This is a genomic window from Chryseobacterium sp. GVT01B (assembly GCF_019970045.1).
Classification (GTDB): Bacteria; Bacteroidota; Bacteroidia; order Flavobacteriales; family Weeksellaceae; genus Chryseobacterium.
In genome coordinates this window covers 230,687-288,357 of record NZ_JAHXYI010000005.1, presented here as the reverse complement: position 1 = coordinate 288,357, position 57,671 = coordinate 230,687, and the positions used below count along the sequence as shown (strand labels likewise).

Genomic DNA, 57,671 nt, shown 5'->3' with positions numbered 1-57,671 from the left:
TTGAATAACAGGTTGCAAATGTACAAAATAGTTTTTGAATATGCCAAATAATTAATGTACTAAAAACTATAATTTTTTCATTCAGATTTTGCTAAAAAATTAACGGTTTCTTTAAAATACCATCAGACAGAGTTTATATGGGAATTCTACTTTTGCCCGAAATAAAAAATCTTAACACCGATTTTTAAATTCCTGATTCACAACTTAAAACTATATGTTATTTTAAAACTAAAGCTATTATGAAACATTATTTCTTCTTTTTTTGTTTCGCGGTTCAGATGGCTTTCGGGCAGGTTTTGTTTCCCTATTTACAAAATCCTACCCCGAATTCTATGATCGTCAATTGGAAAACAGCTTCCAATAATGAAACAACCGTGATCTACGGAGATTCTCCAACGAATTTGAACGTGACGGTAACAGGAACTACCAATATCTTTTCAGATACAGGGTACAACAACAACTATTATTATCATACGGCAAAGGTTACCAATCTGCAGCCGAATACAAAATACTATTATAAGATAAAAACAGGTACCAGCGAGTCTGCTGTCTACAATTTCAGAACGCTTCCTTTGCCGGGACAGGCTGTAACGGCCAATGGAAAGATCCGTTTCCTTATTATGGGGGACAACCAGATTAAAGCTGAGCCCAGATATGATACGCTTACTTTGAATGCCTACAAAAAATTAAAAGAAAAATTCGGAGCTACTTCAGATCCGTCTGATAATGTTGCTCTTACTTTTATGGTGGGAGATCAGGTGGATGTAGGAACATTGGATCATTATGAAAATGTTCACTTTAAAAAGAACATCAAGTTATCACCGTATCTGCCTATTCAGACAACAGTAGGAAATCATGAAACCTATGGAACGATGGGAATGAATTCTTACTATGCTCATTTTTATATTGATGAAATTAGTTATAAAGGAATAAGCTCAGGAAATGAAAATTATTATGCTCAGCAGGCTGGGAATGTATTATTCGTAAGTTTAAGCTCAGAACATACGGGATCTGCACAGCAGACATGGCTTCAGCAGATCTTAACAGCGGCTAACAATGATACTACAGTAGACTGGATCATTTCTTTAAGCCACAGACCTTATCAGGCTGAACAATATGTGGGAGATATCTCTACATGGGTAAGAGAAAATGCCGTACCACTTCTGGTAACTTCTGATAAATATTTAATGCACGTGGGAGCCCACCATCATTTATACCACAGAGGACAGCTTAAAAATACACCAAACTATCAGATTATTTCCGGTGGAACGGCTTGGGATCAGTATTGGGGAATGTCTAATGAAAAGGATTTTGATGATGTTCAGAAAACTTTGACAGACTGGACGTATCAGATCGTAGAAGTAGATGTTCCGACAGGAAAGGTGGATATTGAATGTTATTCTATCGGTGGAGTTTACAACAAGAAAAATAATGTACTGGTAGATTCTTTCCACAGATATAAAAATCAGCCTAAACCGGCAAAACCATCCATTACAAACAATTTCTCAGGGGCTATTACTTTACCTTTGACATTGAATGGAAGTGCATTTGCCTCTTCAAATAATGAACTGCTGAACACAACACAGTTTCTGATCAGTAAGACATCCAGTTTTTCTGTGATTGAAAAAGAATTCTACCGCGATTTTGAAAACTGGTTCGGAAAAGACGGAAACGGAACTCCGGATAAAACCAAAAACCTGAATGATGGCGTAGATATTACAAAAGCAACATTGGCTGCGAACTCTATTCCAAACGGAATCTATTACGTGAAAACGCGTTACAGAGACAGAAACCTGGAATGGAGTGAATGGAGTGATGTAAAGCAGTTTGAAATTACAGGAAGTGTTGTTTCAAATCCTACATTTACTTTAAATAAAACAGAATATGCCCAAAATGAAGCAATTACTGCTACTTTCACCGGAGGTCCGGGGAATCAGCAGGATTGGGTAGGAATTTATAAAAAAGGACAAACGCCGGCGAGTACTACTTCACAAGTATACAGTTATACGAATGGACAGGTAGCAGGAACGGTTACTTTTAATAATGGTATGGCTAATAAAGGTCAGTACTTTGCAGGTTTTTTTGCTAATGGTGGTTATACAGAAATCACTCCAAGAAAAGAGTTCTATGTAGGACCGAAAGTTCAGCTGCAGACAACTTCTGATACCTACCCGGTAGGAGGAACAGTGGTTCTTAATTTTACAAATGGACCTAACTTACAGAAAGACTGGATCGGAATTTATAAAATGGGGCAGACTCCGGGAACTACAGCTTCTATCAAATGGAGCTATGTAACTACTGCATCAGGAACACTTAATTTCACAGGACTTCCGAAAGGATATTATTACGCTCAGTATCTGCTGGAAGACGGATACAACGGAATCGGAGAGAAGGTATTCTTTAAAGTAGGAGATATCGTGACTGATCTTTGGATCAATAAACCGGTATATACTTTAGGTGAAAATATTACCGCGTCATGGACAGATTCTCCAGGGATTATCAAAGACTGGTTGGGAATTTACCCACAAAGTGTTCAGACACCTGATGATAACTTCGTTTCTTATACCTATTTTGACGGAGTGACTCAGGGAACAAAAACAATTCAGGGAACAGCAGTACCAGCTACACCAGGAAATTATTATATGGTTATGTTTACCAATGATTCTTATACAGAAGTTTCAAACAGAGTACAGTTCCAGGTAACTTCACCAACGTTAGGAACTGAAGAAACCAGAAGTACAGAGAAAAATGTAGTGCTGTATCCAAATCCGACCAAACCGGGACAGCCTACTTTTATCAAAAGTGATTACCCAATTGAGAAAATCGAATTGGTTTCAGCTTCGGGAGAACTGCTTTATGTATCGAAAAATATCAATAACCAACGTTTCTCTTTGGTGAATGAAAATCTTCCGGCAGGCGTTTATTTTGTAAAAGTACACGGAAGAAAACTATTTACTTTAAAACTGATTATTCAGTAATAAGTAAACAAAATACAATTATAATTTTAGAGACCGCTGGAAATAGCGGTCTCTTTTTTAATCTTATAACAGAAATAAATATGGGTTTAGCAAACATATCTTCTTTATTATCATCTGTAAAATCCGGATTATATGGTTAATAAAAAAAGCAGCTCCAAAAAATTGAAACTGCTTTTGATATATTGATGCGGTGATTAGTCAACATAGAGATCATCCTCACTGAATGTTGCCGGATTTTCGGTGGAAGCATACTCATCTGGTATATCAGCCAGCGTTTTGGTTTCCTGAAGAAGCTTTCCATCCGTACTATACAGTTTTAAGAGTACCCATTTTCCACTGCGTTCAAGTTCTTTGACTCCGTTTAGGGTAGTGAGTTTTATTTTTCCACTTTGTAAAATACCTGATTTTACAGAAGATTTATTGGCAGGTTTCCCCTTTACATACTGTACAATTTGTGCGGTGAAGAAGTAATCATGGTTTCCGTCTTCACTCAAAGGTTGGTTATAAGTGTATAAAAGAGCACCTTTATTATCATAGACAGTAGCGTCGTAAGCGGTTTGTTTAGAATTTAATTTCTTCTCAGATTTCAGCTTTATCTCTTCCGTATATATTTTAGTATTCACTAAAATGCCTTCCTTATATTGAACTTCAGTAAGTCCTTCGTAGGCTGTACCGTTATAAGGCATTTCATCTTTATAGGTTAAGGTAGATTTCAGTTTTCCATCCGGAGAATAATATTTAATCTCTTGGGTAACATCGTCTTTTAGAATTTTCTCAGAAGATAACTTTCCTTCTTCGTCAAAATATTTACTGGTGATGATGGAGCCGTTTTTATATACATCAATAGAAGATATCAGTGCATAATCATAATTAAGCTGATAATCTTCACCCTCTGTCGGCTGGTAAATATCATTCTCTTTATCATACTGATAAACCAAATGACCTATTTTTTTACCGGATTCATCATAAGTGGTTTTATAACCGTCTTTTTTGTTTCTCTTCTGTTCTTGTAGCAGTTGTCCGTTTTTAGCATAGATAATACTTTCTTTTATACTGCCGTCGTTTTTAGTTTTTTCGATTTTTGAAATCCTCATTGGATTCGGATAGTAGTCTACCTGCAGCCCTTCTCCTGAGCCTGAAGGAGAAGTACCAATAAGTTTCCCTTTTTCACCGTAATATTTAGTCTCATAATTACCGTCTTTATCTGAAGTGGTTTCGTACCTGATTCCCTTAATATCTTCATCATAAATAATGGTCTTTACGGGCAGAGAATTCTCATAAGTAGTTATCGTGTTATAAAAAGATTCATTTTCAGGATCCTTGTATGCCACCATTTTTCCAGTGAAGTTACCGTCAGCTTTGTAGACCATATCTTCTGTAATTCGGCCTTTATCATCATAAGATTGAGAAGCTCCAACCTGCTTTCCGTTGGAATAATTTACAGTGCTCATGATCTTTCCTTCAGGGGTGTACCAGGTTACTTTTCCGTCAAAAACTTCACTGTTTGGAGTTATGTCAGAAGCCAGACCTTCCATCTGTAATTTTCCGTCTTTATAGAAATCTTTGATAAGGGTGAGTTTACCTTTAGGAGTTGTTTCACGGTAATATTCCATGTTGTCCTGAGTGGTCTTTTCCCAGTTTTCATCGAAATAAGTTTTTTCCTGTGCATACACATTGATGCTGAGTACCAGGGCAAGTAATGCTGAGGTAAATAATTTTTTCATGTTTTTATTTAAAATTTGATTTTGATATGATTAATGTGATGGTATATGTTGAAATGTTTCTCTGAAGAGATCAGAAGAAGTAAAGGGCAATAATGATCTGCCGTAAAATAATTTTTATATTAAAATTGTGTTTAAATCAATGATATCCGAAATAAAATTGAGTGAATTTCTGGATTTGAAGTCTCAAATATAAATCAATTTGATGAGAAATACCATAAAAATGAACAAGTCTGTTCGTTTTTATGGTTAAAAGTTTGATTTTTATAGTTTTAAATGTTAAAAAAAAGATTCAAAAGAAAGATTCAATTCAGGACCATTTCCGGTCGTGGGATATACCGGAAAATTTATTAAATTTAGCCAACAGAAAAATCTAATATTTCATGATAGATAAAAGAGTAAAAAATGCAAAGGAGGCCATAGAAGGAATTCAGGATGGAATGACACTGATGCTTGGCGGATTCGGCCTTTGCGGTATCCCTGAAAACTCGATCAATGCTTTGGTAGAAAGTGATGTGAAAGACCTTACCTGTATTTCAAACAATGCAGGAGTAGATGATTTCGGATTAGGATTACTGCTTCACAAAAGACAGATCAAAAAAATGATCTCATCTTATGTAGGAGAAAATGCTGAATTTGAAAGACAGATGCTTTCAGGTGAGCTGGATGTAGAACTTACTCCACAAGGGACGTTAGCTGAAAAATGCAGAGCTGCCCAGGCGGGAATTCCAGCGTTTTATACCCCTGCAGGATACGGAACTGAAGTAGCAGAAGGGAAAGAAGTAAAAGAATTCAAAGGAAAACCTCATATCCTGGAGCATGCTTACGAAGCAGATTATTCTATCGTAAAAGCATGGAAAGGAGATCATGCCGGAAACCTTATCTTCAAAGGATCTGCAAGAAACTTCAACCATCCTATGGCGGGTGCTGCGAAGATCACCATTGCTGAAGTAGAAGAATTGGTAGAACCGGGACAATTGGATCCAAACGAAATTCATATTCCGGGAATCATGATTCAAAGAATTTTCCAGGGAGAAAAATTTGAAAAAAGAATTGAGCAGAGAACAGTAAGAACTAAAGAATAAGCTCAGATAATAAATAAAAAGCGCTGAAAATATTTTCAGCGCTTTTTTTATGTTTGAGGAACTTGTGTTTTCCTTTCCCCGATTTGTTGTCTCCACATGGCATAGTAAAGTCCTTTTTCGGCAATCAGATTGCTGTGGGAACCTGTTTCTACTACCTGCCCGCGTTCAAGAACATAGATCTTATCAGCATGCATAATCGTACTTAAACGGTGTGCAATAAGTACTGTAATCTGCTCTCTTTCTTTTGATATGTCTTTGATAGTCGTAGTAATTTCCTCTTCAGTAATACTGTCCAATGCAGAAGTAGCCTCGTCAAATATTAGCAAATGAGGTTTTCTTAAAAGAGCCCTTGCAATCGCTATTCTTTGTTTTTCACCGCCACTCAGTTTCAGACCGCCTTCACCAATAACCGTTTCAATTCCTTTTTCAGCCCTTTCCAGCAATGCTGTACAGCTCGATTTCTGTAAAGCAACAGCCAGTTCCTCTTCAGTAGCTGAAGGATTTACGAAAAGAAGGTTTTCTTTAATAGTTCCTGCAAATAATTGAGTATCCTGGGTGACAAAACCAATCTGATTTCTCAGTTCATCAAAATCAAATTCCTTCCCATTAATTCCATTATAAAAAATATTCCCTTCCTGAGGTCTGTACAATCCAACCAACAGTTTTACCAATGTACTTTTTCCGGAACCACTAGGCCCTACAAAAGCAATCGTTTCTCCATTTTTAAGATCAAAAGAGATATTATTTAAAGCTTTATACTGCGCAGACTGATGTTTGAAAGAAACATGTTTGAATTCCAGTTCTTCAATAGCACCAATTTGTTTCGGATGAAGAGGCTTTTCTTCCACTTCTTTTTTCATTAAGCGGTCAAAATTCTGAAGAGATGCTTCAGCTTCACGATAAGAAATAATAATATTCCCGATTTCCTGCATCGGCCCAAAAATAAAGAAGCCATAAAACATTAAGGATAGATACTGTCCTGGAGTTACAATATTTTTAAAAATCAAATACAATAAAGTCAGCGTAATCATCTGCTGGAGAAAATTCACCATCGTTCCCTGGATAAAACTTAAAGAACGGATGCTTTTCACCTTTCTCAGCTCAAGACCAAGAATTTTATAGGTATTGTTATTCAAACGGATTACTTCCTGGTTGGTTAATCCCAAGCTTTTGACAATTTCAATATTTCTTAAACTTTCTGTAGTACTTCCCGCTAAAGCTGTGGTCTCGGTAACAATATTTTTCTGAATTACTTTTATTCTTTTACTCAATAAATTGGTAACAATGGCAATAAAGAATATTCCACAGATATAAACCGGCATAATAGACCAATGTAATCGGATGGCATACACCGAAACGAAAATAATGCTCACCAGAATCCCGAAGAAAATATTAATGAAATTTGTGATAAATTTCACCGTATCTTCTCTTACTTTCGTTAAAATAGACAAAGTTTCACCACTTCTCTGATCTTCAAACTCCTGAAAAGGCAACGCCATAGAATGCTTTAAACCATCTGTAAATATTTTTGCACCAAACTTCTGGGTGATGACACTTACCACATAATCCTGGAAAGCCTTGGCAATTCTACTCACCATTGCCGTTCCGATAAGCAGTCCCAGAAAATAAAAAGCACCATGATATACAGAACTTCCATATAAATATTCATTAAGATTTCTGGGTAGTAATTTTTCTTTATCAAAAAAATTAGGATGAGTAACCAGCTGGTCAAGGATATTTCCTGTAATAGCAGGAGCAAATAAAGAGAAAACCTGATTGATAGTAGCCAAAAACAACGAAATGAGAATCAGCCACTGATAAGGTTTAAGATATTTAAAAAGTATTTTCATTCTGTTAAAATAATGAAGCAAAATTACAGATATTATTTTAACTAACAGTGTTAATTATTGAATACAACAAAGTCCTTTTGTATTCAAGTGAAAATAATTAAATTGCAGTCTAAGTTTTTATTATGCTTACAAAAGAACAAATTGCCAAAAGAATTTCAAAAGAACTCAAAGATCGTTATTATGTAAACCTGGGAATTGGGATTCCTACTTTGGTTGCCAACTATGTTCCGGAAGGTATTTCCGTAGAATTCCAGAGTGAGAATGGAGTTTTGGGGATGGGACCTTTCCCTTTTGAAGGAGAAGAAGATGCTGATATCATCAATGCCGGAAAACAGACTATTACTATTTTAGAAGGAGGTTCATTCTTCGATTCAGCATTCAGTTTCGGGATGATCCGTGGTCAGAAAGTAGACCTTACCATCCTTGGAGCAATGGAAGTTTCGGAAAACGGAGATATTGCCAACTGGAAAATTCCCGGAAAAATGGTGAAGGGAATGGGAGGAGCAATGGATCTTGTAGCTTCTGCTGAAAATATTATCGTTGCAATGATGCACGTAAATAAAGCGGGAGAAAGTAAAATCCTTAAGAAATGTACACTTCCTTTAACAGGAGTTAACTGCGTGAAAAAAGTGGTTACTGAACTAGCTGTTCTAGATGTAACTCCGGCTGGTTTCAAACTGGTGGAAAGAGCACCGGGAGTTTCAGTAGAAGATATTATTAAAGCTACAGAAGCAGATCTGATTATTGAAGGAGAAATTCCTGAAATGCAGTTCTAATCTGATTATAATATAAAATTTCGGCCTCACAAAGTGAGGCCGAAATTTTTATAAGACATAGAGATAAAAGCGATATAGGAACTTGTAGCGTCAAAAAAATAACTCCTGTGAACGTTAAGAAAATTCTATTGTCCGAAGCGCGACACGGACTTAGAACTGATTCAGCAATAATGCTTTCGCGCAAGTTTAGAATTTTTAGAGAACAGGAATTATTTTTAGCGAAGAGGTCCAAGTCTTGAATTTTTGTTTCAAGACAAAAGAAATTAAAACCCAACAAAAAAAGCTGCCTCATCATGAAACAGCTTCTATATTTAGTCTAATATTATCTTATTATTTCCCATCCTGCGCCCCAAACACCTTCTGCAAAATGCTTGTCGTTCTCATTGCCGGAGTATTTCTGATTCCGCTTTCTTTATCGGCAACCATTTTGAATACACCGTTGATGGTTTCTGTAGTAACATATTCGTTAAGATCTGTTGTTACAGATTGTCCTGTAAAAGTATTGTATTTTGAAATCAGGTTTTTCCAAAGCGTATCAGCACCTACTTTTCCTAATGATGCCTTTACTTTAGGCTGGAAAGCACTGAACAGCTGGCTCTGGGTTTTCCCCTGAAGATAACTTGTTGCTGCATTATTACTGCCCAATAAAATATTCTTGGCATCTGTAATCGTCATAGAAGTGATGGCATTGGTGAAAATAGGAGCGGCTTCTGTTACGGCATCTTCAGCAGCTCTGTTTAATAATTTTACGCCTTCATCAGCAAGACTTCCCATACCGATGGAACGTAAAGTGGTGTCGATCTTCCTTAATTTTTCTGGCATTAAAATTTTTACCGCTTCATTTTTGAAAAAACCATCTGTAATTGCCAGCTTTTTGACTCCATCTGTTACTCCCATACTTAAGGCTTCTTTTAATCCTGAAGAAATCTGGGTAGAGGTAAGGTTTCCAAGATTAGCAGATGATTTATTAGTCTGAGTGGAAGTTGTTGTTGTGGTGGTAGTTTTAGTACCATTATTTTTTACGGGAACATTTAGATCTACGCCTGTTTTATCTTTAACGGCAGATTTTATGATATCGAAAATTTGTGCCTGTGTTGACATTGAGAATAATAATCCGACTGCCAGAAAAAAGTTTTTTTTCATCCTATTTTTTTACAAATTTAAATCTTTTAATTTTTTTAAGTCGTTTAATTTGATCAAAAAACAAACCATAATGTCCAGAATATAATAGAATAATATCTAAGAAAATAATTTAGCAAACTGTAAATTGTTCATTCACAAATTTAAGATGTCTAAATTTTGTTTTAAAAAGACTTCAGGAGTTTTGAAAAATAATTATCTTAGCTCAAACCTTAATTCCATCCAATGATACGGACTTTTTTAGTATTTTTTGTATTGATTTCAAACGTAATTTTTGCCCAGAATAAATTGAATCTAATCCCTTACCCTCAAAAAGTTGAATTTTCACAGGGTGAATTTATAATGCCAGAAACCCTGTCATTAGCTGGCAATTTACCAAAAGAAGAAACAGGGTTCTTTAAGAAAAGGTTAGGTTCTGGGTTTAAATTCCAAGAGATTCAAAAAGATGGTGGAAGCCACTTGACCTATTCTATAATTCCTGTAGCTCCAACAGATGCAGAACAGAAAAAAGAGTATTATTCAATAGAAATTTCTCCAAAACAGATTCATATAAAATCTTATACTAAACAAGGTTATTTTCTGGCAATGCAAACATTGATTCAGGTTTTTGAGCAATATAAAGAGAGTAAGAAAATTCCGGCTTTAAAAATCGAAGATCAGCCAAAGTTTGCATGGAGAGGAATGCATCTGGATGTCTGCCGCCATTTTTTCACGGTGGAAGAGGTGAAGCAGTATATAGACTATCTGGCGATGTACAAGCTGAATACTTTCCACTGGCATTTAACAGACGATCAGGGATGGAGAATTGAAATTAAAAAATATCCAAAACTGACTCAGATAGGTTCAAAACGTAAAGAATCCATGATTGGAGCTTATGTTGATAATACTTTTGACGGGAAACCTTACGGACCTTATTTTTATACTCAGGAACAAATAAAAGAGGTTGTAAAATATGCTCAAGACAGACACATCACAGTGGTTCCAGAGATAGAAATGCCGGGGCATGCTTTGGCTGCATTATCTGCATATCCTGAACTGGCCTGTACAAAAGGCCCTTTTGAAGCTGCTACGAAATGGGGTGTTTTTGATGATGTTTTCTGCCCGAAAGATGAAACATTTACATTCCTGGAGAACGTTTTGGATGAAGTGATCAAGTTATTCCCATCCCAATACATTCATATTGGCGGTGACGAGTGTCCGAAGACGAGATGGAAAGAATGTGCACACTGCCAGGAATTGATTAAGAAAAATAACTTAAAAGATGAACATGGCTTACAAAGCTATTTTATTCATAGAATTGAAAAATACGTCAACAGCAAAGGCCGAAAAATTATTGGCTGGGACGAAATTTTGGAAGGAGGACTGGCCCCGAATGCTGCTGTAATGAGCTGGACTGGTGTCAACGGAGGTATTGAAGCTGCAAAATCAAAACACTTTGCTGTAATGACACCGGGTGCATATTGCTATTTCGACCATTATCAGGGCGATCCGCAGTCTGAGCCTAATGCTTTTGGAGGGTTTACTCCTTTAGACAAAGTATATTCTTACAATCCTATTCCTTCCGAACTGAATGCAGAGCAAGCTAAATATATCATGGGAGTTCAGGCTAATTTGTGGACGGAATATATTTTAGATTTCAAGCATGTACAATATATGATTTTCCCAAGATTAATGGCACTTTCTGAAGTGGGGTGGGGAACATCAGACCCTAAAAATTATAAAGAGTTTGAAAACAGGGTGATCAATCAGTTTAAAGTTCTGGATAAAATGAAGGTAAACTATGCAAGAAGCATTTACAATATCACCGGAAAAGTAATTCCCTCAAATAACGGAATTGCTTATGAACTGTCTACCTCACAGAATTCAAATGGAATCAGATATACTTTGGATGGAACAGATCCTACCGTCAATTCTAAAACGTATCAGAATGCGGTTCAGATTCCTAATTCTTTAACGATTAAATCTGCTTATTTTGAAGAGGGTCAGCTGAAAAGCGCTGTTTCTACACAACAGTTTACGATTTCAAAAACCACAGGGAAAAGCATAAGCCTTGAACAGCAGCCAAGTGAAAATTATTCTTTTGGAGGTGCTTTTACTTTGGTAGATGGTATTATCGGAAATGTAAAACAGCTTGGTAAAACATGGCTTGGTTTTCAGGGGAAAGATGTTGTGGCAACGATAGATTTTGGTCAGAAAACAGCTTTTTCAGAAGTTTATTTCAATACCCTTGAAAATAAAGGAAGCTGGATTCACCTTGCGAAATCCGCAAAGATTTTTGTTTCTGATGATAATAAAAATTTTAACCTTATTAAAGAAATCGGAACTGCAGAGATCCAGAATGCCAAAGGAAAAATCAGATTGAATGTAGGAACACAGAATGCAAAATACCTGAAAGTAAGTATAGAAAATGCAGGCATCATTCCGGCAGGAAATCCTGGAGCAGATTCAAAAGCTTGGCTGTTTGTAGATGAAATTGGAGTAAATTAGCCTTAATATTATCAAAACTCATGTACAAATCAATTTTCTTCATTTTATCATTTTTTTTTATGTTCTCATGTAAGCCTGAGAATGTAAAAGCAAAAGAATTTAAAATAGGAAAAATTAGTTTTAATTATCCTTCTGATTGGAAATTAATAGAACCAAAGATGATTGATTCTTATAGTGCATATTTAACTAATAATGAAGATACTATATTTATAAATTATGGAAGATATAATCATAAAATTTACAAAAATAAATTAAGTGAAAATTTAAGGGAACAAATTGAAATAAATGGGAGAGAAGCAGTCATTGAAATTCCAGATTCCAAACAAGGATTTTATAATATTTATGTTCCAAAATTAGATTCATTAGATGGAGTTATTATATCCTCATCTCTATTAAAAGATAGGGAAAAAGTTGCTGCAATATTATCTGGTTTTAAAATAGACAATATTGGCAATTCAAATATTTTAGATAAGAAGAATTTCTCAAACAAAAACAAAGAAACCGGATTAACTAATTATGAATACAATTGCCTAAGCTGTCACTCTGAAAATAATCGAGTTATTGGTAGGTCATTAGATAAAGCTTTTATAAATTCCAAAAGCAGTGAATGGTTGACAAACTATCTATACTCAGATAAAAAAAATTATTATACTGATATTAAATGCTTTCAATTTGATAAAAAAGATTCGATATTAGTAAATCAAATGGTAAATTACCTAAAACATTAATAATACTGCAGTTAACATTGTATTGGTAAAATGCGGAGTTTATAACGGAATTGAAATCCACACCTTTCCAGCCGTCGCTATTTTTCCATTCCACATATTTTTGTAATTTAGTTAATAAATATCAGTTATAGTTGATTTAAAATTGAACTGAAGCTCATTTTTCTCCCGTACTTCGTCAATTAGAAATAAAAAAATGCAGAACGATACCATACTTTCTTCCGAATTTTCATCACCGGATCTGGTAGAAAAGCTGTATCAATATGGTACAACGAAAAATTACCATGAAGGAGATATCATATTAGATGAAAATGCTTCCATCCGTTCTATTCCTATTGTGATGAAAGGAATGCTGAAAGTGATCAGAACTGAAGAAGACGGACGTGAAATTTTACTGTACTACATCAAAGCGGGAGAAAGCTGTATCATGTCTTTTCTTGGCGGAATGCATAATGAAAAAAGCATCGTAAAAGCCGAAATTGAAGAAGATGCAGAAATCCTTTTTTTACCGGTAGACAAAGTCTCTTTATTCATCAAAGAGCACCCGGAATGGTTAGACTATATTTTCAGATTGTATCATAAAAGGTTTGAAGAACTATTGGATATCATCAATGCAATTGCTTTCAAAAAAGTAGATCAAAGACTGTTGAATCTGCTGCAGAAAAAATCAGAACTTACCCACTCTGAAACCATAAACACTACTCATGAACAGCTTGCAAATGAGCTGGGAACTGCAAGGGTAGTCGTTTCCAGACTCCTGAAGCAGCTTGAAGAAGACGGAAAATTAAAGTTGGGCAGAAACAAAATTATCCTCCTGAAAACCCTCAATTCATAAACGATACCTCATTTTAATGAAGGGCACTCACATTCCCCTCCCTTGGAGGGGTGGCGAAAATTCAGAGAATTTTTGACGGGGTGGTCAACCTGTCATTGCAAACCAAAGGAGAACCAACCTCGGGTATTTCCTTGTGTCCTTTGTGAACATATTAGTGTTCATTCGTGTTAAATCTTTCTTATGTAACAAAAGTAGCTGTAGCCTTCCTTTCACTTTCCCATTTTTGCATCAGAATATTTGAATAGTAAAATGGAAATTATAGGATATACAGCAGCAGTTTTAATCGGGGTTTCTCTCGGTTTGATCGGAGGTGGGGGAAGTATTCTCACCGTTCCGGTCCTTGTTTATCTCTTTGGTCTCGATGCCTTTCTGGCAACGGAATATTCCCTTTTTATAGTGGGAATAAGCAGTCTTGTTGGATCTGTTTCGTATTTTAAAAAAGGATTGGTCAATTTTAAGATGGCAATGATATTCGGAATTCCTTCTGTGCTTTCCATCTTTTTAACCAGAATATACCTTCTCCCATTCATTCCGGAAGAGGTATTCAGGATACAGAACTTTACCATTACCAGAAACATTTTTTTATTATTGATTTTTGCAGGCCTGATGATTCTGGCTTCTTATAAAATGATAAAAAGCAATACTTCAGAAAAACTGTCAGAAAGAACTACAGATAAGAATAATACTTTGCTGGCAGCAGGACAGGGCTCTGTTGTAGGTGTTCTAACCGGATTGGTGGGAGCGGGAGGTGGTTTTATGATTATTCCGGCATTAGTTAACCTTTTAAAAATTCCAATGAAGATTGCAATAGGAACTTCTTTAGTCATTATATCCTTCAATTCTTTGATAGGCTTTTTCACTTCTGTAAATCACATGAAAATAGAATGGGAACTGTTGATTTCTATCGCTGCAATTGCCGTTGCAGGAATTATAATAGGCTCACAGTTATCAAAAAAGGTAGATGGCAAAAAATTGAAACCTGCATTCGGATGGTTTATCCTGATTATGGGTATTTACATTATTGCTAAAGAAATATTCCTTTAAATCTCTTATGTAACAAAAGTAGCTGTAGAGGAAAAAAGAAAGCGGGAGATTTGTATCAGATAACAACATCAAAAAATAGAGACAATGAAAATAGAACAGATTTATACAGGATGCCTGGCACAGGGAGCTTATTATATTACCTCAGCAGGAGAGGCGGCAATTATTGATCCCTTAAGAGAAACACAACCTTATATCAACAGATTGCGAGAAGATGGAGTACAATTGAAATATATTTTTGAGACGCACTTTCATGCTGATTTTGTCAGCGGACATCTTGATTTAAGCAGTAAAACCGGAGCTCCAATTGTATATGGCCCGACCGCAAAACCTGAGTTTGAAGCCATCATTGCAGAAGATCATCAGATATTTGAAATAGGAGATATTAAAATCAAAGTTCTTCACACACCGGGACACACACTTGAGAGCTCATGTTATCTGTTGATGGATGAAAATGGAGATGAAAAATTGCTATTCAGTGGAGATACTTTATTTCTGGGAGATGTAGGCCGTCCGGATCTTGCACAGAAAGGTGCGAATATGACCCAGGAGGAACTGGCAGGACTTTTATATGAAAGTTTGTACCATAAAATTTTGCCTTTAGATGATGATATTACAGTATATCCTGCTCATGGAGCTGGCTCAGCCTGCGGTAAAAATATGCAGAAAGAAACGGTAGATACACTGGGAAACCAGAAAAAGACCAATTATGCTTTGAATCAAAAGGACAGACAGAGTTTTATAAAAGAAGTAACAGATGGACTTCTGCCTCCTCCTGCTTATTTTGGAATGAATGTTATGATGAATAGAAAAGGATACAGCAGTTTTGATGAAGTTCTTTCACAAGGATTGCATGCACTGGCTCCGGAGCAGTTTGAGGAAATTGCTGAAGCTTCAGGAGCTATGATTTTAGACGTGAGAGACAATCATGAATTTGCCAAAGGTTTTATCCAACAGTCGGTCAATATAGGACTGGACGGTGATTTTGCTCCTTGGGTAGGTGCTTTAATTGCTGATGTGAATCAACCTATTCTTCTGGTAACGGAAAAAGGAGCCGAAGAAGAAGTGGTAACGAGATTAAGCAGAGTAGGATTTGATCATATTTTAGGATTTTTGGAAGGTGGTTTTAAAGCCTGGGAAGAGAGCGGAAAAGAAACAGACTTTGTCAACCGTATTTCTGCAGAACAGTTTGAAACCGAAATAAAAGACAAAGAAGTAAAAATCATTGATATAAGAAGGGAAAGTGAATATAATGTAGAACACATTCATGAAGCGTACAGCATGCCTTTAGCGTATATTAATGATTGGATTAATCGCTTACAGCCGGAAGAACACTTTTACATGCATTGCGGAAGCGGATACAGAAGTACAATGGCTGCAAGTATCCTTCAGGCAAGAGGATATAGGAATTTTACAGAAATTGAAGGAGGTTTTAAAGCTATTTCATTGACAAGCATTCCTAAAAGCGATTTTGTGTGTCAAACTAAAATTTTAAATAAATTAGATTAAAAAAAAGAGATGTTGGAGATTATAAAAGAACCGTGGCCATGGTATATTGCAGGTCCATTGATTGGACTTACCGTTCCCGCCTTATTATTGATGGGAAATAAATCCTTTGGAATAAGCTCTTCGCTGAGGCATATCTGTGCAGCCTGCATACCCGCCAATGTGAATTTTTTCAAATACGACTGGAAAAAAGAAGCCTGGAATTTATTCTTTGTAGCTGGAATTTTTTTCGGAGGAATGATTGCAGCTAATTTTTTGGTTAACCCCAATGAAATAACAGTAAATCCCAGCCTGAAAACGGAATTGGCAGGCTACGGAATTACAGATTACAGCAATCTGGTCCCGGGACAGCTCATGAACTTTGAAAGCTTGTTAACCTTGAGAGGATTTATCACAATGGTTGTTGGCGGTTTTTTAGTAGGTTTCGGAACAAGATATGCAGGAGGATGCACCAGCGGGCATGCCATCATGGGACTTTCCAATTTGCAGTGGCCTTCTTTGGTAGCAACAATCTGTTTTATGATCGGAGGTTTCTTAATGGCCAATCTTATTCTGCCAGTGATCCTTTCCCTGTAGGTATAATTTAAAAAAGAATTTAAAATGATAAAAGAAAAAGAACAGGATATACGTCATCAGGATGCTGTTTGTGTAAACGAAAGTACACTTACTCACCGATGGTATCACAACCTGAAGTACCTTGCTGCGGGAATTATTTTCGGAATTATTTTCGTGAAAGCAGAAGTGATCAGCTGGTTCAGAATACAGGAAATGTTCCGTCTGCAGTCTTTCCATATGTACGGAATCATTGGGAGTGCCGTGTTGGTAGGAATGATTTCTGTGTGGCTGATCAAAAAATTTAATATCAGGACAATATATAGTGAACCTATTACCCTGACGCCTAAAAAGTTCAATAAAGGCCAGATTTATGGAGGGTTGATATTCGGTTTTGGCTGGGCCATTACCGGAGCCTGCCCGGGACCTCTTTTTGCTCAGATCGGAACAGGAGCTTTGGCAGTATCTGTTACCCTGTTGAGTGCAATTGCCGGAACATGGGTATATGGATATTTCAGAGATCAATTGCCCCATTAGTACCTTAAAAAAGACTGCAGAAAATGATCTACAGTCTTTTTTAAGTATAAAATTATGAGTAAATGAAGTTCTCCGCTCCTAAAGCCATATAAAGATTAATGCGCTCTATTCTGTACTGAAGTTCCAGACTGATGAGGTTCATTTCATTTTTCAGGAGATCCCTCTGTTTACGGATCAGTACAAAGCTGTTGTTGGTACCTACCTTTATTTGTTTTTCGGTGAGGGTAATATTTTTTTTCATTTCATTGACAGCATTGGTAGTATAGGTCATCTGTTTTTCAAGAGAACGCAGATTGGCTAAAGAAGATTCCACTTCGTTCAAAGCATTCAGGACAGCTTTTGAATATTCTTCAACAACCTGTTTCTGCTGAGAATTTTTAATCTCTACATTCTTTTTTAACTTTCCGCTGTTGAATAAAGGTGAAACTAATCCTCCGCCCACTTTTAATAACGGATTGGAAAATAAAGAATTGATAGATTCCACATTACTTCCGGCAGAGCCAAAAGAGGTGCTTATACTTAATGAAGGGAGTCTTGCTGCTTTTGCCTGCTGTACTTCATAAAAAGCCTTTTCAATCTGAAAATGATTAGCCTGTATGTCTGATCTGTTCTCTAAAAGCTCAAGCGGAAAAGATTCGGGAATACCGTTGGTTACAGCATTAAAAAAATTCTGAGTAGCCAGTTTTCCTTCCGGATATTTTCCGGTGAGCAGTTCCAGTGATCTTCTGGATTGTGCATTTGCGTTTTTTACTTTTTCCAGATAACCTTGCAGGGAAATAATTTCTGCTGTTATATTGGAGATATCCAAAGCATTTGCCGTTCCAATTTTCTTTTGAATGATGTACAACTTTTCCAGATCTTTAGACTTCTGAATATAACTTTCAATTTTATCTTCGTGAATATTTCCCGCAATATTCAGAAAATAAGATTTAGCAATCATCCCTGCAATAGATTGATGCAGCAAGGTATTCTGATGTTTTGCAGAAAAATAATTGCTGGTGCTTGCCATCTGTGAAGATTTATTTTTACCCCAAAGGTCAATCTCCCAGTTGGCTTTTAACGCAAGACGCTGAATCTGGGTATTGCTGACTAAATTATTGGAAGTATTGGCTACTGCATTTACACTCGGATAAAGATCACTTCCGGCAATTTCCATGGCCAGCTCAATCTGATTCAGTTTTTCCTTCGCAATAATAAGATCGGCATTATAACGCATTCCTTCATTGATCAGCGCTTCCAGCTGAGGAGTTTTAAGATCATTGATCCAGTCATAGGAAACTGATCTTGAGTTCGCTTTTCTGTCGAAGATCCATTCATCCGGGATTTCTATATGAGAAGCAATTTCACTTTTTTCTTTAAGCTGGTCTATATTTTCCTTTGTGAGCTCTTTATAACCGATGCATGAACTTAAACTTACGGAAAGTACACCCAATAAAATTAATTTCTTGTACATGTTAATGAAGTTTAGGAATCAGATAGTTGATTTTACTGTTGACACGTACCATTACTTTTCGGATGAGATGAAGTGGTTTGATATGGTCAGAATAAATGACAGCCGTTCCTCTTGCACCAACGGTAAGCTGTTTCTGATTGTCTTCCAATACAAACTTGGCAATAAGTTTTCCATCCGTTTCAGGCAATTGTCTGGCTGTGTCAGGAAGTCCCGCTGTAGAACCGTTTCCCCCAAGCATTCCTCCTGCATTATTCATAATTCCCTGGCTGGTAGCATCAATTACATATTCAAGTCTGGCTTTCACAACTTTTCCCGGTTCTGTTTTAAGAGCTAATTCAACCTCATTACCTTTTTTTACCGTTTCCAGTTCGTTCTGGGCAAAAAATCCAATCACAGACTGCTGCTTCTGAATCAGTACGAATGCAGATTTAAAAGGTGCCATGATCGCTCCTTCATTCAGCTGAACATTGGGAATCACTCCATCAGTAGGAGCAAGAACAACGGTTTGCGAAAGGTTCCATTTTGCCTGGTCCAGTTTTGCCTGAATTTCAGATACTGAAGAATTTTCTCCACCATAAGATGCATTGGACTTCGTTTCCAAAGATTGCTGCTGTGACTGTGCGGCACTGATTCTGGATTGGAGATCATTTACATTGGTAACAGCCTGCTCAAGATCAAATCTGTTGGCTGCTCCGGCTTCCACCAGTTCCTTATACTGAGCTACTCTTTTATTAGCCAGATCCAGTTGTGACTGTAAACCTGCAATATTTTTTCTGGAAGCTGAGATATCTGTATTATAAGAACTTACCGTAGCTTTCATATTGCTTAGTTTGGCCTCCAAAGATTTTATTTCCTGTACATAAGGCTCTCTGTCCAGTACAAATAAGGTATCTCCTTTCTTTACTTCCTGGTTGGTCGTTACATATACCTTTTTCACTTTTCCTAAAACCTGAGTGGTAATATCCACACTTCGGTTTCCTACTTTTACATCAGATGTAATAGGGCAGTAGTAATTTAAGCTTAATATCAAAGCAATAGATCCGAAGATAGGTAGTGAATATACTACCACCTGTGTGGTAAAGGTCCAGGGGATTAGTTTTAATTTTTTAATAAGAAGCCAGCATATTCCGGCATATATTGCGACTAGTAATTCAAGCATGTTTTTTAATTTTCGAGGGTTTTAAATTCTTCTTCTGTGATTTCCGTATCTTCTTCAGGTGCATTTTGGCTGCCATAATCATAGTTGGCCCAGATTAAAGCAACCGGCCATAAAAGGCCTCCAAAAACAAGGGAAAGGAGGCACATACTTTTTATGGCGTTCAGTTGAGGATGTTTCTTTTTTTCTGCTACTTTTTCCGGATAAATATGAACTTTCCAGAAGAGATAAATGCCTGCAAGAGGTAAAACAAGTAAAATTAACCATGATGCAGCATTCGCTATATTGTCTTCTAAATTGCCTGTTGATGCCTGAACAAAATTGCATGAAAATAACAGGCAAAGAAGTAAGGATGTTCTTTGCATAAAATAATTGTATAAGGTAATAATGAAATGTAAACAAGGTGGTAACCGGCCGTCAGTAATTATACGCTTGGTTACTATGAATCTTAAGAAAGATTAAAGATGATTCAACAATAAGGTGTCTTTTTAGATGATATTTTTCTCATTTTGCTTTTAATTGTTTGGGTAACAGTATTTTCAGTAAGCAAAAATAGAGTGAATAAAGTGAGAAAAAGTATTCCTAAGTTATTTTTTTCTTTCGTTCCTTTTTTTATGGATGCGGGCTGTCATCCTCGAGAGAGAATTGGGAGTAATGCCCAGAAAATTGGCAATATACTTTCTGTTGGCATTCTGTGAAGTAAAAGGGCGGGTTTCCAGAAACTCTTCATATCGAGAGTGCGGAGAAGTAGAGCAAAACTGTTCTGTACGTACTTTTAATGTGCTGATAATCTGTTTTAAAGATTTGAGATACACATTATAAATACCTCTGTGCTGAAAAGCGGCTTCTTCAAATTCACTCTTGTTGAACAGGAAAATCTGGCTTTCCAGTACGGCTTCTATCGTGTATTTTCCTTCGTTTTCATTAGCATAAGATTCCGGGCTTTCCATAATGACAGCTTCCTTTTCAGAAGGGAGAAAAAGATTGCTTTCAACCCCGTTTTCATCATCAAAGAAAAACCTTAATAATCCATGGGAAAGAATAAATAATTGATTGAAAGACTTACCGGGTTCTGCCAGCTTCTCTTTTCTTCGGAGCAGTTTTGGGGTACTGATATTGACCAAAATAGTAATTTCCTCATCAGAGAGTTCCTGAAAGAAAGAGATATTTCTGAAAGTTTTAAATGAGTCCATTACAGCAGTAAAGATAAATAAAAATAATACACAGATATTCATTGAGCAGCCATGAGGATTTCATGGAAGTTTTTTTTAGATTTGTGAGCATTATACAATTTGAGATACCATGAACAATAACCGAAGAAGTTTTATAAAAAAACTGGGAATTGCAACAGCCGCACTTGCCGTAAATCCATTAGACCTGATGGCTGCTGAATTACCCGAACCCACTGCTAAAGCTGTCAACAAACCGATTGTCCTTTCTACCTGGAATTTCGGATTAAAAGCTAATGAAGAAGCATGGACAATCCTAGGAAAAGGAGGAAAAGCTTTGGATGCGGTTGAAAAAGGAGTTCGCCTTGTAGAATTAGATCCTAAAGAAAGAAGTGTAGGATATGGTGGCCGTCCGGACAGAGATGGAAGAGTAACGTTGGATGCCTGTATCATGGATGAAAATTATAATATTGGTTCGGTAGCATGTCTGGAGCATGTGAAAAACCCTATTTCTGTTGCCAGAGCAGTAATGGAAAAAACACCCCACGTGATGCTGGTAGGCGATGGAGCATTGCAGTTTGCCCTTTCGCAGGGATTTAAAAAAGAAAATCTTCTTACTCCGGAATCTGAAAAAGAATGGAAAGAATGGTTAAAAACCAGCCAGTATAAACCCATTGCCAATATTGAAAACCACGATACCATTGGAATGATCGCATTGGATGCTCAGGGAAACCTTTCCGGTGCATGTACAACCAGCGGAATGGCCTTTAAAATGCATGGCAGAGTAGGAGATTCCCCAATTATCGGAGCAGGTCTGTTCGTAGATAATGAAGTAGGAGCAGCTACAGCAACAGGCCATGGTGAAGAAGTCATAAGAACGGTAGGAACCCATCTTGTGGTGGAACTGATGAGACAAGGCAGAAACCCGCAGGAAGCGTGCAAAGAAGCAGTGGAAAGAATTGTGAAAATTAATCAGAGAAGAAACAAAAACCTGAAAGATATTCAGGTAGGTTTTATTGCGATCAATAAACAGGGAGAATATGGATCTTATTGTATTCAGGACGGATTCAATTTTGCCGTGTATGATCAGAAAGGAAACCGCCTTGAAAAACCTGAATTTGCTTTGAAATAATTAAAAAATTCAATAGAAATGGGCTTTAGCCCATTTAAACAAATCAATGAAGACCTATTGGCTTTAGCCAAAACTTAGAATATGAAAAGAACAATCATCGCTTCCTTATTTCTCATTATTGCTTGCAAGGAAGAAAAGAAGGAGATTAAAACACAGCAGATACAAGAAAAAGTAGTTTTAAATAATGAGTCCAATGAAGCAGAAGAAGCCCAAAAATGGCTGAAGACAAGCATTGTGAACTACTTTAAAGCTGATATCGGAAGTGAAGAAAAGAATATGCAGAAGATCACAACCAAAGACTATTTCGAGTATAAAACAGATGCAACGAATGTAGATATGGACGTAGATGGAAGTCTGACTGAAAAAGAATTTCAGGATAAATGGAAATCGAAATTTGATACCAATAAAGCAGGAATTGGAGTGGGTTTCCTGATTACAGCGCAGGACTGGGATAAAATTGAAGTCGGGAGCTGTGATTTAAAATCTTCCTCAAAAGATGAATATATCTTTAATGTAGTGTTGACTGATAATAGTTTTAAAGCTAAATATCCGTCAGTAATAAAAGTAGTAAAACAAAACGGTTCTTTTCTGATCGCAGATGTATTGCAGGACGAACCAAAGTAGAATTAAACAGATACATACAATGTCAAAAATAGAAATAGCGTGCTTTAATCCTGAATCAGCAATGATTGCTTTTGAAAACGGAGCAGACAGAATAGAATTATGTGACGGCCTAAGTGAAGGAGGAACCACTCCCGACTTTGAAACGATGAAAAAGCTTCGTGAAAAAATTAATATCCCGATTTTTGTAATGATCCGCCCCAGAGGAGGTGATTTTACCTATTCGGATTCAGAATTTGAACAGATGAAAAATGATCTGGTTCATCTGAAATCTTTACAGGCAGACGGTTTTGTATTTGGTATTCTCAACGAAAATGATGAGGTTAATGTTGAACAGAATAAAGCTTTGGTTGAATTAGCTGCTCCGCTTCCATGTACGTTTCACCGTGCCTTTGACCGTACTGCAAACCTGGAAGAATCTTTAGAAAAAGTAATTGAATGTGGCTTTACAACCATTCTTACCTCTGGCCAGAAACCCAATGTATCAGAAGGAAAAGAAAATCTGAAAAAACTGGTTGAGCTTTCCAATGGAAGAATAGAAATCCTTGTTGGAGGCGGACTTCGTTCATCCAATATTGAAGAAATAAGAGCTGTTACCAATGCAGGGTATTTCCATTCCTCAGCCATTACGGATGGTGGTGCTTTTGCGAACCCGGCTGAAGTGGTTGCGTTGAAGAGTAAGTAATCTAGCTATATTTTGAAAGTAATTTAAACGCAAAGTTTAAAAATAAAACTGTAATATAATTTGAGGAAGCAAAGAAATGCGGCAAAGCCGCTGATTAAGCTTATGGATAAAAACAGCAACTTCATACAATCGATTGAAAATCGATTCTGCCTTAGCTCCCTTAAAATATTCGATAACAGAAATAAATACTTTGCGTTTAAAGTAAATAATTAAAATACAAACACACAAATGAATGACCGAAAACGAATTATCCTACAAAATAATAGGAGCTGCTATAGAAGTACATAAAACCTTAGGAGTGGGTTTGTTAGAAAATGCATATGAAACAGCTTTAGCTTATGAACTAAAAATGCAGGGACTTAGTGTTAAGCAACAGTTATCCTTACCTTTAAAGTATAAAGAAGTATTTATAGAAAATGCATACAGAATTGACTTGATTGTAGAAGATAAAGTCATTGTAGAAGTGAAATCTGTAGTAGAATTACATCCTATTTTTCACTCACAGGTATTGACCTATCTGAAACAGACTAATATAAAATTGGGATTACTTATTAATTTTAATAATGAACTTATTAAATATGGAATCCATAGAATTGTAAACAAATTTATTGATGAATAGAACGATCCTTTTTGCTTTCCTTTTTATGCAGAATATCCTATGTGCACAGTTTTCCCAAAGAAACTTGTCTTCTGAGAACTGGCAGTTTAAAAATTCAAAAGATCAGAACTGGCTTCCTGCGAAAGTACCGGGAACCGTTCATTTGGATTTAATGGATAACAAGGTCATTCCTGATCCTTACAAAGATGAAAATGAAAAGAAAGTACAATGGGTGGAAAATGAAGATTGGGACTATCAGACTCAATTTACGGTTTCATCTCAGGAATTGAAAAATGATAATATTGATTTGGTCTTTAATGGGCTGGATACATTCTCAGAAATTTATCTTAATGGTAAACTGCTGAAGAAAACAGATAATATGTTCAGGAAATGGAATATTCCTGTGAAACAATATCTGAAACCGGGTAATAATGCATTACAGATTAAGTTTCAATCTGCTGTCAATACCGGAAAAGAACTGGCTAAAAAAGTTCCGTTTACCATGCCGGAATCGCCAAGAAGTTTTGTAAGAAAAGCACAGTATCAGTTCGGATGGGATTGGGGACCAAGATTGGTTACCGCCGGAATCTGGAAAGATGTCGCATTAGAATTCTGGAATAATGCCAAAATTATTACCGTTAAAGATATTCAGAGTAACTCCGAAAAAGCCTCTGATTTACATTTTGAAGTAGAAATTTATGCTCAAGATGCAGGAGACTACACCTTAGATCTTAATAAAATCCACAAAAAAATAACTTTAAAAAAAGGGATTAATACCATTACGGTTCCTTATGAAACAAAAGGGATGAAACTTTGGCAGCCTAACGGACGTGGCGAAACTAATCTTTATGATTTTAAAATAAAACTTTCAAAAGACCTTAAAAATATTGATGTTAAAGACATCAGGATAGGATTGAGAACTGTAGAATTGGTTCAGGAAAAAGACGAAAAAGGAAAGTCGTTCTATTTCAAAGTGAATGGAAATCCATTGTATATCAAAGGAACCAACTGGATTCCGGGAGACAGTTTTTCACCCAGAATGACCAAAGAAAAATATCAGAAACTGATCAAAGATACCAAAGACGCCAATATGAATATGATTCGTATCTGGGGTGGTGGTATTTATGAAGATGATGAATTTTACAAAGCCTGTGATGAAAACGGAATTTTGGTTTGGCAGGATTTTATGTTTGCAGGAAGTTTTTATCCTGCAGATGAAGCATTCTTAAACAATGTAAAAGAAGAAGTAAAAGATCAGGTCAACAGACTTCAGAATCATCCGTCCATTGCATTGTGGTGCGGGAATAATGAAATTGATGAAGCTATTGTCAACTGGGGATATCAGAAACAGTTCAACTATTCAAAAAATGATTCACTGCAGGTTTGGAAAGACTATAAAAAGTTATTCCATGATGTCATTCCCAATGCATTGGCAGAAAACCTGAAGTCAGATAAAAATATATACTGGCCAAGTTCGCCATCTATCGGTTGGGGGCATAAAGAAAGCCTTACAGAAGGAGATTCTCACTATTGGGGTGTTTGGTGGGGAGAGCAACCATTTGAAATTTACAACGAAAAAGTAGGACGTTTCATGTCTGAATATGGTTTTCAGGGAACGCCAAGTCTTGAAACTACAAAATCCATGTTTTCAGGAACTCCGGATTTAAATTTGCAAAATTCAACAATCAAAGCACATGAAAAGCATGCCCGAGGTTGGGAGATCATTAATGAATACCTGAAACGTGATTATAAAGTTCCAACAGATTTTGTACAGTATAATTATGTTTCACAGCTGCTGCAGGCTAGAGGTATGCAGATTGCCATTGAGGCTCACCGCCGTGCAAAACCTTACAATATGGGAACACTGTATTGGCAGCTCAATGACTGCTGGCCTGTCGTTTCATGGTCTTCCATTGATTATCTCGGAAACTGGAAAGCCTTCCATTATCAGGCAAAAAGAAGCTTTGAACCCGTTTTGGTATCAATAGCGGAAACCAATACAAGCTATGACGTTTATCTGATAAGTGACCTTATGAAAGAAATGAAAGTGGATACGAAGTTTGAGCTCATTGATTTTAAAGGAAAAACACTTTGGAAAGCCAATCAGTCAGACGTTGTAAATGCTGATGTAAGTAAGAAAATAAGAAGCATAAATAAATCAGAATTGGCACAGTTTAATCTGTCTGAAGCTGTTTTAAAGATCAGTTCCGAAAAGGATGCATCATTTCAAAAACTCTTCTTTTTTAATAAACCGAAAGACCTGAAACTTTCAAAACCAAATATCAAAATCAGAAAAATATCACCAGCTGAAATTGAAATATCAACAGATGTTCTGGCAAAAGATGTTTATTTAATAGGAGATACTCATTTCAGCGATAATTTTTTTGATCTGCTGCCGGGAACTTTAAAAAGAATAACGCTCTCAAAACCTTTGGGAAATGTAGAGGTGATGAGTCTTTGGGATGTAATGAAAAACTAAAGATAATTTTCAGAATATTAATACGGAATGATCCATAAAATAAAAAGAGCTGTCCATTATGATAGCTCTTTTTTGATAATATAGTGAAATTTAAACAGTAATTATGTTAGTTTGATTCTTGCTTATTGTATACTTCCCAGTCCAGATACCCTTCCATGGTAAGTCCGTAGTGAAGTTCTCTTTTTGGAGGAGTGAGTTCCCAGTTGTTTTCAAGTCTTTCCACAAGATCAGGATTGGAAATAAAAGCTTCCCCGAATGCTGCAATATCAATTAAGCCTTCATTGATCAGTTTTTCAGATTTTTCTCTGTCCATACCTCCTGCAAGAATAATCACTCCATCATACCAGTTTCTGAAACGTTTCATAAAATCTTCCGGTAAAGCAAAACTCCCTCTAGATTTCTGATCCATAATATGAACGTAAACGATATTTCTCTTTGAAAGCTCTTTCGCTAAATACTCATAAGTAGCTTCTATCTCATCGTAATAAGGCATTTCGTACAATCCGCCATAAGGAGTTAAACGGATGGCTACCTTATCAGCGCCAATCGCTGCAATCGCAGAATCTACAATCTCCAGTAAAAAACGGGAGCGATTTTCTATACTTCCGCCATATTCATCATTACGGGTATTCACAAACGGGTTCAGGAACTGTTCAATAAGATATCCGTTGGCTCCATGAAGTTCAATTCCGTCAAAACCAGCTCTTACAGCATTTACCGCTGCTGTAGTAAAGTCCTGAACAATCTGTTTTACTTCATCAGTTGCCAATGCTCGTGGTTTGGAATTAATAACAAAACCTTCTTTTCCGTTCTCATCATATCCCCATGCATGCGTTTCACCTGCCTGAATATCAGAAGAAGAAACAGGAGCTTGTCCGTCCGGTTGGATCGTTACATGAGAAACACGCCCCACATGCCATAATTGAGTGAAAATTTTGCTTCCTTTCTGATGTACAGCATCAGTCACGAGTTTCCAGCCTTCTACCTGCTCATCAGTATATAATCCCGGAATATGAAGTACTCCTTTTGACGTTGGAGAGATCGCAGTACCTTCTGTAATGATCAATCCTGTGCCGGTACGTTGTGCATAATATTCAGCATTGAAATCTTTAGGAATCCCGTCTTCATTTCTGGCTCTGGTCATGGGAGCCATTGCAATTCTGTTTTTAAGGTCTAAGGAACCTATACTTGCTTCTTTAAAAATATTAATATTCATTGTTTGAAATTTTAGTTATAAAAAAATGAGATAATTGGTCTTGTTTTATTATTTTACAAATGTGTTTCTAAAAAATATTTTCACTGATTTGTTTCCAGTTAATATCTTATCTCTTATCAACAATACAAATTTCCGTCAGAATTTATTATTATAAAAATTATTTAAAATATAGTTATTTATTATAAAACTAATAGTTTGAAATTTAAATTGAGATTGATAAGAAGAATAAGATTTGTTTGTTGGATGGGTGAAAAAGAAATCCATCAAGGCTTTGTAATAAATGAAAAGAGCTTTCTCTGTATCGGATTTGATATTCTACTATACCGGAATTGTACTCAAAAAAATATAAATTTTACCCTTCCAACTCAAAAATCAGCCGTAAATTTGCATCATATTTCTTTACAGTTATGGTAAATTTTGTTCTGATTGCAGTTTGCATTATTGCAGGAATGATATTCAAAGCAACAAAATCTATCCACCCCGATGCTCACAAGGGTATCAATACCTGGATTCTTTATCTTGCTCTTCCGGCAGTTTCGTTTAAATATCTGCCTAAAGTAAAATGGACAACAGAAATGCTGTTTCCGATAGCAGCCACATTTTTAATTTCTGTGTTCTGCTTCTTCTTTATGATGTTTTATAGTAAGAGCAGGGGGTATTCAAGGCGTTCCAGAAGTACTTTAGAACTGGCAAGCGGTTACAGCAATACATCATTCATAGGATTTCCCTTAATCAGTGCATTTTATGGAGAAGGGCTTCTGAGTATTGCCATTATTTGTGATCAAACGATGTTCTTTGCTCTTTCTACTCTTGGAATTATTGCTGCAGTAAAAGGTGGAAGCAGATCAGGAAAAGTAAGCGCAGTATTTATTTTAAAAAGACTCATTACATTTCCTCCGTTAATCGGTTGTATTTCCGCTCTGCTATTGTCGCGGTTTATTGATTTTACCGTTGCAGAACCGTTTTTTGATAAGCTTGCAGCTACGGTAAGTCCATTAGCTTTGTTTTCGGTTGGACTGCAGCTGAAATTTAACGGATGGAAAAAACTGATTCCTCAGATGTCAATGTCAATGCTTTACAAGCTTATTCTGGCACCGGCAATTGTTTTGGGAATGGCTTTATTACTGGGAATAAAAGGAGATGTGGCTAAAATTACCGTATTTGAAGCGGCGATGCCTACATTGGTTACCTCCAGTATCATCGCAGAACAGTTCAGACTTAATACAAAACTGACCAATCTGATCATCGGAGTCAGTATCATTGTAGGATTTTTTACCTCCGCATTTTGGTATGAGATGACCCAATTGCTGTTTTAACCATTGATGGATTCTTTCTTATAGACTTTCTGAATTTGTGCAGTTCTTTTATCCGCACACTTTGTCATTCCTTAGGAATACATTTGCTGAGTAAAACGTCCTTGCGAACGAATTGAAAACTATTCATAGCATCTTTGTGAGCATCGCGTTATAATATAAGTTTTGGCTAAAGCCAATTGAAATTTTAATTTTTATCAAACGGACTAAAGTCCGTTCCTATTAAATTATTATTGTTTTTTTTGCAAATTTCTGTGGAATGACAGAATGATACCTGAAAATGTAGGGTTTAAATGTCTATTAAACGAAGACGAAAGAATCTCCACAAAGTTGCAGTTCTCTGAAGAAAAATCTAATTTTACACTTTAAATATTTCCCTTGCAATACGCTCAAATTGTTTTACCACTGAACCTCAAAGGATCTTTTACTTATAAAGTTCCCGAAGAAATGATGTCCGAAATTCAAGCCGGAATGCGCGTTCTGGTACCATTTGGCGGAAAGAAAATCTATACGGGAATTGTATTTGAGCTTCACGACAACGCGCCGGAAAATTTTACTGCTAAAGAAATTATCAGCATGTTGGATGATAAGCCGATTGTTCCTGAAGAACAGATCCGTTTCTGGAACTGGCTTTCGGAGTATTATCTGTGCAGTCTTGGTGAAATTTACAGGTTTTCATTCCCTTCTTCTTTGAAGCTGGAAAGTGAAACTTATTTAAAATTAAAACCAGGAATAGTAGTTGATTTTGAAAACCTGGATGTCAATGAAATGTACCTGATTCAGGCACTTGAAGTACGACAACTGATTAACCTGACGGATATTGAGGCATTTATTCCTAAAAAGGATATTATCAAGACCATCAATTCATTGATTGATCTTCAGTATATTGAAATTGATGAAAAAATTGCTGAAAAATATAAAGCTAAAGAAGTTGCTTACGTAAAAATTAAGGATGAGGTTTTGGCTAATCAGAATCTTACGGAAATTCTTTTAAAACTAAACAGAGCCCAAAAGCAAAAAGACCTGTTCCTTCTTATTTTAGAAAAGCAGACGGAAAATCCTGATGCCCATATCAAAAAATCTGAATTGTTTGAGGACGGTTATTTTGGAAGTTCTCATTTCAAACCTTTAGCAGATAAAGGTTTTGTGGAGGAATACTACATGCAGAAAGACAGAATTGAAAGCTATGAAGGAGAAATTGAAGAGCTGGAAGAACTTTCTGAACAGCAAAAAGTTGCTAAATCTGAGATTGATCAAGCTTTTGAAGAAGGAAAAAATGTGCTGCTTCATGGGGTAACTTCATCAGGAAAAACGCATATTTATTTAGAAAAAATTGAGGAATGTATCAAAGAAGGAAAAAACGTTCTGTTTTTACTTCCTGAAATTTCCCTTACCAAACAAATTACGCAGAGATTAGAAAAAAAATATGGCAGACAGCTAGGTTTTTACCACCAGAAACTGACAGATTTTGAAAGGGTAGAAGTCTGGAGAAGAATTAGGCAGAATGACATCCGTATTCTGATCGGAACCCGTAATGCATTGTTTTTACCTTATCAGAATCTGGGACTTATTGTTGTAGATGAAGAACACGATTCTGCGTACAGACCAAGAGAAGTCTCTCCTTATTTCAATGCGAAAGATGCCTCTTTGGTGTTGGGTGGATTTTACAATGCGGGAGTAATCCTTGGATCTGCAACACCTTCTGTCGAAAGCTACTACAGAGCCAGAAAAGATAAAATGAGATATATTTTCCTGAATGAAAGATTCGGGAATGTGAATCTGCCGGAATATGAACTGATCAATTTCAAAGAAGCGCTGGATTCTAAAAAAGTTTCCGGAAATTTCTCTTTGAAACTTGTTGAAGAGATTAAAAAGACAGTTGATGAAAAGAATCAGGCAATCGTTCTCCATAACCGTCGTGGCTATTCCAATGTCATAGAATGTGAAAGCTGTGGCTATGTCAATTACTGCTCCAATTGTGATGTGGTGATGACCTATCACAAGGCAGCGAACGAAATGAAATGCCATTACTGCGGACAAAGAGCTTCAAAACCGAAAACCTGCCCGAAATGCAATTCTGAAAAGCTGAACGAAAGAGGAGTGGGTGTAGAGCAGATTCATGAAGAGGTTTCCAAACTGTTTCCGGAAAATGAGGTAGACAGAATGGATGTGGATTCTATGCGTAAGAAATTTGCCTACGAAAAACTGTATGAAAAGATTGAAGACGGAGAAACAGACATTATCGTAGGAACTCAGATGATTTCAAAAGGACTGGATTTTGATCATATTGAACTCGTTACTATTCCAAAAGCAGATTCCTTATTATATGTACAGGATTTCAGAGCTGAAGAAAGAGCGTATCAGCTGATCACGCAGGTTTCAGGAAGAGCCGGAAGGGTTTCAGGGAAAGGGAAAATCCTCATTCAGACCTTTAATCCTGATCATTCTGTATTCCAGCTGATCAAGATGAATAATCCTGCGAAGATCTATAAATATATCCTTACCGAACGCCAGAAATTCCATTATCCGCCTTTTACGAAGCTGATTATGATTGAAATGAAACACAGGAGAGAGGATAAAGTAGACAGGGCGTCTCAGTTCCTGGGCTCCATTTTAAGAAAATATCTTCCGGAAGATTGTGTTTTAGGCCCTGAAAGAGCTCAGATTGCAAGGCTGAATAATCTGTATCAGTTCCAGATTATGCTTAAACTTCCCCGCGGGAAAAACTATGAGAAATTCAAAAACCTGGTTTTAATAAGTTTGAAAGAATTTGATGAAATCACTGCATATCAAAGCATTAAAAAAGACGTTTTTGTTGATTTTTAACAATTTTTAACAAACTTTACACTCTTTTATAACGGGTCAGTGGTCCGTTATATGACAATAATTTCTACTTTTGGACGTTGATTAAGTGTTTGGCTCTTTAATTGAATGATTTAACCTGTCATTTTTTATAGCGTCAAAACTATAGAACAAAAAGAAGATAGATGGTAAATTTCAGAAAATATATTTCAAGTGCGGCGGTGTTGGCTTCTGGTCTTTTCCTGGCTCAATCTACCGTTTCTACCGTTCTTTATTCTCAGAATTATGACAGTCAGAAAAGCAGTTTAAACCTGCCTTCACCCGTTAGTACGATGGTGGAGAAAACTGTTTTGTCAGCAAAAGAACTTGTAGATATTAATGTGAACACAATGATGGCGGATCCTGTGCTGAAAAATGCAAGCTGGGGATTCGTAGTGTACGATCCGAAAACGAAGAAAGTAATCTCTTCGTACAATGAAAATACTCCTTTAGTACCTGCTTCTACTACAAAGCTTCTTACAACGGAAACAGCATTAAACCTGCTGGGCGAAAACTACCGTTGGATGACTCAGCTTGAGTATTCAGGAACTATAGATGAAAATGGAGTTTTAAATGGAAATCTTTATGTCATAGGAAGTGGTGACCCTTCTTTGGGAACAAACAAAGCAGGTGCATCATCTTACAGAGATATTATTTCAGATTTCGTGGGTGGAGTTTCAAGAGAGGGAATCAAAAAGGTAAATGGTGATATTATCATTCAGACAGCGCTTTTCAAAGGCAATATTTCAGTGCTTCCGGAAAATGTTGTATGGTTGGAAAACAATAATTATTATCTGCCTGCAGGAAGTACCCGTGATATTAACCCGGCTAACGAAAAACTGATTGTTAAAAAAGGAAGTTTCTCTACGGATAAGAAATTTTTCTATGTTTCTCCTTACAATCATCAGATGGTATATGCTGATAAATATGAAGGAAACGGTGCTTTAACAACCAAACTTCCTGATGCTCCGGCATATCTTGCCAATTCTTTCAGAACAACTTTGGTAAAAAGCGGAATTCCTGTTACCGGAAAAGTAAGTCCGAAAATAACAGATGCAGCTCCGGAAGGCAGAAAAATGCTTTCAGCTTATAAATCTCCAACTTTAAGTGACATTATTTATTATACGAATCAACACAGTGATAATTCATTGGCAGAAGCTTTATTAAGAACCGTTGGTTATCAGAAAATGGGTGACCAGACTTCAGAATCAGGAAGAATTGTGGTGACAAATCACCTGAAGGATGCAGGTTTTGATATGAATGGTCTTACTTATATGGATGGAAGCGGACTTTCAAGAAGCAATAATGTAACGCCTATTTCCCAGGCGAAATTTCTAACCTCTTTGATGGATCAGAAATATTATAGATCCTATCTGACTTCTTTACCAATCGGAGGACAATCCGGAACGTTAAAAAGAATGTTCATTGGTGGAGGTAACGGACAGGTTTTTGCAAAAACAGGAACTTTGAATAAAGTAAAAACTTTAGCAGGTTATCTGAAGACGAATTCCGGGAAGACATTGGTGTTTTCTTTAATGGTAAATAACTATTCCGGGTCGGTAGATATGGTGAAAAAGAGAATGGAGAAAATTCTGGAACCTGCATTAGATCTTTAAAAATTTTTTATTTTATATATTATAACAGCCTTTTAATCATTGATTAAAAGGTTTTTTTTATATTTGATTAAATTTTTCTAAACATGACAAAATTGTACCTTTTGGTGTTGGGATTTTTATTTTCTCAACAGTTCTATGGCCAGAAGCATGAGCAAAACACCGATATGAAAGGATTGATCGAAAAAGAGAAAAAATCCTTTACGCAAAAAATGAATATCGGAAATACGAATCCCAATACGCTGAATTACGATTTACAGTATCAAAGAATGGATGTTACGCTCAATCCGGCTTCCAATAATATTTCCGGATCGGTAACTTCTCATTTTAAGCCAACTCAGAGTATGGGAAGCATTTATTTTGATCTGACAACTTCTTTAACGGTTTCTCAGGTTAAATATCATGGTAACAACCTTGTTTTCCAGCAGCTTCCTTCCAACGAAGTGAAAATTGACTTTCAGACTCCAATAGCTGCCAATACGCTGGATTCTCTGACTATTCATTATTCAGGAATGCCATCTAGTGCCAATGGAGCCTTTACAACAGCTACGCAGAGCGGAGTTCCGGTACTTTCTACTTTAAATGAACCTTATGGTGCACAGGACTGGTTTCCGACAAAACAAAGTTTGAATGATAAAATTGATAGATTTGATTTCAAAATTACAACGCCATCCAATTACAGTGTTGCTGCCAATGGAAAACTGATGTCTGAAACTTTTCCTACAGGATCTACAAAGCTTACCTTCTGGAGAACGATGTATCCTACACCGGCGTATCTTATTGCGTTGTCAATTACCAACTTTGTCAAGCTTACTGATACCATTGGAAACCCTCCGTTTCCTTTTGTTAACTATATTTATCCGTCTACCAATTCAAATGCAACCAGTATAGCCAATATCAACTGGACAAAGCAGGTGATGGATACTTTTGAAACCTATTTTGGTTCTTATCCTTTCCGTAATGAAAAATACGGACACATGGAATTTATGTATGGTGGAGGAATGGAACATCAGACCATGTCTTCTATGGGAGGATGGAGCAAACAGTTGATTGCCCATGAGCTTACTCACCAGTGGTTTGGTGATAAAGTAACCTGCGGTGCATGGAATGATATCTGGCTGAATGAAGGTTTTGCCACTTTCGGGGAACATGTTGCCAATGAAAAGTTACTGATGACCAATACTGAGTTCCTCAATTATCTGCAAGGTCAATCCAATTATATTACAGCAAGCACAACAGGAACTGTATATGTGCCAGACAGCGGACTTTCCAGCATCAATAGAATATTTGACAGCAGACTGTCTTATTCTAAAGGTGGATATGTGCTGAGAATGCTGAAGTGGATATTAGGTGATGCTGCATTTTATCAAGCTCTTAAAGATTATCATGCAAGACCGAATTTAGCCTACAGCTATGCGCGTACCGCAGATTTTAATGCTTCTTTGTTTCAGTCTACCGGAACAGATTTCACAGGATTTTTTAATGACTGGGTGTATGGGGAAGGATATCCTACCTATACTATAAAATGGATGCAGGGCGGTAATCAGGCTTTATTTAAAGTTTCTCAGACCCAAAGCAGTTCTGCGGTGAGCTTTTTCGAAATGCCTTTGCCTATAAAAGTAACCGGAACTTCAGGACAAACGGCTTATCTGGTCCTTAACAATACTTCCAATAACCAAAGTTTTTTAGAATCTGTGACATTCCCTATTGCAAGTGTTCAGTTCAATTATGAGTACCAGATTCTGGAGAAAAACTCTACCGTTACTCAGGATAATACTTTAAGTGTTTCCTCTGTTGAGAAAGAAAGCTTTGGGCTCTATCCAAATCCTGCAAAAAATGAAATTAACCTGAAAGGTATCAACAGAGCTGCAGATTTTACGATTCATGCAGTAGATGGGAAACTGGTAGGAAAAGGAACTTATCAGCCAGGCAAAGCGATCGGAATTTCAGAATTGGTTCCGGGAACTTATTTCATTACCATTGATGAAAAAAGTATCAAATTCATCAAACATTAAAATTTAAGACTGTAAAATATCAATACATATTTTACTTTTCATTAACGATAAAACAACAGGAAGCTTTCAGATCTGAAAGCTTCTTTGTTTTCTGGCGGCTTTAGCTCCTCTCTTCCGGGCTATTTTTACTTTATACCCAAACCATCTTTCTTTAAACAGTTTACGCATGAGATTATCAAAATGTCTTGTAATAACCAGGTTCTTGAATCCTCTCCATTTTTCAAGAGGACTTGAAGGTAAGGCTCTCACCGAGATGGAATAACCTTCCGTATCATACTGAATATAATGCCACCATCCGGAAGGAATATAAAGGGTTTCACCAGGATGAATCACTGCTTCATAGCCATTTAAATAGAGTAGTGCAGGATATTTTCTGTAGTCTGGGTTTTTTATTTGGGCAAGACTGTGGAAGTTATATGGCAGTTTATACATAAAATCAGATTGTTCCCAGGGAAAAAGCCATATTCTTTTGATTCCCTGAAACTGGGTAATGAAAACGTGTGACATATCAATGTCAATATGATTTCTGGTCACGGAACCTTCCCCTCCAAAAAACATAAAAGGAAGCCATTTTATTATTTTACCATCCGTAACATCATTGTAGATAAGATCATTTTTAAGTTCAGGTTTTATTTTTAATAAATTAAATAAAAAAAGGCGGTGTTCAGTAGGGGTGGACTGTATAAGATCGAGATATTCTGAAAATGTACTTTGTGCTATAGGATCACTTGCGACTCTGTCAAGGGAATCAAGCTCACTGCCGTAAATATTTACTCTATGATCTCCTGCAATTTCTTTGAAATACTTGTAATTCCATTTTTTGAAGGCAGGGCTTTCCGGATGTATAAAATCTTCAATAATAACTGGAATTCTCGGCTTCATATGGTTCTTAATAAAGGTTTCTGAATGGATGGTCTTTATTTTTTGTACCGGCTTTAATCTCATACTCTCAAATTTTAAACAAATATAAATATTATCCTACTGAATTTATAGACTAATAATGTTAAAACTGAAACCTGAATTGATTTTTTAGAATTAAACATATAAAAGGTTTTATTTTACTGCCTTTTTAGTAAATTAGCACATCTAAAAAATTACCAAAAATGATCTCTGAAAAATACCTTCAACATTTACAGAACGAACTTCAGAATATTGAGAATGACGGACTTTACAAAAGAGAAAGAATCATCACTTCTCAGCAAAGTGCAGAAATAGAAGCTAACGGAAAAAAGCTTTTGAACTTCTGTGCGAATAATTATCTGGGATTATCCAACCATCCGGAAGTAATGAAAGCGTCTCAGGAAATGATTCAATCTCATGGATATGGGATGTCATCGGTACGTTTCATTTGCGGAACACAGGATATTCACAAGGATTTGGAGAAAAAAATCGCTGACTTTTTAGGCCTTGAAGATACTATTCTTTATGCGGCAGCATTTGATGCAAACGGTGGTGTTTTTGAACCCTTATTTACTGAAGAGGATGCTATTATTTCAGATGAACTGAATCATGCTTCTATTATTGACGGTGTTCGTCTTTGTAAAGCAGCGAGATACAGATATAAAAACAATAATATGGCGGATCTGGAAGCTCAACTGATTGCTGCTACTGAAAAGAACCACCGTTTCAAAATTATCGTAACAGACGGAGTATTCTCAATGGACGGTATTGTTGCAGATCTGAAAGGAGTGTGTGACCTTGCTGATAAATATGATGCTTTGGTAATGGTAGATGATTCTCACGCAACAGGTTTCATCGGGAAAACAGGACGTGGAACTCACGAAGCCAATGAAGTAATGGGTAGAGTAGATATCATCACTTCTACGTTAGGAAAAGCATTAGGAGGTGCTTTAGGAGGTTTTACTTCCGGTAAAAAAGAGATCATTGATATGCTGAGACAGCGTTCAAGACCTTATTTGTTCTCGAACTCTCTGGCACCTGGAATCGTAGGAGCTGCTTTGAAAGTATTGGATATGATTTCTGATAATACCTCTCTTCGTGATCAGGTAATGGAAAATGCAGAATATTTCAGAACAGAAATGAAAGCGAAAGGCTTTGATATTCCTGACGGAGATGCTGCTATTGTTCCGGTAATGCTTTACGATGCGCCTCTTTCTCAGAAAATGGCTGAAAAGCTTATGGATGAAGGAATCTATGTAATCGGATTCTTCTATCCTGTAGTACCGAAAGGAAAAGCGAGAATTAGAGTACAGTTATCTGCTGCTCATACTAAAGAACATTTGGATAAAGCAATTGCTGCTTTTGAAAAGGTTGGAAAAGAATTAGGAGTTATTTCTTAAGATAAAAAAGTTCTACGTTTGTAGAATAAAAAACAGGATTTCTTATTTAGAGAAATCCTGTTTTTTTATGAAAAGAATATTCAGTGCTCTATTTTTTGTAATTAAATGAATGCTATTGCTGAATAGATGATAATATAATATATTTGGATCACTAATTCTAATGGCCATTTTGTGAAAAAATATTTACTTCTTTTAGCTTTTTTTAGCTTTTTCAATACAATTTATGCTCAATCTAATGATTACAAATCAATACTTACTGTAAGTGCTTTTGCTCCTTTTCGTGATCAACGCTATAATATAGGTTATATGCGGAAAATAAATGAAAGATGGTGGGTGGGAAGCGAATTGGCCTATGGAACTGACAAAATAACTCCTGTAGATACTGGCAATTTTGAAGGGGAAAACAGGGTTTTTGAAATAAGGCCTGAAGTTTTTTACAGTCTGGCACCTCAATCAAGATTAAAGCATTTTGTATCAGCAGAAGTTTTCTATTTAAATCAAACAGGGAAAAATATTTCAGGAAAATATTATGACGAAAATGATGTTTATTATTCCTTTAGTTCAGCAGATTATAAAAGAACCAAAGATGGATTAAATATCAACTACAGCATTTTGCTTCATAAAGAGTCTTCCTGGTTTGGCTTTATGCCTAAAATTGGCTTTGGTATCAGACAAAAAAATGTTTCTTATACTAATATGACAGGAAAGGCAGAAGATTATGCTCCTGTAGATGGTCTTCCTTTTGATTATCATTCCAATCGGCAAGGCACCAATTTGGGTTTCAATTTTAATGTTGATATGAAATTCATTTTCAAATTCTAAAAAATATTGAATCTTTATTATTTTAAGCTAAAGATTTTAGATTAAATTCTCTTTTTTTCCGAAATAAACTATCTTTGCAAACAAATTTTTAGGATGCTGTATACCATCATCAAAGCTTTGCATATTATCTTCATGGTAAGCTACTTTGCGGGAATTTTTTACCTCGTAAGGATTTTCGTTTACTATAAGGACACCGATGAATTTCCGGAAGAAAAGAAAGAAATTCTGAGAGAGCAGTACACCTTTATGGCCAGAAGACTGTGGAATATTATTACCGTTCCTGCCGGGGTAATCATGGCAGTATGTGGATTGGTCATGATCTTTTTAAATCCGGGACTTATGAAAATGGGGTGGTTCCATTTAAAACTGACCTTCCTTATCGGACTTGCCATTTACCATTACTGGTGCTGGAAAAAAGTGCTTCATTTGAAGGAATTGAATGGAAATACATTGCCAACTGCCAATATTAAACTGAGACAGGCCAACGAAATTGCCACTTTCATTCTGTTTCTGGTTGTATTTACCGTGATTTTAAAATCTATGGCAATTGAATACTGGTGGCAATTAATCGCAGGATTTTTCGTTCTTGTATTTCTGATCATGATGACCGTGAAACTGGTTAATAAAAATAAAAAAAATAAATAATTGTGGAGTAGGGCGTATGTCTGAGAACATGCATCCTTTTTACATCTTACAAAAAAACTATGATTGCAATTTTAAAGAAAGAACTTTGGAGTTACTTTGGAAACTGGAGTGCATGGGTGATCATTGCCGCTTTCAGTTTGATAGCAACTCTTTTCCTGTTCTTTTTCGACAACGATTCTAATATTTTTGAGATCGGAATGGCCTCTCTTCAGAGTTATTTCGTATTGGTTCCATGGCTGCTGATGTTTATCATTCCGGCCCTTTCTATGAAAACTTTTGCGGAAGAGCAGCAAACAGGAACATTAAACTGGCTTTTTTCGCAGCCGTTAAAGGTTTCTGAGCTTGTAACCGGAAAATTTCTTTCTGTATGGATTGTTGGGGTTTTATGCCTTATTCCTTCACTCATTTACCTTTATACAGTGTATGTGCTTGGAGTTCCTGCGGGAAATATTGATCTAGGAATGACCTTTGGGAGTTACTTCGGATTGATTATTTTAATTGCGGCATTTGCTGCAGTGGGAATTTTGGCTTCTTCATTGTCACAGAATCAGATTATGGCTTATCTGTTAGGCGTTTTCATGTGCTTCATTATGTATTTCGGAATCGAGCAATTAGCAAGCTACAAACTTTTGGGAGGAGCAGATTTTATCCTTCAGAATATAGGTTTCTATCAACATTTCTTAGGCTTTACAAGAGGGCTTATTGATTTTAAAGATGTAGCGTATTTTGTTCTTGTCATTGGTGCTTCATTAGTATTGTCTAATCATTTTATAAACAAAAAGAAGTAGAATTATGAAGAAGATCAATGCTAAATCTCCACTTGGAATTTTCTTAATTGCAATTGTTCCTTTGGTTATTATCCTGACCTATTCAGGAATCAGATTAGACTTAACAAAAGAAAAAAGATATACACTTTCCGATAACACCATCAAAGTACTGGAGTCCGTTAAAAAGCCTCTGACTGTTGAAGTGTATCTGGAAGGAGATTTTCCGGCAAGTTTCAAACAGCTTCAGAGCGAGACGAAATTCATGCTGGAAGAATTCAGAAAAATTAATCCGAAGATCGATTTTAAATTCATCGATCCGATTAAAACAAAAATGTCTCAGGATACTCTGATGGCTATGGGGATGCAGCCGTCTATTCTACCGGATGTGAAAGATGGAAAGATTTCACAGATCACTCTTTTCCCATATGCTGTAATCAAACATGGTAATGACGGAGTTTCTATACCGTTGGTAGTACAGCAGGCGGGAATTGATGCAGATCAGCAGTTAACAAGATCTATTGAAGGACTTGAATATAACCTTGTTTCCAACATTAAAAATATTGCAGCCGCAAAAAGAAAGAAAATCGGAATTCTGGTTAATCATGATGAATTGAACCCGGATGAATTCCAGGGATTTGTACAGCTGGCTATGGAAAACTATGATGCAGGCCCCATTATCCCTAAAAACCAGACTGAGCTTTCATTAGAAGATATTCCTTTATTAAAGCAAATGAGTGCTTTGGTGATTGCAAAACCTAGAAAAGCCTTTACAGATAATGAAAAAGTAATTCTTGACCAGTACATCATGAATGGAGGGAAAACCCTTTGGATGATTGATGCCGTAAATGCTGAAATGGATACCTTAACAAGATCCAAAAAAGTAATGCCTTTCCCGGTAGACATTAATATGACAGACTTCTTTTTCAATTATGGATTGAGAATTAATCCGGCTTTGGTAAAAGACGTTAAAAAGTTTGCCCTGTTAAGACTGGTTACAGGAGAAGTAAGTGGAAATCCACAATACACAAGTCTGCCTTGGCCTTATTATCCGCTTGGAATTGCTGAAAACAACAATCCGGTTACAAAAAATATCAATTCTGTAAAGTTTGAATTTCCGACTTCTATTGATACTCTGGGAGGAAGAAAGAATATCAAAACAAAAGTTCTTTTTGAATCCAGTGAAAGAACATTATTGAAACAGGTTCCGAATTATGTGGATCTGAAAGAAATTGCAAGCGTAGACAGTCTTGGACAAATGGAAAAACCAAGTACGCCGAAGATCTTTGCTGTAGCATTGGAAGGAAAATTTAATTCCGCCTATGCATCCAGAATTGAAAGAAAATCTTACCCTGGATTCAAAACATCCAGCCCGGAAAATAAAATGATCGTTATTGCAGACGGTGATGTGGGAAGAAATAAGGTCATCAAAGGTAAACCGCTTCCATTAGGAGTAGATTTGCTGACCAACGAGCAATTTGGAAACGAACAGTTCCTTAGAAATGCTTTGGATTATCTGTTGGATGACAGCAATCTGATGGAACTGAGAAACAGAAATATTGAAGAAAGACTGCTGGACAGACAAAGAATAACTGAAGAGAAGTCCACATGGCAGTGGCTGAACTTACTGCTTCCATTGGCCATTATCGGCCTTATCGGAGGACTGTTCTTCTGGCTGAGGAAAAAGAAATTTGGATAAAAAATAAAAAGTCCGGAAGATACTTTCTTCCGGACTTTTATTGTAATATGGCTCAATCTTGCTTTAAAATCAGTTTAATTATGATTTCTGAAGGAAATTCTACAACCTGCTGGAAGAGTGACCACAGAAACCTTGCTTATAGCTTTAGTTATAAAAAAATTGAGTTCACATCTATATTCAATAATATTTGAGATTGGTACTAATACACTATAGATTATTGCTGAAAGGCTCCTTTTGGAAGTAAAGCAGCAGTTCTGTAATAACTGATATCAGTAGGGATCTGCGCCTGAAGATCTTGAAAGGTATCATAATCATAATGAACCCAGTTTTCTTCATGGTCGGGATCAGGAGTTTTGTCTACAGCCAGTTCAAGCTTTCCGTCTTCCTGATAGCTGCATTCTATAGCTGCATATTTTTCGCCACTTTCATCCTGGGTATACCAGCATTTTATCGTTCTTTCGAGCTGTGGTTCATGGGTTTCGTTATCAATAACCTGAGAACAGATGAAATTTTCAGGATCGTCCGTTTTGAAAACGGTTTTAGAAATTAGAGGTAAATCATCTACGGATAAGGAATACAACTTATTGGTAGAAATAATAAAACCGTCGGCGGTTTCTTTTTTTTCAATATCAAAAAAGTCAGATTTTTCCTTAAGATATTCTACTACATTCGCCTCGTCCTCTTCGTCACTTAAAAAATAATTGATGTTGTAAACACTGTCTTCGTTGATGAATTCAATTTCTTTTAGGAAATCGGAACCCTCCTCATAATAATACAGATGATATTCGTTTAGCTTCACAGCTTTACTTTTAGAGATGATTTCTCCAAAAATGTTTTTGTACACTTTTCTCATTTTTAATCACGTTATTTAGTTTCATCTATTAGTTTAAGTGGTATCACAAAGATAAGTTTTCTTTTTTTATCTAAGCCTGAAGTGTAAAATAGTATTTATTTCGTAAGTATTTTATATATCCTTTATAAAATCCTCATATTCATAGTAAAACCTTTCGAAACCGTCCATTTTGTCCACAAAAAATTCAAAAATTTCTTGCCAGGTATTTTTATTGAAAATGGAAACACCAGACTTTTCTATCCATATCCTGCTGATAACCTTTCCGTTCTCAAGCGTAAAATATTCTTCTTTATGAAAGTCTCCGGTGTAATCTTTTAAGATGTCTTCCAATGACCAGATCTTTTCGTAGTAGGCGTTTCTGAAAATTTCGTCCTTCATTTCGATATCCAGAGAAACTTCTGCTTTTTTATTGTCCGCAGAAAATTTAAATGCCATATCCTTGATTTTGGTATCATAGAGAATCCATTTTCTGGGAAATGATCTTCCGAAAGCGGTCCAAAATTCCTTTTTTAACTGCTGTGCCTCTTGTTTACTGAACATATGGCAAACATAATGATTTAATAGGAGAAAGGCAAAAATGTGGTACTAAAACCGTGAAATTACGGATAAGCCAGATGAGCAAAAATACCTAAAGGCAGAGCTAAAATTGAATATTTATCTCTCTGCTTACAGCTCTTTTTCAAATGTTAAACAATTTTCTTATTTTTGCTGTAATGCTTTCAAAAAAATCTCAATATGCGTTTAAGGCGCTTTCATATCTTGTAGAAAAAAGAAATGAAGGACCGATTCTTATTTCCGAAATTGCGGAACACAAAAAGATTCCTTTAAAGTTTTTGGAAAATATTCTGCTTGAACTTAAAAAAGCGGAAATTCTTGACAGTAAAAAAGGAAAGGGTGGAGGATATTTTCTGAAGGAAAAACCTGAAAATGTGAAACTGGCCAAAATCATTCGTCTGGTAAATGGTCCTATTGCCATGCTTCCTTGCGTAAGTCTGAATTTTTATGAAAAATGTGACGACTGCAATGAAGATCACTGTGGACTTCATGATGTACTGATAGAAGTCCGGGATGCCTCACTGAATATTCTGGAGAGAAAAACTTTAATGGATCTGGTCGACTGACCCGATCCTTTTTTTTGAATTAATAGTCTACTTTTTTTGTAGGATAAATATTTTATCAGATATTTGCAGTACTTCAAATGAATAAACTATGATTTCAAAAGAAGAGGCAAACCCATTACAAAAGCTTACACTCTCCATGACTGCAGTGCATTCTGATGCTGCATATCGTATATCTGAAAATATTTCCTTGTACAGAAGTACAGAAAACATACGATCGTTAAATGTCTTTATTTTCGATGTGACAGATAATCAAGAAGTACTGACTAAAACGGTTTTTTAATATGGTGATTTCAAGAAAAATTCAGGTAAGGCTTAATGTCCTTTTTGTGACGGCTGTCATTATATCTATTGCTGTTTTTTCAATGTATGAACTGGGATATCTGGAAGAACTGCAGACTATTCTGGCAAAAGATAATTATATTTTTTACTGGATGCTTCTGGTAGGAGTTTTTGCAGAGATTGTAGCGGGATCAATGGGAATGGGATATGGAGTAATCTGTACCACCACACTTTTGCTTTTGAATATTCCACCGCATATTGTAAGCGCAAGTATCCATTCAGCAGAAAGTTTTACAACAGCAGCAGGAAGTCTCAGCCATATCAGACTGAAAAATGTAAGCAAAAGTTTAGTGAAGAAACTTGCAGTGCCGGCAGTTATCGGGGCTGTTATTGGTGCGGTAAGCCTTACTTACCTGGGTGAATATTATGCAAAGATCACCAAAACACTGATCGCTTTCTATACTTTATATCTCGGGATCCAGATTTTATCGAATGCCTTCAAAGAAAAACAAAGTAAAGCATTGAAAAGAAAAACCAATCTTACCAGACTTGGAGTGATAGGTGGTTTTATAGACTCTTTTGCCGGTGGAGGATGGGGCCCTCTGGTAACCGGAACCTTAATTAAAAATGCATTTACCCCAAGATTTGCTGTAGGAAGTTCTACTGTCGCCAAATTTATCCTTACCCTAACGGCCGCCGTTACCTTTTTCTTTACCTTGGGGATTCAGCACTGGAATATCATTCTCGGCCTTTTGATCGGCGGAATTATTACCGCTCCTTTTTCAGCTATGCTTACGGCAAAGCTCCCTGTGAAGAAAATGTTTGTGATTATCGGAACATTGGTAATTGTGATGAGTTCTATAACTATTTATAAATCAGTTTTTAATTAAAAATTATGCTTTATATTGAAAAATAAAGGGCTTAAAAAGATATTCGGTTTTGAAAATATTTTACTTTTACATCACTAAATATTAGAACATGAATTTACATATCATTGCACTTTTTAAGTTTAATGAAAATTATCTGATGGATGCGGTAGAGCTGTTTCAGAACCTTGTGAAAGAAACAAGAAAAGAAGAAGGCTGCCTGCAGTATGACCTTATTGAGGATAAAGATAATAAAGGAACTTTCTTCCTGATCGAGCTTTGGGAAAGCGTAGAGCATCACAACAGACATAATGGTCAGGACCACCTTTTGGATTTCCGTAAAGATGCTTCCAAAATCATGGAGAGCTCTGCAGAAGTTTATAAAGGATTTAAAATATATTAATGGTATTGAATGAAGGATTTAAAGATTTAAAAATTTAATGATTTAAAGAATAGTCTTATATAACTATTTGTTTTATATCTTTTTCAGTTCTTTAATCAATACGGAATAAAAGGCGGTTTCAATATTCTGAAACCGCCTTTTTATTAGAAAAAATAGAAAGTATTAAAATAAAAAGTTTATTTTACGATTAGCTTTTTCGTCTCCGAATGGCCGCCGTAAGTAATTTTTACAAGGTAATTTCCTGATGTAAGCGTAGAAAGGTCCAGATCCTGCTTGTAGAACCCTGCCTGATTGCTAAGTTCAGCAGAATATACCTTTTTACCGGTAAGATCATAGACCTCCACATTTCCTTTGTTGCTTGCTTTTTCTTTAACATCAAAAAGAACCGTTACTTTTTTATCTGCTGTTGCAGGGTTAGGATAGATACCAAAAGAAGCTTTTTTTCCAACTTCTGTAATTCCTAATGTTTCAGTAATTTTTTTGTATTTGAAATACATATTTCCTGTACTTGCCCCACCATTAGTCGTGAAGTACATTCTGTAGTAGTCGTTTCCTTTTTTCACATAGTATACCACATCACTTTTTACTGTTCCGATGCCTTTCCATGAGTGTCCAACAGTTGTAATAGCTGATGAGAAGCTTGCATTGGCAGGGATTGTATAAGCTGTTGTCGCCTGTGTTTCCGGCTGTGTCATTGCTACTTTGATATTAGGACTTTGGATGGCTCCGGAAAGCGGATACATCTGCACGCCCATGTAGAATGTGTAATATTTTGTGAATACGAAATCCCATGCAGTTCTTGACGGCTCAAGACCAGGAACTTTTGCACCGGTATCAAATGAGAAATAATTAAAATAAGAATCATCCGTTCCGTTAGCAAGTGTTCTTGTTTCTGTAGCGCCCCATGAAGTACCGTTCCATTTTGAATATTTAAAAGTATATCCAGCAAAGGCATCTTCAATAGCAAATTTGATGTATGTTCCTGAAGGGTATTTTAAAACAAAAATAGCTTTCCCCTGAATATGGTGATTCACCGGATTGTAAACTCCCCATCCTGTTGAAGGGATATTAGGATTTGGAGATGTCACAGGCCCCTGTTCAAAAGCTCCCTGACTCCAGTCAGTGGTCTGGTCCGGGTTATAAAGAGGATCTCCCCATGAAGCTTCATTGCTGATACTGATATTATCCCAATCTGCTAAATTGGTTGAAGCAGTGAATACCTCAATGTCCTTTGCATCATTTATTCTTGATCCAAATGCATAGTTTGAATTTCTATAAAAAGCAACATCCCAGGTATTGGCAGGCTGAGAAACCATATTGCCATCTGCAAGGTCTACAAATACTCTGTTTTGATAGCCGCTCCCCATTGTCAGATTTACCTGTGAGTACCCCAATGCATCAGTTTGTGCCAAAACAGTCTGCTGAACAGACATAGCCAATACTGAAGCCAATAATAGTTTTGTTTTCATAACTTATTTTTTAAATCCTTATTTAGAATGATTCCACAAAAGTATATAATTATTTTTAATGAGTCTAAATAAAAACATGATTTTTATCGTGTTTTTATATTAATTGTACTTTTATTTACATAAAATATGGACACAGAAAAGCCGGAAGGAATGATCCCGCCGGCTTTAAAAAGGAAAATAATAGTCTAATAAACCTTATTTTTTGATGAATTTTGTCTGAATCGTTTTTCCTTCAGAAGTTTCAATATTCATATAATAAACTCCAGTCTGAAGAGTACTGATATCAAAATTTTGTCCGTTTGGTTTTCCTTCTGTTGCTTTTTGTCCGGCAGCAGAGTAAATACTGATATTTTTAAGATCTTTCTTTGATTTAAATTCCAATGCTGTTTGATCAGAATTTAAGGCAAATCTTATATTTTCTGTCACTTTATTGTTATCATTTACTCCTAAAGATGCTGTCGTGTTGTACACTACATTATCAACCTGGATCGCAACGTGCGTTGCTGTAGGAGTAAATTTAAATACAATATATGAACCTGTAGATGCTGGAATATTTACACTGATATTCTGAACTGTGCCAATAACCGATACATTGATAGGACTTCCAACAGGAACAAATGTTGACATATCAGCAGGATTGGATGCTACTCCTATCTGGATGCTTCCCGGACCAGGTGATGGAGATACTAAAGTTGTATCAAAAGTTAATGTCTTATTTCCTGTTGGATTTTCAATCTGTGGAGAAATTAGGTATGAAGATCCTGTCGCATTGTTTCCTGCATAGGATTGAACGAACCTGTTAGAATCACCTGCTACAATCATTCTCGGAGGTACAGGGGGGAACTCTCCTGTAATTGGTGCAACAATGGCAGACCACCCAAACTGAGGGAAAGTTGTATTCCCGGCTGTAAAATTATTGAAATTTTCATTGATGTTAGATACCTGAGCATTCGCTGTTAAGGCTGTAAACATCAGAGTTCCTAAAAGTAATTTTAATTTCATGAGATTATTTTTATTTAGAATTATTCCACAAAAATATATAATTATTTTTAATGAGTCTAAATAAAGTTTTATATTTGTCGAAAATTTGTACCCTTATGAAGAAGAAAGTGCTTTCCGTTCTATCATTATCCGTGGCCTTATGGGTGAATGCACAAGAAAAGGATTCTCTTAATCAAAAGAAAATTGAAGAAGTTGTTATTACAGGACAGTACATGCAGCAGTCCATTAACAAATCGATATATAAGGTTGATGTAATTGATGCAGAACAGATTAAAAATATGGCAGCCACTAATGTTGCCGAGGTTTTAAATCAAAGTCTTAACATACAGATCACTCCGGATACCCGTTCAGGAAATTCAACTGCCAATATTATGGGACTTAATGGTGATTATGTAAAAATCCTTATAGACAATATTCCGGTAGTAGGAGATACAGGATTGGGAAGTAATATTGACCTCACGAAAATTACCTTAAGCAATATCGAAAGAATCGAAATTGTAAAAGGAAGTATGGGCGTTGAATACGGAAATGGAGCTGTTGCCGGGGTAATCAATATTATTACCAAGAAAACCAGTACAAAAAAAGTAAGCGTAAGAGGTTCAGTACAGGAAGAAACGGTAAGAGATAATTATGATCTTAAGAAAAAGGGGAACGGAAGACATATTCAGAACCTGAATATAGATTATAATATCAGCAATGAATGGTTTGCCAGCATCAACTTCAACCATAACCAGTTTATGGGATATGAAGGAGAAAGCAAAGGTTACAAATATTTCGGACAGGACAATCAGAGAGGCTATGAATGGAACCCGAAAGACCAGTACGACGCCTCTGCATTGTTAAGATATACAAAAAACAAAACAACATTTTTCTACAAACTGTCCTATCTTAATGAGAAATTTAACTTTTACAACCCGGAAGTAAGCAGAAATCCGCTTAATGATGGAGTAGGTGGAGTATCTTATGAAAGTAGAGACAGAAAGTACAATACCGACCGCTGGGTGCACCAGTTTAATATTCAAACCAATCTGGGACATATCCGATACATGGGAGATTTCTCCTATCAGAATCAGGATAGAAAATATTACGACTACAATTACGACATCCCGAACAGAGCGATAAAGAGCCGTCAGGACGAAAAATCTTACTATAAGACTGATGTCATTTATTCAAGAGGGATGTTCAGTAATTTCCTTGATAGTAAAGTTTTTGATTTCCAGTTAGGATACGAATTAGACTATACCAATGGATATGCTGCACTGATTGCCGGAGATTTCTTTGGAGAAGCGGTAAAAAGAAAAATATTTACCTATTCCAATTTCCTTTCTGCAGAATGGAATGTTTCAGACAAGTTTTCATTGAGACCGGGAGTAAGACTTTCCCTTAGTGAGAACTTTAATAACCAATACAACTATTCCTTATCAGCAAGATATAAAACTTCTGAAAATTCAAACCTTAGAGCGATCGTAGGATCTGCAAACCGTTTCCCTAAATATGATGAACTGTACACGTATTTTGTAAACCTTAACCATGATGTACAAGGGAATCCTGATTTAAATCCTGAAAAAGGATTCTCTGCTGGACTTTTCTGGAATCAGAACTTTTCAGTGGATAATGGCTGGAAAATCGCTTACGGAATAGATGCGTTATATCTGGATGTACGTGACAGGATTGAAATGGTTGTGGTAAAACAACCTTCTACCTATAAATACATGAACCTTAATACCTATAGAAATCTATTATTCTCAGCCAATGTAGATTTTAGAAAAGATCAGTTTGCCCTGTCTTTAAGAGGATCTGTGAACGGAACATCTGTATCAATGAATGAATTAACATCCTCTTCTCCTACAGATTTCCAGTATTTGGTACAGGCAGGCGCTTCTGCAACGTACAAACTGAAAAATACCGATACCAATTTTGCCCTTTACTACAAATTTACAGGTCCGGACAGAATTTATGTGTCTGATGGAGCAAGTGGTTTCCGCCTTGGAAAAGTAGACAGCTTCCATACAATGGATTTCATTGTAAGTCAGCCTTTCTGGAATAAGCATTTTGAAATTTCTGCGGGAGTGAAAAATATATTTGATGTAACGAGATTAAACTCTACTGCAGTTGCCGGTTCTGCCCATACAGCAGCGAGTGGTTCTGTTAATTTATACTATGGCAGAAGCTATTTTGCCAGATTAATGTTTCAATTTTAAATAATAAGTTACTGTTATGAAATATTTAAAAATATTTTCTATTCTTTCCATCATGGTGGCCACACAGTCCTGCCTCTCTGCAGATGAAGATCCGGTTCCGGTTCCTCCCATGACTGGATCAGAAGTCAATGTAAAAGTTGGTGGTCCTACAGAACCTAATCAGGTTTGGATTGATCTGAGTGATTATACCAATCCGGCTGTCAACAGCAGAACAGATTGGGATCTTGGTTTTTATACAGGAGATGAATTTCGTGTGATTATGAACGGATCTCTTGCTATGACAGTTATTAAAATACCTGATGCTGCAGATATCAGTAAAATAAAAGATGCTGATGTTGAAAGTTTGAAAGAAATTGCTCAGGTAGGAACATTTGATGCTGCCAACATGAAATATATTGACAATCCTAATGGTAATTTTCTGACTCAGACTTCCGGGATTGATGCCATCAAAGAAAATGATTCTGACAATCCTGTTTATCTGATCAATCTGGGAAGAGAAATACCTTCCGCAGCCAATATCGGGGCAGGTTCCGTTTCATTGTCCGGTGATCCGAGAGGATGGAAAAAAATTCAGATTCTGAGAGCTCAGAATGGATATAAAATCCGCTATGCCGATCTGAATGCAACGGGAGCAGATATCAAAGAATATATCATTACCAAAGATACTGAATACAACTTTTCGTTCTTCAACCTGAAAACGGGTACACCAATAAAAATTCAGCCTAAGAAAAAAAGCTGGGACTTAGCATTCACAACGTTTACCAATGAAGTATTCATGGGACCTACAACCAGTGCGGGAAGCTACTTCTATGCAGATTTTGTAACGACCAATACCTTGAATGGAGTAGGTGCTTATCAGGTAAGTGTTACAGGAAGTCTGGATCAGGCTTATACCGCATTCAAACTGAAAGACGTTGAGCCTGCCAAATTTGTTTTTAATGATCATAGAGCCATTGGTGATAAGTGGAGAACAACAACGGGGACGGCAACGAATCCGGTTCCTTTTGTCTACTCAGACCGTTTCTTTGTATTGAAAGATGCTGAAGGTTTCTACTTTAAACTGAGATTCAATAAAATGAAAGACGAAAATGGAAACCGCGGTTACACCAATTTTGAATTTGAACCTTTATAAATAATCAAATAATAGTATATCATGAAAAAATTCATCCTTGCAGCTTCTGTACTTGTAGCAGTATATTCTTGCAAAAAAGCAGAAGCATCAACGAAAGAAAATACAACGGAAGCCGCTTCTGAAGCACCAAAAACCAACAATAAAATAGTAACGTTAAACGGTGGAATTACTGAAATCGTAGCTGCTTTAGGTCACGAAAAAGAAATCGTAGGAACAGATGTTACAAGTACTTATCCTGCATCTTTAAAAGCTACGGCTAAAGATTTAGGTCACATGAGATCAATGACCATTGAACCGATCATGGCGGTGTCTCCGACATTAATTTTAGCTTCTGATAAAGATATCAACCCGGAATTAATGGGGAAAATCAAATCTTCCGGAATTAAAACTGAAGTATTCAAACAGGAATATACAGTAGATGGAACTAAAAAGTTAATCGAATCTGTAGCAAAAGCGATTGGAAATACAGATTACCAGAAATTAAATGAAAAGATTGACGCTGATCTTAAACAGGTACAGCCCATTGCTAAAAAACCAAAAGTATTGTTCATCTACGCCAGAGGAAATATGCTGATGGTGAGTGGTAAAAATACACCAATGGCTTCATTGATCACTCTTGCAGGAGGTGAAAATGCTGTAACTGATTTTGAAGATTTCAAACCATTGACACCTGAAGCCGTTGTAAAAGCTAATCCTGATGTTCTGTTCTTCTTTGAAACAGGCTTACAGGGAGCAGGAGGAAATGAAGGCGCTCTTAAAATGCCGGGTGTTTCCCAAACCAATGCAGGAAAGAATAAGAAGATCATCGCAATGGATGGAGGTTTAGTGTCAGGTTTCGGACCGAGACTAGGAGAAGCAGCAGTAGGATTAAACAAACTTTTAATTGAAAACACAAAGTAAACTATACTTTTATCTTATTATAAGTGCAGTACTGCTGGTCATTATAGCAGTGCTGTCACTTAATACAGGAGTTTATGATTTCGGAGAGAATTCTCCGTTCAGGGCACTGTGGCAATTTATAAAAGGTGATCCGTCTTTGTCCTTAAGTGATAAATATGTGATTTGGGACGTAAGAGCAGCCAGAATTGTTATGGCAATTTTAATAGGAGGAATGCTTTCTGTCTCAGGAACCAGCCTTCAGGGACTTTTTAAAAACCCGCTGGCAACAGGTGATTTGATTGGCCTTACATCGGGAGCAACCCTGCTGGCGGCAATTGCGATTGTTTTAGGAGGACATTTCAAAGAATACCTTCCTGAGGTTGTACAGTTTTCATTGGTAGGAATCGCTGCTTTTATAGGATCATTCTTATCTATGATGCTGGTATACAGGATTTCAACAAGCGGAGGAAAAACAAATGTAGTGATGATGCTGCTTACCGGAGTTGCAATAACTGCAATAGGTTTTTCAATAACCGGGTTCCTGATCTATATTTCAAAAGATGAACAGCTTAGGGATTTAACCTTCTGGAATCTGGGAAGTCTGGCGGCGGCTACATGGACAAAGAATATCATTCTGGCCGTTGTAATGACGATCGCTTACATCATTTTATTGCCTAAAGGAAAAGCTTTGAATGCCATGATGTTGGGAGAAAAAGATGCGCAGCACCTGGGAATCAATGTGGAAAAACTGAAAAAACAGATCATCATCACCGTTGCATTAATGGTGGGAACCTGTGTAGCATTTTCAGGGACAATTGGTTTTGTAGGTCTTATTGTACCTTATATTTTAAGACTTTTATTCAAATCCAATAATACCTTTATCCTGCCTTTATCAGCCATGTGCGGAAGTATTTTGCTGCTGACCGCAGATACGTTCAGTAGAAGTATCGTAGCGCCGTCTGAACTTCCGATCGGGATTCTGACTGCACTGATGGGAGGACCTATCTTTATTGCTATTTTGGTTAAATTTAAAAAATCACTGTAATGATCAAGGCACACCAGATTAATTATAAACATAAAGAATTCCGTATTCTGGATGGAATAGATGTCTCTCTGGAATATGGTGAATTTTTAGCCATTGTAGGTCCGAACGGAGCAGGAAAATCAAGCCTTCTGAGTGTTTTGGCAGATGAAGTGAAATCCGGAAAACAAAAAGTATTATTTAAAGATAAACTTATTTATGAGTGGAACGTGAAAGAGCTTTCCAGACATAAAGCAAAATTTTCGCAGCACAACAGTAATGATATTCCGCTTGAAGTAAAAGATGTAGTCATGATGGGCAGATATCCTTATTTTGATGCCCAGCCCGGCAAAGAAGATCTGGAAGCCATGAATAATATGATGTATGAAACCGATATTTTTCATCTGAAAGACAGAGATTACAATACCTTGTCCGGAGGAGAAAAGCAAAGGGTACATCTGTCAAGAGTAATGGCACAATTACAGAACGACATTACCCATAAACTTGTTTTTCTGGATGAACCTTTGAACAATTTAGATATAAAACATCAGTATAAGGCATTGGAAATTATCAAAAACTTCACAAAAAAAGCCAACAGTGCCATTGTTGTTTTACATGATCTGAACCTTGCAGCACAATTTGCAGACAAGATATTATTGATGAAATCAGGAAAAGTTTCCGCCTTTGGAACTCCACAGGACGTTTTTACAGCAGAAAACATCAGTAAAGCCTATAATTTTCCCTGTACCATCTGCGGACACCCTATTACGAATAACCCAATGATCATTTTTGGATAACCATGGAAAAAGAAGAACTTAAAATCCTTGCACAGAATCTTGCCAATCCTCAGGGAGAAAAAGGCATCGAGATTGGTGAAATGATGAATGCCACCAACATCGGGATGACGTTAGAAAGTATCAAAACACTTGTGATAGATGACGGTCAGCATATTCTTGAAATAGGACACGGCAATGCCGGACACCTGAAAAGTATCATGAGCCTTGCCAAAAACCTCAGATATACAGGAATTGATATTTCTGAAACCATGCACAATGAAGCCAGAAAGCTCAATAAAGAATTTGAAAATCAGGCAGATTTTATTTTGTATGAAGGAAAGAAACTTCCTTTTCAGGACGGGACTTTCAACAAAATATTTACAGTAAATACTGTCTATTTCTGGGAAAATCCGGTAGAATTTTTAAATGAGATCTACAGGGTTTTGAAAGATGACGGAACACTCGTCCTTACTTTCGGGCAAAGAGATTTCATGGAAAAACTGCCGTTTACGGAATATGATTTCACACTCTACAACAACAATGAAATGGAAGAACTGATCTCCAAAAGTCATTTTAAAAGAATGAAAACTTCCGAAAAAGAAGAGCAGATAAAAAGTAAAACAGGAGAAGAAACAATACAAAGAATTTATACAATTTTAACCATAAAAAAATAAAATAATGAGCACATTAGTTAATGATTTAAAGGAAAAATGGGAAGCTCTGAAAGCAGAAAATCCACATATCAGAATAAGAAATGCCGCTGCACAGCTAGGTGTAAGTGAAGCTGAATTATTAGTAACCAGTGTAGGGGAAGGAGTAACTGTTTTAAATACAGATTTTCCGGGAATTCTTACAGAAGCTGAGCAGTTGGGAAAAGTAATGGCTCTTACCCGTAATGATGAATGTGTTCACGAAAGAAAAGGAATCTATCAGAACAGTGATTTCAGCAGTCCGCATGCACAGCTTTTTGTTGGAGAAGACATTGACCTTAGGATTTTCCTTAACCACTGGAAGTTTGCTTTTGCAGTAGTAGAAGGAGATAAGAAAAGTCTTCAGTTTTTCGGAAAAGATGGTCTGGCATTGCACAAGATCTATCTGACAAAAAACAGCAATGAAGAAGCTTTCGATGCTTTGGTTGAAAAGTTTAAAGCTGAAGATCAGAGCCAAGTATTTGTATTTGAGGCAGTTGCTCTAAAACAGGCAGAAAAAGCAGATTCAGAAATTGATGTGGAAGGCTTCAAAAAAGCATGGACAGAATTGAAAGACACTCATGATTTCTTCATGATGACCAGAAAATATGGAGTAAGCAGAACACAGGCATTAAGATTGGCACCGGAAGGATTTGCTAAGAAAATAGACAATGCAAAAGTGGTCAACATCCTTGAAGATGCTTCTGAAAAAAATACTCCGATCATGGTTTTCGTTGGAAACAGAGGAATTATCCAAATTCACACCGGAAACGTAAAGAAAACGCTTTGGCACCAACAGTGGTTCAACGTAATGGACCCGGACTTCAACTTACATTTGGATGTAACGAAAATTGCAGAAGCCTGGATCGTTAAAAAACCAACTGAAGACGGAGAAGTAACGGCTATCGAAGTATTCAACAAAGAAGGAGACTTTATCGTTCAGTTCTTTGGAAAAAGGAAACCTGGAATTCATGAGCTTCAGGAGTGGAAGGACCTTGTAGCAGCTTTAGAAAAGTAATAATTAGATGATTTGAATGAGACCGTTTTGTTTGTAAAATTCAAAGCGGTCTTTTTTATTCGGATTTTGGCGAAGAATAATCAAAGACTTTAAGGGTAGGTTTACAGATAAGTGAATTCACAGTTATAGTACAATGAGTGCCAAAATATTTGTGTAATTTGTGGTTAAATATAAAAAAATGAAAAATATTTTCATAGCGATACTGCTTGCGGGTTTCTGTTCTTTGAAGGCACAGGAGCTTAAAGCTTTCCAGTTTTATGATAAAAAAGGAAAAGAAGTAAAGACGGAAAAACTGGTGAAAGAACTGGCCGATTATGATGTGGTCTTTTTTGGTGAAAACCATAACAGTTCTATCAATCACTGGCTTCAGCTTAAAATTACAGAAGCTCTGTTTGCTAAAAAGAACGGACAGCTTATTTTAGGAGCTGAAATGTTTGAAAGAGACAATCAGGCTCAGCTGAACCAATATCTGAATGGGAAATTTGATGCTAAAACATTCAAAGACTCCGCACGTTTATGGAACAACTATGCAACGGATTACAAACCTTTGGTAGATTTTGCTAAAAATAAAAAACTGAGTTTTATTGCTACCAATATTCCAAGGAAATATGCCTCTCAAACCGCTAAGGAAGGTCTTGAATCCCTGAACAAATTAAGTGAAAAAGAGAAAACACATATCGCTCAGCTACCGATAAAAGTTACGTTAGACACTCCGGGATATCCGGAAATGAAAGCAATGATGGGAGATCATGCGGAAGGAACAAAAGTGATGAATTTTATTTCAGCCCAGGCAACGAAAGATGCTACAATGGCAGAATCTATCCTGAAAAATTTACAGGCCGGGAAAACATTTATCCATTACAACGGAAACTATCACAGCAAAGAATTTGGCGGAATCTATTGGTATATCAAACAGAAAAATCCTAACCTGAAAATGGCCGTAATCTCTGTTTTTGAATCAGACGATCCCGAATTGAAAGTTCCCTCAAAAGACTATATTCCAACAGATTTTAATCTGATTATTCCTGCGGATATGACCAAGACTTTTTAATTTTTTACAAAAATGTCATTCTGACGAAGGAAGAATCTCCCTATTACTTAATTATAAGATTCTCCACTACATTGCATTCCTTTCAGAATGACAAAAATCAAACTTACATTGAATTCAATAGGGTCGGGCTTTAGCCCGGCCATTTTTATATCAAAACTTCAACGGCTTTAGCCAAAACATAAAAATCAGCGTTCTATAATCATTTTTATTCTACAATATTTACCTTTGTACCATATTCAAAAAACATGAAGAAATTACCCATCCTGCTGATCTTTTTTATAGGCCTGTTGAACGCCCAGAAACTCACTTCCAATGAGATTTCAATTATTAATCAGGGAGATGTAAGCACAGCATTACCGATTTATCAGACAACGGATGCCAGTCAGCATAAAACATTGCTGAGTATTTCTTCAGAAGCAGATCCTCTTGATCCTAATACGACTGTTCTGGTAAAAAGAATGAAAGAATCTCTTCTTTCTACGGATGGTGGAGTAGGAATTGCAGCGCCACAGGTGGGAATCAACAGAAAGATCATCTGGGTACAGCGTTTTGACAAAGAAGGAACTCCTCTGGAATATTTTATCAACCCTGTCATTGTATGGCATTCCGATCTGCAGAATCTTGGGCCGGAAGGAGACCTGTCTATTCCGGATTTCAGGGATCAGTTTTACAGAAGTAAAGTGATTCAATTGGAATATGTGGATTTGAAAGGGCAGAAATATTCAGAAATTGTAGAAGGTTTCACAGCCGTTATTTTTCAGCATGAAATTGACCATCTTTTCGGCATTCTGATCTCCGATAAAAAAGAAAAAGAGAAAAATGATTCTTATAAAAAAGTAGATGCCTATCAGAAAAGTGATGTGAATAAAGACAGAAGGTGATGGTGAATTATAAATTATAAATGATGAGTTATGAATGATGACGAACTGTTACTAAAAATATCCTCAATCATCTGCGCCCATCTGCGAAATCTGCGGTTAAATATAAAATAAAAGGAGCTGTTTCCATGGAAACAGCTCCTTTCGTTATAACTATGCTTAAAAAAATTGGATTAATCGTTGTTGGTTACTGAAAGCTTCACCTCCATATTATTTCTGGTAGCATTAGAATAAGGGCAAATTTGGTGTGCCTTTTCTGTTAAAGCCTGTGCCTCTTCA

51 protein-coding genes (1 of these 51 cut by a window edge) are annotated in these 57,671 nt (G+C 36.4%); 37 read left to right on the top strand and 14 right to left on the bottom strand.

Annotated features, from left to right (window positions below):
• Positions 1–239 precede the first annotated feature (239 nt).
• Complete coding sequence (locus LC457_RS13715; RefSeq protein ID WP_223600381.1) at positions 240–2,978, top strand: fibronectin type III domain-containing protein; 2,739 nt, start codon at positions 240–242, stop codon at positions 2,976–2,978.
• A gap of 194 nt (positions 2,979–3,172) precedes the next feature.
• Here the strand turns inward: LC457_RS13715 and LC457_RS13710 are convergent, their stop codons facing one another.
• The gene (locus LC457_RS13710) at positions 3,173–4,702 is read right to left on the bottom strand and encodes a membrane-binding protein (RefSeq protein WP_223600380.1); all 1,530 of its coding nucleotides are present in this window, start codon (positions 4,700–4,702) and stop codon (positions 3,173–3,175) included.
• Between the two features lie 380 nt (positions 4,703–5,082).
• Here LC457_RS13710 and LC457_RS13705 point away from each other — a divergent pair, with 380 nt between their 5' ends.
• On the top strand, positions 5,083–5,784 hold the full coding sequence (locus LC457_RS13705; RefSeq protein ID WP_047423619.1) for a CoA transferase subunit A: 702 nt from the start codon (positions 5,083–5,085) through the stop codon (positions 5,782–5,784).
• A gap of 47 nt (positions 5,785–5,831) precedes the next feature.
• On the opposite strand, the gene LC457_RS13700 is transcribed toward LC457_RS13705, so the two are convergent.
• Entirely contained in the window at positions 5,832–7,634 is a 1,803-nt protein-coding gene (locus LC457_RS13700) for an ABC transporter ATP-binding protein (RefSeq protein ID WP_223600379.1), read from the bottom strand.
• 122 nt (positions 7,635–7,756) lie between these two features.
• Between LC457_RS13700 and LC457_RS13695 the strand changes: the two genes are divergently transcribed.
• Positions 7,757–8,410 carry a CoA transferase subunit B gene (locus tag LC457_RS13695; protein ID WP_002980639.1) on the top strand — a complete coding sequence of 218 codons (654 nt, stop codon included), beginning with the start codon at positions 7,757–7,759 and terminating at the stop codon, positions 8,408–8,410.
• A 330-nt stretch (positions 8,411–8,740) separates the two neighbouring features.
• Here LC457_RS13695 and LC457_RS13690 read toward each other — a convergent pair whose 3' ends face one another.
• Positions 8,741–9,553, bottom strand: a complete 813-nt coding sequence (locus tag LC457_RS13690) for a DUF4197 domain-containing protein (protein ID WP_223600378.1) — start codon at positions 9,551–9,553, stop codon at positions 8,741–8,743.
• Positions 9,554–9,775: 222 nt separating this feature from the next.
• Here LC457_RS13690 and LC457_RS13685 point away from each other — a divergent pair, with 222 nt between their 5' ends.
• The 7 genes from LC457_RS13685 to LC457_RS13655 all read left to right on the top strand — a co-directional run bounded on the left by LC457_RS13685 (position 9,776) and on the right by LC457_RS13655 (position 17,233).
• Positions 9,776–12,037, top strand: coding sequence for a family 20 glycosylhydrolase (locus LC457_RS13685; protein WP_223600377.1), 2,262 nt, complete (start codon positions 9,776–9,778; stop codon positions 12,035–12,037).
• A gap of 20 nt (positions 12,038–12,057) precedes the next feature.
• On the top strand, positions 12,058–12,765 hold the full coding sequence (locus tag LC457_RS13680; RefSeq protein ID WP_223600376.1) for a hypothetical protein: 708 nt from the start codon (positions 12,058–12,060) through the stop codon (positions 12,763–12,765).
• A 193-nt stretch (positions 12,766–12,958) separates the two neighbouring features.
• Complete coding sequence (locus tag LC457_RS13675; RefSeq protein WP_223600375.1) at positions 12,959–13,597, top strand: Crp/Fnr family transcriptional regulator; 639 nt, start codon at positions 12,959–12,961, stop codon at positions 13,595–13,597.
• A 249-nt stretch (positions 13,598–13,846) separates the two neighbouring features.
• Entirely contained in the window at positions 13,847–14,641 is a 795-nt protein-coding gene (locus LC457_RS13670) for a sulfite exporter TauE/SafE family protein (RefSeq protein ID WP_223600374.1), read from the top strand.
• Between the two features lie 84 nt (positions 14,642–14,725).
• A complete protein-coding gene (locus LC457_RS13665; RefSeq protein ID WP_223600373.1) occupies positions 14,726–16,147 on the top strand; it encodes a rhodanese-like domain-containing protein in 1,422 nt (473 codons plus the stop codon).
• Positions 16,148–16,156: 9 nt separating this feature from the next.
• The gene (locus LC457_RS13660) at positions 16,157–16,720 is read left to right on the top strand and encodes a YeeE/YedE family protein (RefSeq protein WP_223600372.1); all 564 of its coding nucleotides are present in this window, start codon (positions 16,157–16,159) and stop codon (positions 16,718–16,720) included.
• 24 nt (positions 16,721–16,744) lie between these two features.
• The gene (locus LC457_RS13655) at positions 16,745–17,233 is read left to right on the top strand and encodes a DUF6691 family protein (protein ID WP_223600371.1); all 489 of its coding nucleotides are present in this window, start codon (positions 16,745–16,747) and stop codon (positions 17,231–17,233) included.
• Between the two features lie 52 nt (positions 17,234–17,285).
• Here the strand turns inward: LC457_RS13655 and LC457_RS13650 are convergent, their stop codons facing one another.
• The 4 genes from LC457_RS13650 to LC457_RS13635 form a co-directional block, all read right to left on the bottom strand.
• A complete protein-coding gene (locus LC457_RS13650) occupies positions 17,286–18,686 on the bottom strand; it encodes a TolC family protein (protein ID WP_223600370.1) in 1,401 nt (466 codons plus the stop codon).
• A gap of 1 nt (position 18,687) precedes the next feature.
• The gene (locus LC457_RS13645) at positions 18,688–19,845 is read right to left on the bottom strand and encodes an HlyD family secretion protein (RefSeq protein ID WP_223600369.1); all 1,158 of its coding nucleotides are present in this window, start codon (positions 19,843–19,845) and stop codon (positions 18,688–18,690) included.
• Between the two features lie 5 nt (positions 19,846–19,850).
• The gene (locus tag LC457_RS13640; RefSeq protein WP_223600368.1) at positions 19,851–20,207 is read right to left on the bottom strand and encodes a DUF3302 domain-containing protein; all 357 of its coding nucleotides are present in this window, start codon (positions 20,205–20,207) and stop codon (positions 19,851–19,853) included.
• Between the two features lie 222 nt (positions 20,208–20,429).
• Positions 20,430–21,035, bottom strand: coding sequence for a Crp/Fnr family transcriptional regulator (locus LC457_RS13635; RefSeq protein WP_223600367.1), 606 nt, complete (start codon positions 21,033–21,035; stop codon positions 20,430–20,432).
• Between the two features lie 109 nt (positions 21,036–21,144).
• On the opposite strand from LC457_RS13635, the gene LC457_RS13630 reads away from it, so the two are divergent.
• From LC457_RS13630 to LC457_RS13610, 5 genes are all read left to right on the top strand, one after another.
• Positions 21,145–22,143 carry an isoaspartyl peptidase/L-asparaginase family protein gene (locus LC457_RS13630; protein ID WP_223600366.1) on the top strand — a complete coding sequence of 333 codons (999 nt, stop codon included), beginning with the start codon at positions 21,145–21,147 and terminating at the stop codon, positions 22,141–22,143.
• Positions 22,144–22,224: 81 nt separating this feature from the next.
• Positions 22,225–22,767 (top strand): hypothetical protein, encoded by a 543-nt coding sequence (locus LC457_RS13625; RefSeq protein ID WP_223600365.1) that lies wholly within the window; start codon positions 22,225–22,227, stop codon positions 22,765–22,767.
• Positions 22,768–22,786: 19 nt separating this feature from the next.
• The gene (locus tag LC457_RS13620; RefSeq protein ID WP_223600364.1) at positions 22,787–23,449 is read left to right on the top strand and encodes a copper homeostasis protein CutC; all 663 of its coding nucleotides are present in this window, start codon (positions 22,787–22,789) and stop codon (positions 23,447–23,449) included.
• 232 nt (positions 23,450–23,681) lie between these two features.
• Entirely contained in the window at positions 23,682–24,068 is a 387-nt protein-coding gene (locus LC457_RS13615; RefSeq protein WP_223600363.1) for a GxxExxY protein, read from the top strand.
• Positions 24,061–26,526: a glycoside hydrolase family 2 protein gene (locus tag LC457_RS13610; protein WP_223600362.1), complete on the top strand. Its 2,466-nt coding sequence runs from the start codon at positions 24,061–24,063 to the stop codon at positions 26,524–26,526. The genes LC457_RS13615 and LC457_RS13610 overlap by 8 nt, the downstream gene beginning before the upstream one ends.
• A 106-nt stretch (positions 26,527–26,632) precedes the next feature.
• On the opposite strand, the gene LC457_RS13605 is transcribed toward LC457_RS13610, so the two are convergent.
• Complete coding sequence (locus tag LC457_RS13605; RefSeq protein WP_223600361.1) at positions 26,633–27,742, bottom strand: alkene reductase; 1,110 nt, start codon at positions 27,740–27,742, stop codon at positions 26,633–26,635.
• Between the two features lie 407 nt (positions 27,743–28,149).
• Between LC457_RS13605 and LC457_RS13600 the strand changes: the two genes are divergently transcribed.
• From LC457_RS13600 to LC457_RS13585, 4 genes are all read left to right on the top strand, one after another.
• Positions 28,150–29,058, top strand: a complete 909-nt coding sequence (locus LC457_RS13600; RefSeq protein WP_223600360.1) for an AEC family transporter — start codon at positions 28,150–28,152, stop codon at positions 29,056–29,058.
• A 375-nt stretch (positions 29,059–29,433) separates the two neighbouring features.
• Entirely contained in the window at positions 29,434–31,881 is a 2,448-nt protein-coding gene (gene priA / locus LC457_RS13595; protein ID WP_223600359.1) for a primosomal protein N', read from the top strand.
• A gap of 161 nt (positions 31,882–32,042) precedes the next feature.
• A complete protein-coding gene (gene dacB / locus LC457_RS13590; RefSeq protein ID WP_223600358.1) occupies positions 32,043–33,512 on the top strand; it encodes a D-alanyl-D-alanine carboxypeptidase/D-alanyl-D-alanine-endopeptidase in 1,470 nt (489 codons plus the stop codon).
• A gap of 83 nt (positions 33,513–33,595) precedes the next feature.
• Entirely contained in the window at positions 33,596–35,524 is a 1,929-nt protein-coding gene (locus tag LC457_RS13585; RefSeq protein ID WP_223600357.1) for a M1 family aminopeptidase, read from the top strand.
• Between the two features lie 66 nt (positions 35,525–35,590).
• Here the strand turns inward: LC457_RS13585 and LC457_RS13580 are convergent, their stop codons facing one another.
• Positions 35,591–36,469 carry a cupin-like domain-containing protein gene (locus LC457_RS13580; RefSeq protein ID WP_223600356.1) on the bottom strand — a complete coding sequence of 293 codons (879 nt, stop codon included), beginning with the start codon at positions 36,467–36,469 and terminating at the stop codon, positions 35,591–35,593.
• A 158-nt stretch (positions 36,470–36,627) separates the two neighbouring features.
• Between LC457_RS13580 and kbl the strand changes: the two genes are divergently transcribed.
• The 5 genes from kbl (at position 36,628) to gldG (ending at position 41,754) form a co-directional block, all read left to right on the top strand.
• On the top strand, positions 36,628–37,824 hold the full coding sequence (gene kbl / locus LC457_RS13575) for a glycine C-acetyltransferase (RefSeq protein ID WP_223600355.1): 1,197 nt from the start codon (positions 36,628–36,630) through the stop codon (positions 37,822–37,824).
• A 306-nt stretch (positions 37,825–38,130) separates the two neighbouring features.
• Positions 38,131–38,646 carry a hypothetical protein gene (locus tag LC457_RS13570; protein ID WP_223600354.1) on the top strand — a complete coding sequence of 172 codons (516 nt, stop codon included), beginning with the start codon at positions 38,131–38,133 and terminating at the stop codon, positions 38,644–38,646.
• A gap of 93 nt (positions 38,647–38,739) precedes the next feature.
• The gene (locus tag LC457_RS13565; RefSeq protein ID WP_223600353.1) at positions 38,740–39,291 is read left to right on the top strand and encodes a CopD family protein; all 552 of its coding nucleotides are present in this window, start codon (positions 38,740–38,742) and stop codon (positions 39,289–39,291) included.
• A 59-nt stretch (positions 39,292–39,350) separates the two neighbouring features.
• On the top strand, positions 39,351–40,079 hold the full coding sequence (locus tag LC457_RS13560) for an ABC transporter permease (RefSeq protein ID WP_149834795.1): 729 nt from the start codon (positions 39,351–39,353) through the stop codon (positions 40,077–40,079).
• 4 nt (positions 40,080–40,083) lie between these two features.
• A complete protein-coding gene (gene gldG / locus LC457_RS13555) occupies positions 40,084–41,754 on the top strand; it encodes a gliding motility-associated ABC transporter substrate-binding protein GldG (protein ID WP_223600352.1) in 1,671 nt (556 codons plus the stop codon).
• 214 nt (positions 41,755–41,968) lie between these two features.
• On the opposite strand, the gene LC457_RS13550 is transcribed toward gldG, so the two are convergent.
• Together LC457_RS13550 and LC457_RS13545 are read right to left on the bottom strand one after the other, a co-directional pair.
• Positions 41,969–42,598: a hypothetical protein gene (locus LC457_RS13550; RefSeq protein ID WP_223600351.1), complete on the bottom strand. Its 630-nt coding sequence runs from the start codon at positions 42,596–42,598 to the stop codon at positions 41,969–41,971.
• A gap of 120 nt (positions 42,599–42,718) precedes the next feature.
• Positions 42,719–43,147, bottom strand: coding sequence for a DUF4268 domain-containing protein (locus LC457_RS13545; protein ID WP_223600350.1), 429 nt, complete (start codon positions 43,145–43,147; stop codon positions 42,719–42,721).
• A gap of 173 nt (positions 43,148–43,320) precedes the next feature.
• Between LC457_RS13545 and LC457_RS13540 the strand changes: the two genes are divergently transcribed.
• The 4 genes from LC457_RS13540 to LC457_RS13525 all read left to right on the top strand — a co-directional run bounded on the left by LC457_RS13540 (position 43,321) and on the right by LC457_RS13525 (position 45,276).
• Positions 43,321–43,728, top strand: a complete 408-nt coding sequence (locus LC457_RS13540; protein ID WP_223600565.1) for an Rrf2 family transcriptional regulator — start codon at positions 43,321–43,323, stop codon at positions 43,726–43,728.
• An 88-nt stretch (positions 43,729–43,816) separates the two neighbouring features.
• A complete protein-coding gene (locus tag LC457_RS13535; protein WP_223600349.1) occupies positions 43,817–44,008 on the top strand; it encodes a hypothetical protein in 192 nt (63 codons plus the stop codon).
• Position 44,009: 1 nt separating this feature from the next.
• Positions 44,010–44,897 carry a sulfite exporter TauE/SafE family protein gene (locus LC457_RS13530; RefSeq protein ID WP_223600348.1) on the top strand — a complete coding sequence of 296 codons (888 nt, stop codon included), beginning with the start codon at positions 44,010–44,012 and terminating at the stop codon, positions 44,895–44,897.
• Positions 44,898–44,985: 88 nt separating this feature from the next.
• Entirely contained in the window at positions 44,986–45,276 is a 291-nt protein-coding gene (locus LC457_RS13525; protein WP_047376912.1) for a putative quinol monooxygenase, read from the top strand.
• A 176-nt stretch (positions 45,277–45,452) separates the two neighbouring features.
• Here the strand turns inward: LC457_RS13525 and LC457_RS13520 are convergent, their stop codons facing one another.
• Both LC457_RS13520 and LC457_RS13515 read right to left on the bottom strand, forming a co-directional pair.
• Positions 45,453–46,745, bottom strand: a complete 1,293-nt coding sequence (locus LC457_RS13520) for a T9SS type A sorting domain-containing protein (protein WP_223600347.1) — start codon at positions 46,743–46,745, stop codon at positions 45,453–45,455.
• A gap of 195 nt (positions 46,746–46,940) precedes the next feature.
• On the bottom strand, positions 46,941–47,747 hold the full coding sequence (locus tag LC457_RS13515; protein WP_223600346.1) for a T9SS-dependent choice-of-anchor J family protein: 807 nt from the start codon (positions 47,745–47,747) through the stop codon (positions 46,941–46,943).
• Positions 47,748–47,842: 95 nt separating this feature from the next.
• Between LC457_RS13515 and LC457_RS13510 the strand changes: the two genes are divergently transcribed.
• From LC457_RS13510 to LC457_RS13470, 9 genes are all read left to right on the top strand, one after another.
• Positions 47,843–49,948, top strand: a complete 2,106-nt coding sequence (locus LC457_RS13510) for a TonB-dependent siderophore receptor (RefSeq protein WP_223600345.1) — start codon at positions 47,843–47,845, stop codon at positions 49,946–49,948.
• Between the two features lie 16 nt (positions 49,949–49,964).
• Positions 49,965–51,080, top strand: a complete 1,116-nt coding sequence (locus tag LC457_RS13505; RefSeq protein ID WP_223600344.1) for an HmuY family protein — start codon at positions 49,965–49,967, stop codon at positions 51,078–51,080.
• Between the two features lie 21 nt (positions 51,081–51,101).
• The gene (locus LC457_RS13500) at positions 51,102–51,980 is read left to right on the top strand and encodes a hemin ABC transporter substrate-binding protein (protein ID WP_223600343.1); all 879 of its coding nucleotides are present in this window, start codon (positions 51,102–51,104) and stop codon (positions 51,978–51,980) included.
• On the top strand, positions 51,964–53,004 hold the full coding sequence (locus LC457_RS13495; protein WP_213278601.1) for an iron ABC transporter permease: 1,041 nt from the start codon (positions 51,964–51,966) through the stop codon (positions 53,002–53,004). The genes LC457_RS13500 and LC457_RS13495 overlap by 17 nt, the downstream gene beginning before the upstream one ends.
• Positions 53,004–53,777 carry a heme ABC transporter ATP-binding protein gene (locus LC457_RS13490; protein ID WP_223600342.1) on the top strand — a complete coding sequence of 258 codons (774 nt, stop codon included), beginning with the start codon at positions 53,004–53,006 and terminating at the stop codon, positions 53,775–53,777. The genes LC457_RS13495 and LC457_RS13490 overlap by 1 nt, the downstream gene beginning before the upstream one ends.
• Before the next feature lie 2 nt (positions 53,778–53,779).
• Positions 53,780–54,430 carry a class I SAM-dependent methyltransferase gene (locus LC457_RS13485; RefSeq protein ID WP_223600341.1) on the top strand — a complete coding sequence of 217 codons (651 nt, stop codon included), beginning with the start codon at positions 53,780–53,782 and terminating at the stop codon, positions 54,428–54,430.
• Positions 54,431–54,434: 4 nt separating this feature from the next.
• On the top strand, positions 54,435–55,463 hold the full coding sequence (locus LC457_RS13480) for a hemin-degrading factor (RefSeq protein WP_223600340.1): 1,029 nt from the start codon (positions 54,435–54,437) through the stop codon (positions 55,461–55,463).
• A 178-nt stretch (positions 55,464–55,641) separates the two neighbouring features.
• Positions 55,642–56,514, top strand: coding sequence for a ChaN family lipoprotein (locus LC457_RS13475; protein WP_223600339.1), 873 nt, complete (start codon positions 55,642–55,644; stop codon positions 56,512–56,514).
• A 245-nt stretch (positions 56,515–56,759) separates the two neighbouring features.
• Complete coding sequence (locus LC457_RS13470; protein WP_223600338.1) at positions 56,760–57,395, top strand: peptide deformylase; 636 nt, start codon at positions 56,760–56,762, stop codon at positions 57,393–57,395.
• Positions 57,396–57,565: 170 nt separating this feature from the next.
• On the opposite strand, the gene LC457_RS13465 is transcribed toward LC457_RS13470, so the two are convergent.
• Positions 57,566–57,671: the 3' portion of an organic hydroperoxide resistance protein gene (locus LC457_RS13465; RefSeq protein ID WP_223600337.1), read on the bottom strand. It continues 320 nt past the right edge of the window; 106 of the gene's 426 nt are visible here — the last part of the coding sequence; its start codon lies off the right edge, out of view; the stop codon is at positions 57,566–57,568.

Excerpts from the sequence above, each read along its gene's own strand:
- LC457_RS13715 (WP_223600381.1), top strand. The coding sequence starts at position 240 with ATGAAACATTATTTCTTCTTTTTTTGTTTCGCGGTTCAGATGGCTTTC.
- LC457_RS13710 (WP_223600380.1), bottom strand. The coding sequence starts at position 4,702 with ATGAAAAAATTATTTACCTCAGCATTACTTGCCCTGGTACTCAGCATC.
- LC457_RS13705 (WP_047423619.1), top strand. The coding sequence starts at position 5,083 with ATGATAGATAAAAGAGTAAAAAATGCAAAGGAGGCCATAGAAGGAATT.
- LC457_RS13700 (WP_223600379.1), bottom strand. The coding sequence starts at position 7,634 with ATGAAAATACTTTTTAAATATCTTAAACCTTATCAGTGGCTGATTCTC.
- LC457_RS13695 (WP_002980639.1), top strand. The coding sequence starts at position 7,757 with ATGCTTACAAAAGAACAAATTGCCAAAAGAATTTCAAAAGAACTCAAA.
- LC457_RS13690 (WP_223600378.1), bottom strand. The coding sequence starts at position 9,553 with ATGAAAAAAAACTTTTTTCTGGCAGTCGGATTATTATTCTCAATGTCA.
- LC457_RS13685 (WP_223600377.1), top strand. The coding sequence starts at position 9,776 with ATGATACGGACTTTTTTAGTATTTTTTGTATTGATTTCAAACGTAATT.
- LC457_RS13680 (WP_223600376.1), top strand. The coding sequence starts at position 12,058 with ATGTACAAATCAATTTTCTTCATTTTATCATTTTTTTTTATGTTCTCA.
- LC457_RS13675 (WP_223600375.1), top strand. The coding sequence starts at position 12,959 with ATGCAGAACGATACCATACTTTCTTCCGAATTTTCATCACCGGATCTG.
- LC457_RS13670 (WP_223600374.1), top strand. The coding sequence starts at position 13,847 with ATGGAAATTATAGGATATACAGCAGCAGTTTTAATCGGGGTTTCTCTC.
- LC457_RS13665 (WP_223600373.1), top strand. The coding sequence starts at position 14,726 with ATGAAAATAGAACAGATTTATACAGGATGCCTGGCACAGGGAGCTTAT.
- LC457_RS13660 (WP_223600372.1), top strand. The coding sequence starts at position 16,157 with ATGTTGGAGATTATAAAAGAACCGTGGCCATGGTATATTGCAGGTCCA.
- LC457_RS13655 (WP_223600371.1), top strand. The coding sequence starts at position 16,745 with ATGATAAAAGAAAAAGAACAGGATATACGTCATCAGGATGCTGTTTGT.
- LC457_RS13650 (WP_223600370.1), bottom strand. The coding sequence starts at position 18,686 with ATGTACAAGAAATTAATTTTATTGGGTGTACTTTCCGTAAGTTTAAGT.
- LC457_RS13645 (WP_223600369.1), bottom strand. The coding sequence starts at position 19,845 with ATGCTTGAATTACTAGTCGCAATATATGCCGGAATATGCTGGCTTCTT.
- LC457_RS13640 (WP_223600368.1), bottom strand. The coding sequence starts at position 20,207 with ATGCAAAGAACATCCTTACTTCTTTGCCTGTTATTTTCATGCAATTTT.
- LC457_RS13635 (WP_223600367.1), bottom strand. The coding sequence starts at position 21,035 with ATGGACTCATTTAAAACTTTCAGAAATATCTCTTTCTTTCAGGAACTC.
- LC457_RS13630 (WP_223600366.1), top strand. The coding sequence starts at position 21,145 with ATGAACAATAACCGAAGAAGTTTTATAAAAAAACTGGGAATTGCAACA.
- LC457_RS13625 (WP_223600365.1), top strand. The coding sequence starts at position 22,225 with ATGAAAAGAACAATCATCGCTTCCTTATTTCTCATTATTGCTTGCAAG.
- LC457_RS13620 (WP_223600364.1), top strand. The coding sequence starts at position 22,787 with ATGTCAAAAATAGAAATAGCGTGCTTTAATCCTGAATCAGCAATGATT.
- LC457_RS13615 (WP_223600363.1), top strand. The coding sequence starts at position 23,682 with ATGACCGAAAACGAATTATCCTACAAAATAATAGGAGCTGCTATAGAA.
- LC457_RS13610 (WP_223600362.1), top strand. The coding sequence starts at position 24,061 with ATGAATAGAACGATCCTTTTTGCTTTCCTTTTTATGCAGAATATCCTA.
- LC457_RS13605 (WP_223600361.1), bottom strand. The coding sequence starts at position 27,742 with ATGAATATTAATATTTTTAAAGAAGCAAGTATAGGTTCCTTAGACCTT.
- LC457_RS13600 (WP_223600360.1), top strand. The coding sequence starts at position 28,150 with ATGGTAAATTTTGTTCTGATTGCAGTTTGCATTATTGCAGGAATGATA.
- dacB (WP_223600358.1), top strand. The coding sequence starts at position 32,043 with ATGGTAAATTTCAGAAAATATATTTCAAGTGCGGCGGTGTTGGCTTCT.
- LC457_RS13585 (WP_223600357.1), top strand. The coding sequence starts at position 33,596 with ATGACAAAATTGTACCTTTTGGTGTTGGGATTTTTATTTTCTCAACAG.
- LC457_RS13580 (WP_223600356.1), bottom strand. The coding sequence starts at position 36,469 with ATGAGATTAAAGCCGGTACAAAAAATAAAGACCATCCATTCAGAAACC.
- kbl (WP_223600355.1), top strand. The coding sequence starts at position 36,628 with ATGATCTCTGAAAAATACCTTCAACATTTACAGAACGAACTTCAGAAT.
- LC457_RS13570 (WP_223600354.1), top strand. The coding sequence starts at position 38,131 with ATGCGGAAAATAAATGAAAGATGGTGGGTGGGAAGCGAATTGGCCTAT.
- LC457_RS13565 (WP_223600353.1), top strand. The coding sequence starts at position 38,740 with ATGCTGTATACCATCATCAAAGCTTTGCATATTATCTTCATGGTAAGC.
- LC457_RS13560 (WP_149834795.1), top strand. The coding sequence starts at position 39,351 with ATGATTGCAATTTTAAAGAAAGAACTTTGGAGTTACTTTGGAAACTGG.
- gldG (WP_223600352.1), top strand. The coding sequence starts at position 40,084 with ATGAAGAAGATCAATGCTAAATCTCCACTTGGAATTTTCTTAATTGCA.
- LC457_RS13545 (WP_223600350.1), bottom strand. The coding sequence starts at position 43,147 with ATGTTCAGTAAACAAGAGGCACAGCAGTTAAAAAAGGAATTTTGGACC.
- LC457_RS13540 (WP_223600565.1), top strand. The coding sequence starts at position 43,321 with ATGCTTTCAAAAAAATCTCAATATGCGTTTAAGGCGCTTTCATATCTT.
- LC457_RS13535 (WP_223600349.1), top strand. The coding sequence starts at position 43,817 with ATGATTTCAAAAGAAGAGGCAAACCCATTACAAAAGCTTACACTCTCC.
- LC457_RS13530 (WP_223600348.1), top strand. The coding sequence starts at position 44,010 with ATGGTGATTTCAAGAAAAATTCAGGTAAGGCTTAATGTCCTTTTTGTG.
- LC457_RS13525 (WP_047376912.1), top strand. The coding sequence starts at position 44,986 with ATGAATTTACATATCATTGCACTTTTTAAGTTTAATGAAAATTATCTG.
- LC457_RS13520 (WP_223600347.1), bottom strand. The coding sequence starts at position 46,745 with ATGAAAACAAAACTATTATTGGCTTCAGTATTGGCTATGTCTGTTCAG.
- LC457_RS13515 (WP_223600346.1), bottom strand. The coding sequence starts at position 47,747 with ATGAAATTAAAATTACTTTTAGGAACTCTGATGTTTACAGCCTTAACA.
- LC457_RS13510 (WP_223600345.1), top strand. The coding sequence starts at position 47,843 with ATGAAGAAGAAAGTGCTTTCCGTTCTATCATTATCCGTGGCCTTATGG.
- LC457_RS13505 (WP_223600344.1), top strand. The coding sequence starts at position 49,965 with ATGAAATATTTAAAAATATTTTCTATTCTTTCCATCATGGTGGCCACA.
- LC457_RS13500 (WP_223600343.1), top strand. The coding sequence starts at position 51,102 with ATGAAAAAATTCATCCTTGCAGCTTCTGTACTTGTAGCAGTATATTCT.
- LC457_RS13490 (WP_223600342.1), top strand. The coding sequence starts at position 53,004 with ATGATCAAGGCACACCAGATTAATTATAAACATAAAGAATTCCGTATT.
- LC457_RS13485 (WP_223600341.1), top strand. The coding sequence starts at position 53,780 with ATGGAAAAAGAAGAACTTAAAATCCTTGCACAGAATCTTGCCAATCCT.
- LC457_RS13480 (WP_223600340.1), top strand. The coding sequence starts at position 54,435 with ATGAGCACATTAGTTAATGATTTAAAGGAAAAATGGGAAGCTCTGAAA.
- LC457_RS13475 (WP_223600339.1), top strand. The coding sequence starts at position 55,642 with ATGAAAAATATTTTCATAGCGATACTGCTTGCGGGTTTCTGTTCTTTG.
- LC457_RS13470 (WP_223600338.1), top strand. The coding sequence starts at position 56,760 with ATGAAGAAATTACCCATCCTGCTGATCTTTTTTATAGGCCTGTTGAAC.